Here is a 57,671-nt window from a genome sequence, read left to right on the forward strand (position 1 = left end):
TGGTGTATGTTTGATCGCTGAGCAATCCTGTGAACTGAACTGTTTCCGTATTGGTAGAAAGTGCTTTTGTATCAATCAGTGTATTTGCTTCATCATAAATTGAGACAGAGCGATTACCTGTAATGACACCATCAATATCCGTATATGTTACGGTCACATCAAGTGTATCGTGAGACGTCTCAATATTTGATAAGCTAGCTATTGGTAATGCATTTGTTTCTGTAGTGATATCAATCGCTTCAAGCAATTGATCAGTCTGTTCACCGTCATCATCATTTAAGTTGTAATCTGTTTCAACCATAATGACATAATCAGAGGATGAGGTAAGTCCTGTAAATGTCACATCTTCATTCAATCCTACGGTAATCGTTTTTGAATCAACGAGTGTATTGTCTTGATAAATCATTGCTTCTAAGTTTGATGTGATGACTTCTTCTGAATCAGTAATTGTCACATCAAAGGTAACTGAATTGTTACTCACAACGATATTATCAATAACGGCATCTGGTGCATCTAATGCTGATGTAATAAAGGTGTCTCTAGTAATCACGTCAGCAGTTTTAATTGTCGCTTCATCATTCAAGTCATAATTTGACACAATTTGAATGAAATAGCGTTGGTTTGTTAATAAATTAATATCGCCAAAAGTTAAATTAGAGTTGTTTCCAATACTCAATGGTTCTGTTGCTTGTACCACATCATTTAAAATCAATTGTGCTTCTAAGCCACCAGTAATCACATTGTCTGGATCTGATACTTTTGTTCCTAATTCAACATTAAAGACATTATTTGTCTCATCAAAGGTCACATCTAAATATTCGATGGTCGCTGTTGGTGCACTTTTGGCGTTTGTCTTAGGGCTAACTTCTGCAATAAGAACCTTGCTTATAACACCATTTCCATCATTTAAATCATAATCGACATACAGTTTAATGGTATATTGCGTATTAGACAGTAACCCTGTAAACGTTAAGTCGTATTCTTCTAATGTGGATGGCGTAAGGGTTTGTTTTACTTCTCCATCTAAGATTAATTCAACTAAGATGCTATCTGTTACAATCACATTGTTTGGATCATCAATTAAATAATCAAATGTGAATGATGTCGTATCACGGTCTATTGTTTCACTAATAGCACCAGTAGGCAATGTTTTAGCTTTTGTATTGAATGTTGTTGTATTTAATATTTGATCCACCATAACGCCACTTGAATCAGCTAAATCATAATTGGTTCTGACGTTAAACTCATATTGGTTGTTTGATAATAATGAGCCAATTGATAGTGTGTTCTCACCAACAACCAAAGGTTCACTACTTTGTAAACTTCCATCTACATAAATATCTAAGAATAAGGTATTGGCTTCTATTGTACTATCTGCATCGATAACAGTAACCGTCATATCAATCGATGACGTATCACTTGAAATATTACTAAATTCAGCAACAGGTGCTTTTTTCTCACCAGTGACAATAATACCTCGGTATAGCTTTTGATTTGTTTTAAGCCCTGTATTATCACTTAAATTATAATCAGCTAAGATTTCAACATAATATTGTTCTGTATAAACAGTCGCATAATCAAAAATGATTTGTGTTGCATTTGGATTAAACTGAATGGTTTTAACTAAGGTATCATCTTCGTACAAATTAGCTACCATAGCATTATTCGTAATTGTGTCATTTGGATCATCAACTTCAAAGTTTAACGTGACATACCCTTGTGTCACAAGTGTATTATTCACTGTGATTGTAGGGGCTGATTTTTCTAATGTTGAGAAGGTTTCAGTATAAATAATTTCATTTGTTTGAATACCATTGCCATCATTTAAGTCATAATTACCGACAATTTCAATCGTAAACTCCGTATTGGCAAAGACATTCACAACATCAAACCCGACACGATAATCAATCACATCAACTGTGCCTGCAGGTGTCTCTCCAAAATAAAGATTTGCTGTTAAGGATTCTTCGAATACTAAATTGTTGGGATCATCTAGTACTATATCAAAATCTATCGTATTTTCTGCGACAATTAAATTGCTTAAGTTCGGTTGCGGAACGGCCTGTGGTGCGGTCACAAATGATGTTTTCGCTAAAACTTTATTAGTTAATACACCTTGTCCATCACGTAAGTCATAATCAGCCATAATGCGGACTTCATAGTCTGTATCATTCAGTAAACCATCAATCGTAACACCTGTTGTAGATCCGGTTAATCCAACCGTATCAAACAGCGTATCTTCGTCATCATAAACAGCAACGACTAACCCACCATCGACAATGACATTGTCATCATCTTGAATCGCTACATCAAACGTGATGGTTGTATCTTCAACGTCAAGGTTCGCGATACTCGCGCTTGGTAACCCTGTCGCAACTGTTTCAAAGGTTCCTGTATACATCACGACATTGCTTTGAGTTCCTTGATTATTGTCAAGGTTATATGATGATTGTACTTTTAGTTCATATTGGCTGTTGGCCTTTAAATCTTCAAAGAGAACTGTGACCAGTCCTTTGGTTAATGTTTTTTCTTCAATTAATGTATCCCCTGAGAATAATTTCGCTTTTAGGGAATCTTCTAAGATTACATCGTCTATATCAGTAATATCAAAATCAATACTGATACTGTTTTGTGAAACCGAATAATTTTCACGCGTAATCGTTGGTTCATCTTTATACACATAAAGTTTAAACGCATTATTGTCAAATCCACGTACAGATTTTACGGTTTCTCCATCCATATATGTAATTTCATCAATAGTATATTCGCTTGCACCAAGGGTTGTCCCAGCACTCATTGGAAAAACTTTTAAGGTCGATGTAGAGGCATCTGTAAACCGTGTTGAATGATAATTATATCCATTAATAACAATCGATTTAATCAATACATTATCTGGATTGGTTAACTCGACTTTAATTAAAGTTTCTGCTTGTTTCTCTTTAAAAAACGTGACTAACTCCCCATCTTCTACTGGTACTTGATTGTCGACAGTAAAACTGACAAATGATGGTGGTGTTACCGTTTCACCATCCTCTTGACAACCATATAGGCCAAGTGATAACACAAACATCCCAATTATAATAAATATTTTTCGCATATCTATTCCTCCATCTTTACAACCCAAAGTTTGTTAGTATAATATCCTTATCATTATATAATTTTACCATATTATAATGACTATATCAATTATTTTTCATCCTCTCGAGAAGTGTTTTTCCTTATAGCACCTTTATGAATGAGCTCTTGACCATATGAATCATTTATGCTATTTATGATTTTCAAAACTTGTTCATCTTTCGTTAAATCATCATTCAAATCATAGATACTAAGTTGTTCAATATGATCTTTCGCATCAATGAGGTTTGATACACTGACACCTAACAACCTTACAGGTTTCTCAGATTGATTTTCATCATACAGTCTTTCTACGACCGCATAAATATCATAAAAGTTGTCGGTATGCCGCTCAATAGTATAACTTCTAGTAATTTGTGTAAAATCAAAATATCTCACTTGAATCATAACCGTCTTAGCTACACTCATATCATTTTGTAAGCGATTGACAACTTTACGCGTCAATTGTTGGAGTTTATCAATAATATCTTGATACGCTTGTAGATTCTTCATATAGGTTTGTGAATTGCCGATACTTTTCATCTCGACATGTCGGTTAGGATCTATCTCACGATGATCTATCCCTTTTGCTCGGTTAATAAAGTGTTCCATTTGATTGCCCAGTACAATACTAAGTTTCCGTTTATCCTTATAAGCCACTAAATCCCCAATTGTTTCAATACCGAGTTTCATTAAATCTGGATATGTTTTTTTACCAATACCATACATATCTTTAATCGGAAGCGGCCATAATTTCTCTTTAACATCTCGTTTTCTTAATATCGTGATACCAAGAGGCTTTTTCATATCAGATGCCATCTTCGCCAAAAACAAATTAGGCGCAATCCCAATTGAAACAGGTAAATGATGTTCATCTAACAATCTTTTTTGAATTTGTTTAGCTAGTGTCAAAGGATGAATCTCTTCACTTAAGGCTGTCACATCAATATACCCTTCATCAATTGATCCTTTTTCGACATCATCAACATACTCATACAGCAAATCAAAGAATTTGTCACTGTATTTATGATACAAATCAAAGTTTCCCGGTAACACCACTAAATTAGGACAACGTTTCTTCGCTTCTGAGACTGGCATAGCACTGGTTACACCATATTCACGGGCGACATAATTCGCTGTTGTTAACACCCCACGCTCATGGTTTCCGCCAATACCTAAGGGCACATCACGTAAACTTGGATCCTCTGCCATCTCACAACTTGCGAAAAACGCATTTAAATCTATATGAAATATAATTTTATAGGTTTTTTTCATAAAATATCTTCCCTTTTTGAATAATTTATACTATAATGATACACAGTAATCTTTGAGAATAAGAGGTGACAGTATGCCGAAAAGTAAAAAACGGAAAAAGAAAGAACAAGAAGAACCAAAAAGAGCCACACGTAATATTGTGAAGACTCGTTGGGGGCGCATAATCATCGTTATTTTAGCGCTTGGGTTTGTCTTATCTGGAGTTATTGGATTAGTGTATACATTAATCCGCGCAATGCAGGTATAGTCTATTTTAAAAGCCTAATGAATTAGGCTTTTTTTATTGTAATAATTGGCGCGCTGTCTCAAGTGCAGCCTCAGTCACATTGTCGCCACTAATCATCTGAGCGATTTCAGTCACGCGGTCTTCTCCATTTAATGTCTTGATATGAGCTTTTGTCCGACTCTGTTCAACTGATTTTGATATATGAACATGGTGTTTACTAATAGCAGCAACTTGAGGAATATGGGTAATACATATAACTTGCGTCTCTTTTGCGATTTGTTTCATTTTTTTCGCTACTTGATTCGCAACATACCCACTAACACCCGTATCTATCTCATCAAAAATCATTAAACTTAAGCCTAAACTTGTTGCTAAAACATTTTTAAATCCAAGCATAATTCGACTCATTTCACCACCACTCGCACTTCTGCTGAGTGGTTTTTTGGGCTCTCCAACGTTTGTTGACAGCATAAATTCAACCGTATCAATACCATTATCAAAAAAGATATGACTATCCATTGGATCATCATGTGATTCATGAGTGAAATCAATTTTAAATTCTGTTTTAGGTAATTCTAAATCGGCAAGAATATCTAATAGTTTTTGCTCGATGTATTTAGCAATCTTTTGCCGCTCATTTGATAACGACAAACCGGCATCATAAGCACTGATAAACGCTTTTTTAACGTTTTGTTGATGTTCTTTAATGACATCATCATAATGGTCTATATTCTCAATGTCATACGAGATTTCGTCTAAATACGCCATCAATTCAGGAATACTTTTCCGATACTTTTGTTCTAGGGTCTCTAGTTGATGAAGTCTCGTTTGCATAGTGTCGAGTTCTTTAGGATCAAAATCAAGTTCTTCAACGATGCGTTGTAAAGTTTCTTGTGCATCCTGTAACTCATAGTAACTTGATTGAACGCGAGATGCCAATTCTTGATAAGTCTCATTATATGCTCCTACCTGTTCAATTTGCTTACTCGCATCAAAGATATGATCTAGTGCACCAGACTGAGTTAACCTATCGTTCGCTTCATTTAAGTGGGTAAATATATCATCAAAATTTTCTAACTCTTGAATCGATTCTTCTAAAGTTTCTTTTTCATTTTCTTTAAGATTTGCCTGTGTCAACTCTTTTTGTTGAAAGCGTAATAAATCAAGTCGTTCTAACAAATCATCATTAGAATTTTCAAGACGTTTTAACGCTTTAATTTCTTGCTTGTATACGCTTAATTTCGATTGATAATCAGCTAATTTCGTTTCAATGTTATCGCGATTGAACCCATCAATTATATCGAGATATGTCATTGGATTGATTAACCTTAAGGTATCTTCTTGGGTATGAATATCAGCTAATTTTGTTGTAATCAAGCGTAAATCTTTTAACGTAATCGTCGTATGATTAACTTTAATAATGTTATTATTCGTTATCGTAATTTGACGTCTGATTAATAATTCATTATTGTCAGTATCAATATCTAACTGATCAAGAATCGGATTTAAGAGTGTATTATCATAAGTAAAAATGCCTTCTACAACAGCTTTTTCTTCACCAGTCCGCACAACATCTGTCGAAGCACGATCACCTAGTAAAAGACCAATGGCATCAATTAACAAACTCTTACCCGCTCCTGTTTCTCCGGTTAAGGCTGTCATACCATCATTAAAATGTACTTCAATATTCTCAATAATTGCAAAATTTTTAACCGATAAATACGTCAGCATAGATTCACCTTCTTAATCAAGCATTTTCTCCTTAACAACTGATACTACTGAATCAATATCAAGATTAAGTTCTTGTAATATATTGTCATGATCGCCATGTTGGACAAATGTATCAGGTATTGCCATAATCGTAATTTGACTTGTATTTTTCCCAGTTTGATTATAATATTCTAAAATACTACTGCCAAACCCACCAAGTCGAGCAGATTCTTCGTAGATAATCATCGGTAAACGACGATCAATTAACGCATCTAATTGCTTTTTATCGAGTGGTTTAATAACGCGCGCATTGACAATCTCAATATCTAAATGGGTTTCTTTGGCATAGTCAGTTAACTCAGTCACCATATCACCAAACGTCAACACAATGGCTTTGTTCCCATTGTGTTCAACCGTCCAACTTAAATCAGCTTCTTTCGCTGATATGGGTTGCGTAAAGTCCATGACTGCTTTTCCTCTTGGATACCGTATAGCGATTGGTCCTTTGTGGGTATTAAATGCATAATTTAATTGTTCATACGCTTCTTCTGGATTCTTAGGATGCATAATTGTCATGTTCGGGATATGTCTTAATAATGGAATATCGAACACCCCTTGATGAGTTTCCCCATCTGCGCCAACAATACCAGCACGATCAATACCAAACACAACATCTAAGTTTTGTCTAGCAACATCATGATTGACCTGATCATATGCTCGTTGCATAAAGGTTGAATAAATTGGAGTAAATACTTTTATCCCACTTAATGCAAATCCAGCACTCATTGTTACAGCCATCTGTTCAGCAATCCCAACATCATATAATTTATCCGGAAACTTTTCTTTAAAGTTTAATAAGCCGCTACCGGCAATCATGGCCGGTACAACAACCGCAAACTGTGGTTCTTTACTTGCGTAATCTTCCATATAATGACCTATGATATCACTCCATTTATGATAGTTAGGAGTGTGTACACTTTTATGGTTACCACTTTCAATTTCAAACGGACCTACCCCATGCCATAAGCCAATCTGATCTTTTTCAGAATATTTGTAGCCTTTCCCTTTTTCGGTTAAGACATGGATTACACAGGGACGTGTCTCTTTTTTGGCGATTTCAAAATACTTGATCAATTCTTTCATATTATGCCCATCAATAGGTCCATAATATGAAAACCCAAAATCATCAAAAATGTTATTGTTTGTGATAAATCCCTTAACGCCTCGTTCAACCTTTCCGGTTAATCGGCGTAAAAATTTTGGTAAAACACGCGCTGTCTTGCTTTTGACCTTACGGTAAACCGTTTTACTACGGATTTGATTGAATAAACGTGCCATATAACCAATATTTTGACTGATACTCATTTCATTATCATTTAATACAATGACAGGATTTTGATTGACCTTTTCACCCAAAAAATTTAAGGATTCAAATGCCATTCCTGCGGTTAATGCTCCATCACCAATAACGGGGATAACTTTGTATGACTGATTTAAATATTGTTTACTCGCTTCAATCCCAGCCGCTGCTGCGATACTAGTAGAACTATGTCCCGCTTCTAATATGTCATGTTCACTCTCATCGCGTTTTAAATACCCACTCAACCCTTTATATTGGCGCAAAGTATTAAACGCTTTGGCTCTCCCAGTCAGGATTTTATGGGTATATGCTTGATGTCCAACATCAAATAAGATTTTATCGTTTGGACTGTCAAACACTTTATGTAATGCAATAGTGAGCTCTACAGCTCCTAAATTTGATGACAAATGGCCACCTGTTTTAGAAACATTCTCAATTAAAAATGTACGAATCTGTTCACTCAGTGCTTCGCATTCTTTAATGGAAGTGGTTTTTAAAAAAGCTGGATTTTTGATGTCTTCTAGTTGCACGTTCATCACCTCAGGTTATTCAAAATCAGTTAATTCATCATCTTTCATCATCTTTACAATTGTCTTTTCAGCATTTTCTAATAATGTATGACAATGTTTTGATAACTGCATTCCTTTGTTATATTTTTCAACAGCTTTATTGAGTTCAATATCACCGTTTTCAAGTTCTTTTACTAACGCTTCTAATTGTTCTAATGCTTCTTCAAAGCTTTGTTCTTTTTGATCTGCCATTATGACTCATTCCTTTCAATCGTTTTAACAACCGATGTCACCGTTCCATCTTGTAACTTTACATCTATCGTGTCACCTGTCTTTAAAGGAGACACAGATTTCACAATGTGTCCATCTTTCATGGTCACACTATACCCTTTTTTCATAATCGATAAAGGGTTAAGTAGTTCTAAGCGGTTCAAAGCCAGTTCGTAGCGACTACCTTTACGGTCTATAATATTGCGCAATCGTTCTTGCAATCGTTCTTTATAATTGGTTAAATCAGTCCGGTATTGCTTCAGGCGCATGGTTGGACTTAATAACGCCAGTTTTTCATCTAAATGTTCTAATTGTCTTGTTTGCGTTTCAATTAAACGCAATGGATCACGAAACAATACACTAGATGTAATACGCTCTAAGCGCGTTTCTTTATCATGGAGCAAGTGGCGAATACTTTGATGACCTTTAGCTCGTAATTGACTTAAATATTGTAATAAGTCTACTTGATTAGGCACAGCTATCTCAGCCGCACCACTTGGTGTTGGTGCCCGCATATCAGCCACAAAATCACTAATTGTAAAATCTGTCTCATGGCCTACACTAGAAATAATAGGGATCTTACTATCATGAATCGCATACGCCACAACTTCTTCATTAAATGGCCATAAGTCTTCAATACTACCGCCACCACGGCCAAGTATCATAACATCAACCAATCCATCTTGATTGGCTTTTTTGATCTGCGTAACAATACTATCTTTTGCGTATTCCCCTTGTACAAGGGTTGGATAAACAATGATATTCGCAAGCGGATAGCGCCTATTCACAATATGAATAATATCTCTTACCGCAGCCCCTGTTGGGCTCGTTAAAACTGCTATGGTTTTAGGAAAACGGGGAATAGGTTGTTTGTGTTTTTGATCAAACAAGCCTTTTTCTTGTAATGCTTTTTTGAGTTTTTCATAGGCAATATATAAATCCCCTTTACCCGCTTCAGTCAATTTATTCACATAAACTTGATATTGTCCACTTGCCTCATACACACTAACATACCCTTCAACTTCAACACTCATACCATCTTCTGGCTTAAATGTTACTTTGCTTGAGTTTGAGGCAAACATAATCGCACTAATCTGTGCCCGATCATCTTTCAATGTAAAATAAAAATGACCTCGTGAATGGTGCTTGAAGTTAGATATTTCCCCTTTTAGGTAAATATGCTTCAAGTGCGAATCATGATCAAATTTATATTTAATATATTTGGTTAGTGCCGTGACCGTTAAATATGTTTGTTCCACAAAATCACCTACTTCACTGCGTGGTGTATGTTATCTAAAACTTTATTGGTAAAACCAACCATTTTATCATTGCCCTCATCCGAGTATTTACGTGTCAAAACCAACGCTTCATTAATGATAATCTCACTTGGTAACTGACTGTAAATCAATTCATATGTCCCAAAGCGAATAATCGCTCTATCAATATAAGTTAGCCGGGATAAATTCCAGTTGGTTAAATTATCTTGGATTTTACGATCAATAAAATCACGGTGTTCAAGGACACCCTCAACCGATGTTTTCACGTAAGGATCTTGAATTTCTGTGTCATTGACACCATCATTGATATCAATTTCATACAATTTTTGTATGACTTCTTCGCGTTGTTTCCGACGAATTTCTGTATTTGTTTTTACCATATTATCAACCTCATTATATTCATAAATACTATACCATAAACAGCGCGAAATAAAAAGCACTAAGCCACTGATTTATTGATAAAATATCTTTCTATTTTACCCCCAGATAATCTTTATTAGCTAATCAATTCATGACAAACGATTTATTTATATTTTTTTTATTTTAACGTGTAAAATTTAGCGTTTCATATGCGGATTATTATGCCATATATCCCAGATATCTTGCTCAGTTAGTGGCATCACATAATCCGTATCAACACTCATTGCCAACACACTCATTGCCCAAGCAAATGATAAGTGTTTATGAACGGGCATATCAGATAATAAGCCATATAAAATACCCCCTGTAAAAGCATCGCCCCCACCGACTCGATCAACGACAGTGATTGGTAATGGCTCAATATGATACATCTGATTATCTCTCCATGCATAGGCACCAAACGCATGATGATTGGCATCTTCAATGATACGCTCTTTCGTAATAATATATGATAGATTGGGACACGCTTTCATTAATGATTTAAATAATGCCTTAAAATAGGTCTGATCTGAACGAGCATCTTTGTGTATACGTTGATCTAAAATGGTCTCACAGTCAAAAACACTCGCAAATAAAATGTCACTGTATCCTACCATCTCTTGAAAAATAGGTTGTAACTGTTTCTTGCGATCAAGCCAAAATGATGGTCGGTAATTGATATCAAAAGATATTTTTGTCCCAGATGCTTTCGCTTGTTTAACAAGCGATAGTGTTACCTTGGCCGTCTGTTCTGATAAGGCGAGAAAAAGCCCTGATATATGCAAGATTTTAACGCCTTTATGATTAAATAAATCCGCCATATCAATATCATCTATCCGCAGTGTTTTCGCAACTTCATTCGCCCGGTCATTAAACACCACTGGTGGCTTTCGACCAACTCCTGGTTCTACAAAATTGATTTGATGACGTAATCCCCACGGACTGTCTTGTACAATGTCATTATCATCATACAATATACCACGTTGTCTTAAAGCCTGTTTAATCCGATGACTCATTGGATTATCTTTGATGAATTTTGTCAAGACTTTTACCATTAATCCTAAACTCGCTAACGGTGTTAAAACATTACTTTCTGCGCTTGTGACTTGGATACTAAAACTATTTGCCATATGCAAAAGTTTACCATCATTAGGACTCATTCTTAAACCCATACTTGTAAGACTTACCACATCATAATATGCATCTTGTTTCATTTTCATATGATCACACCTTCTATCATCTTATTTTAACATATTCCCACGTCTTTCAAAACAAAAGAAAAACCTATTTTGTTAGGCAAAATAGGTTATTGGTTCGCTTTAACTTCATTCAAAATGGCATTTAGTAACTCAAAACGTTCTTGTGAAATATATTGATATATTACCCGTTCACTACCATCTGGATATGGATGATAGTTATCATAATCATAGCCATACTCGTCCGACACCATAGTGTTATAAACCTCTTCTAAAACTGGCGCGTATCCAACCCAATCTGCATTTCTTACTGAACGATCATGATGTAAGAAAAAGTTAATAAATTCATGGGCTAATGATAGGTTTTGACTTGATTTTGGAATCACAAATCCATCAATCCATACATTTGTTTTCTCAGGTACATAGAAGGCGAAATTAATGGTTTCTCCATCTGCTTCTGCGGTATACATTTCATCAAAATAGTCACCACTATAAACCAACGCTAAATCTAAGTTGCCACTATGGACATACCCTTTTAAATTATCTTCACCAAAGACATCATAAGCGGTATTATTTAACGCTTGTTTGGCATTATTTAAAACGGTCTCATCAGCAGTATTAACGTCTTCATCTAAGTATAATAACGCACTTGCGATTGCATCACGTGCTGAGTCATACATTCCCATTTTGTATCCGTGCTCATTCGTAAATAACACGTCCCAACCTGTTAAATCTGCTTCATCGACAGTGTCTGTGTTATACATGATGCCAATAGTTCCCCAAAAATATGGAACTAAGTAAGGTGCGTATGCTTCATCTTCATATAAAGCTTTTACTTCTGGTAATAAACTGACATCATCAAAACCATTTAATAAATCATAATCAATTTCATTTAATAATCCTTGTTGGCGCAATTTATCAATCATATAGTCACTTGGAAAAGCGATATCATAGTTAGTGACACCTGATTTAATTTTAACTTCCATTTCCTCGTTACTACCGACTTCTTCATAAATCACAGTGACATCATGTAATGCTTCAAACTCAGCCACAAGATCTTGATCTATATATTCGCCCCAGTTTAATACATATAGTTTATTATCAGTTTGTTGGCATCCTGATAATAGTAAAATAGTTACAAAACTCATTAATACAATTCCTAATTTTTTCATTGGTTTTGTCTCCTTTTCTTTTTAATAGAATAATAATTTATACTTAGAAGCATTAGAATTGTCACACTCGTTACAATGGTATTATAGGCGTACACGGCTGGGGAGAAGTTTCTACGACCCAGTCTGGCATATATCCATAAACTCACGTTCTGTACGCCACTACCTGTGGTAAAGTAACTAATGACAAAGTCGTCAATGCTCATCGTAAATGCGATCAAGGCTCCGGTAATGATACCTGTTTTGATTGCCGGAATAATGACTTTTATGACAGCTTGAAAAGGGGTACACCCTAAATCAATCGCCGCATCAAATAAGTTATTATCAAGTTCTTTCAATTTCGGTAACACACTCAACACAACAAACGGTATTGAGAAAAAAACATGTGCCAGTAACATGGTATGAAATCCAAATGAGATAGGTAACAAGCCAAAGACAACCATAAGACTGATTCCTGTGACAATATCCGGATTAACAACAGGTACATTATTTACCATCATCAATGTTAAACGGTATTGTCTGTGTAAACTATGTATCCCAATCGCCACAAATGTACCGACAACTGTGGCAACAAGTGTACTCACTACCGCAACACTCAAAGTGGTCTTAATCGCTTCTAATAATAAGGCATTCGTAAGAATCTCGCGATACCATTGAAGTGATATTTTAGTAAAGGTTTGTCCAGAAGATGAATGGTTAATGCTGAGTAATGCAATGACAAAAATAGGAAAATAGATGATCAAATAAACAAGCCCTGTAGAAATCGGCAACAGCTGTTTTCTAAGCCAACTCATACAAGTGTCTCCCCTTCTTTATCAACACGCATGACGCCAATAAACAACAGCACAATTACAAGCATTAATACAATACTAATCATACTTCCAACATTTAAATTTCCTGTTTTCATAAAAGCATCTTCAATCACATTGCCGATTAAGATGACTTTTCCACCACCGAGTCGTTCTGGTAAAGCAAACGTTGTCATTGCTGGTAAGAGCGTCATAATAATCCCACTTACAACGCCGGGCAAACTTAATGGTAACACTACCCGAATAAAGGTTTGAAACGCAGATGCTCCTAAGTCTTTAGCAGCTTCAATTAAATGTTTATCTAATTTTACTAAGACACTATATATCGGTAAAATCATAAACGGTAAATACATTGATAACATCCCAATAATAATTGCTTTATCTGATCCGATCCAATCGAGTGACAACCCAAACATATTCAAGAGTGAAATGGGAAAAAACAGTTTCTCCCATGCAATAATCCTAAGTAACATGTTACTCCACACAGGAATAATGATTAAGGCCACTAAAAATGTCTTATAGTCGGTCTTTAAATGGGCAAGATAGTACGCTGTTGGATACCCAATAATTAAGGCAATCATTGTTGTTATAAAACTAAACTTAATACTATTGGTTAAAGCGATTTGTACAGTACTTTGTCTAAAGACTTTAAAAGCCTCTAAGGTAAACTCAAATGGTCCTTTTAAATATAAATCAAAATTCGTAATTGCTAAAAACAATATCAACAGTGATGGTAATATAATGAAGAAACTCATCCAAACCATATATGGAATGACATACCACCTAACCCGACGCATGAGATTTCCTCATAATATGAATATCATTGGGTCCAAAAGATAGCGATACTTTATCTTCTTTAGATTGTGCTTTAGTCGAATGAATCACATATTCTTTCTCATTCACCATGACACATATCTCGTAATGTACACCCTTAAAGGTTACATCCGTCACAACCCCACATATCGTGTCTTCTTTAGGCGGGTTTAATGTAATATCTTCAGGTCTGATAACCACATCAACAGGTTCATTTGGATTAAAACCACGATCCACACAGTGATGTGTTAACCCTTCAAAAGTCACTTCGTAATCTTTTACCATCACACCACTTATGATGTTACTTTCCCCAATAAAAGATGCGCTAAATTGATTAACTGGTTCATTATAGATATCTTCAGGTGTACCGATTTGTTGGATTACTCCATCATTCATAACAACCACACGATCACTCATGGTCAACGCTTCTTCCTGGTCATGTGTAACAAAGATAAACGTGATACCAAGTTGACGCTGCATCTCTTTTAACTCATACTGCATGTCTTGTCGTAATTTTAAATCAAGGGCACCGAGTGGTTCATCAAGTAACAATAACTTAGGACGATTAACCAACGCTCTCGCAATCGCAACACGCTGTTTTTGCCCCCCACTCAATGTGTCAATCCGTCTTCTTTCATACCCTGTTAGTTTTACCAACTTCAACATGTCTTTTACAGTCTCATCAATCTCTTCTTTTGAACATTTTTTCATTTTAAGTCCAAACGCAATATTGTCATAGACATTCAAATGCGGGAACAACGCATAATGTTGAAAGACAGTATTAATTTTACGTTGGTTGGGGGGGATATTTAAAATGTCATCTCCCATAAAATCAATCGTGCCTTCTTCAAATGTTTCGAAGCCACCAATCAATCGTAACAAAGTTGTTTTACCACACCCAGAAGGACCGAGCAACGTCACAAATTCATTGTATTTAATGGTTAATGATATGTCATTTAAAACGACTTTCTCACCAAACGATTTTGTTAAATGGTCAATGGATAATATATGGCTCATAAGTTTTCCTCCTTAGGGTATTATAATGCAAAGATAATTTTACTTAAAAAAAATAACTTTGGCAAGTTATTTTTTCACTTTTTTTGTCATCGTGCTTTCGATTAGTCATCACTTGCTTTTGTATAGCTTATCATAATCCGTTCTCGTCATTTCATAATAATAGGTTAATCGATTGAGACGTTTGTGCATTCGCTTATCGACTAAGCGAAACCCACACTTTTCGATAACACGTCGGCTACCAATATTATCTTCCGCATGACCGATTTCTATCGTATCGAGTTTTAAATAGTTAAACCCAAAATCAATCAGAGCTTTTGTGGCTTGGGTCATATACCCTTTACCCCAAAAATCTTTATGGAGTACATACCCTATTTCACCAACACCTTGATCCCAATCAACACGGAAAAAATCACATGTTCCAATCATTTTATCTGTCTTTAGATCGACAATGGCATAAGCACTTGGCACATCATTATCGGGTCGGGTTAAAAAGACATGCGTAATGGCCATTTTGGCTTCATCTACTGAATCAAAACTATCCCATGTTAACAGGCGCGTCACTTCATCATCTTTACCATAATCATATACATCTTCAAAATCCTCATACTGAATTGGTCGCAAATAGATATCTTCAAGCTGAATGATAGGAATGTCTGTGAGTTGTTCTTTACTGAGTGGTTTCATATGCTTTCCCCTTTGTTTCTATTAGATACTATTATATCCTAATTTTTACCAAAAGAAAAGACGATATTTTTATATCGTCTTAAAGATATTTTAGCGTTTTCCTTTATCGTATGGTTCTCCTGCGGCTTTTGGACCGACAGCTTTTGAACTAAACAAGACTAAAGCTAACACTGTTAAAACATAAGGTAATGCATTAAAGAATTCTAGTGGTAATCCTGAAATCAATGGAATATCGACTGAATATAAACTCAATATTTGACTGAATCCAAAGAAGAGTCCGGCAAATAATAATCCAAAAGGTTTCCAACGACCAAAGATTAATGCGGCTAAGGCAATAAACCCAGTTCCATGAATACTAGCTACTGTATACTGAGTATCTTGAGTTAATACCATAATCGCTCCACCAAGACCAGCGAATGCGCCCGATAAAATAACCCCGATATACCGCATTTTAGCGACACTAATTCCCATACTATCAGATGCATGTGGGTTTTCACCTGTCGATCGTAGTCGTAGTCCAAACGCTGTCTTATAGATGACAAACCAAGCGACAACAACTAATATAAGAGCGACAAATACACTCGAATAAATATTGGTGAAGAAGATATCACCGATGATAGGAATTTTACTCAGTCCGGGATAGGTTGATTTAACAAATCCCCGTTGGAAAGTATCTGTCCGTTGTTGACCAAAAATGATTTGTGCTAAATAGACTGTGACTCCAGCAGCAAGTAAGTTAATTCCTGTACCAGAGATGACCTGATCAGCATTCAAGTTAACACTCAAGTAGGCATGAATGATTGAGACAAGCGCACCAGTTAAAGACCCCACAAGCAATCCAATCCAAGGTGCCCAGTTAAAGCCACCACTGAAGGTGGGTTCTAACATAACTGTCACTGTTGCACCCGCAAACGCTCCAAACATCATTAAGCCTTCTAAGGCAATATTAACAACACCACTTCGTTCTGAGAAAAGGCCACCAATACTAGTTATAATGATCGGTGTCGAATAAATAAAGGCTAATGTTAGCATTGAAAATAAAGTTTCCATTATTATTCTTCCTCCTTCACTTTAAAACGATTTAAAAACTGTTTAATACCTGCTTGCATCGCTACGAACAATACAATAGATGCGATAATAATGCTTGCAATATCACGTGGTATTCCACGAGCTTGCATAAGTGGTTGCGCAGCTTTCAGTCCACCGAATAATAATCCAGCAAAAACAGAACCAATAGCCGTTGTACCACCAACTAAAGCAACAGCAATACCATCAAATCCGATGCCTTCTGCACCAGGTAATACCCGTCCATAGTTAAAGGTCCCGACAGCAAGTAAAACTCCAGCAAGACCAGCAAATGCGCCTGATATCACCATTGATAAGATGATGTTTCGTTCAACTTTCATACCAGCGTATTTTGAGGCATGTTTGTTGAATCCAGCACTTTTTAATTCGAATCCAAAAATTGTCTTATCGATAATTAACCAAAAGGCAATAACCGCTAATATAACAACAATGATTCCCCAATGAAATCGTGAATTATTGGTTAAGTCAGATAGAAATTCACTCGCAAATGAAGCGGTTGGTGCAACATCAACTGTGCGGATGTTGTCACTACCAGGTAATTGCTTATATAAGTAATTCGTTGTAAACAAGGCTGCATAGTTCATCATAATCGTAACAACCACTTCATGGACATTAAACTTGGCTTTTAGAAATCCGGGAATAAATCCCCAAAGTCCGCCAAATAACGCGCCTGTAAATACAACAAGTGGTAGGTGAATAATCAGTGGTAATTCTAACAAAACACCAATCATAACAGCACCGAATGACCCCATCATAAGTTGTCCTTCGGCACCAATATTAAAGAGTCCTGTTCTAAAAGCAAACGCAACCGAAAGACCCGTTAATATAACTGGCATACTGAAAACAAAAAACTCACCAACGTATCGCGCATTAAAGATATCTTTACCTGTTCCAATAAAGCTAACATCTATCCCGGCTGTAGCGCGGAGTAGAGCTCTAAAGATATCAAGCGGATCACGTCCTGTAACTAACATGATGAAGACTCCTAGTAAGAATCCCATTAAAACAGCAATAATTGGTACAACCCATGTTGAGTTATTGTCATCAGAAATAAACTTCTTGAAAGCTTTCCATTGTTTACTGAACCAAGTTTTTATGTTATCCAGCATCTTTATCACCTCGTTTAGATCCACTCATCATAAGACCCAATTCATTGGCGTTAGTTTCCTTCGCATCAACGATACCAACAACTTCTCCTTCGTAAATAACAGCGATACGATCCGAGACATTTAATACTTCTTCAAGTTCAAGTGAGATTAACAAGACAGCTCGTCCATTATCACGTTCTTGAACCAAACGTTTATGGATATACTCAATCGCACCAACATCTAATCCACGTGTTGGTTGTGCCGCGATTAAAACATCTGGTGATCGATCAATTTCACGGGCAATAATGGCCTTTTGTTGATTACCACCAGACATACTTCTCGCCATGGTTTTTCCACCTTCACCACTACGTACGTCAAATTCTTTAATCAACCGATCCGCATTGTCACTGATTGCTTCTGGTTTAATAAATCCTTTTTGTTGGTACTTATCCTTATAATAATCAAGTAAAACAAAATTATTTTCGAGTGTAAAATCTAATACAAGTCCATATTTATGTCGATCTTCAGGGATAAGTCCCATTCCATCTTCTACCCGCGCACGAATAGACTCATGTCCAACTTCTTTACCGTTAAGAGAAATGCTACCACTTTGAATATCACGAAGACCATACAATGCTTCAATCAACTCGGTTTGACCATTGCCATCAATCCCGGCGATACACATAATCTCACCAGCTTTACATTCAAGCGAAAAATCTTTGACGGCTGGTAAATCACGATTGTCTAAGACATTTAACTTATTAATGCTTAACACAACATCACCAGGTTCAGCTGGATCTTTTTGAACTTCAAAACTAACCGGTCTTCCAACCATCATTTCAGCTAATTCACTTTCTGATGTATCTTGAACCTCTACAGTCCCAATATATTTACCGCGTCTTAAAACCGTACAACGGTCCGCGACTTCTTTGATTTCTTTTAACTTATGTGTAATTAATACAATCGTTTTACCTTCTTTAATTAATTCTCGCATAATACTCATTAACTCTTTAATTTCTTGAGGTGTTAATACCGCTGTTGGTTCATCAAATATCAATATATCTGCATGCCGATACAACATTTTCAAGATTTCAACACGTTGTTGCATACCAACTGTAATATCTTGTATCTTCGCATAAGGGTCTACTTTCAACCCATATTGTTTTGATAGTTCTTCAACTGATTTTGCTGCCTCTTCAATATCTACACGTCGAAACGATTTTTTTGGCTCAGCGCCTAAAATAATATTTTCTGTGACAGTAAAATCGTCAACCAATTTAAAATGCTGGTGAACCATCCCAATACCTAAGTCATTAGCAATATTAGGGTTATCTATTTTGACTGTTTCACCACGTACTTTAATATGGCCTTCCTCAGGTTGATAAAGCCCAAAAAGAACACTCATAAGTGTACTTTTACCGGCCCCATTTTCTCCGAGAAGGGCATGAATTTCACCATCTTTAACTTTTAAATCGACGGCATCATTCGCTTTGATTCCTGGGAACTCTTTAGTAATTCCGTTCATTTCAAAAGCATAACTCATTAGTCGTCTCCTTTACTCCATTTTTTATAGTATATCATAATTTATCTATCTGTAATATAGTAACTTTTTTTCGTTGTGTTGTCAAATACTTTGATAACGCTTGTATTTGTGATTCTGTAGGTACTTTAAACAGTGATTTATAATCATCTCTAACGCCATAGCTGTGATAGGGAATAACTTTATATTGAATATCTTTTGGTACAATTGCTTCAATTTTTTTAATATCTTCAAAACTTTCTTGACTGCCATAAAATACCGTTCTTACTTCATAAAGTTTCCCTAGTTTATATAATCGCTTTATATTTTGTAATATGATTTTGTTAGAGGCACCTGTATAAAATTGATGCATCGCATCGTCATAAAATTTTACATCAACCATAAAATAATCAACTAAGTCGATCAATTCTTTTATCTTTTCACTGTCACCAAAGACACCATTCGTGTCAATAAACACCGTAAGACCCATCTGTTTAATACGTTTAATTAATGGTATTAAGGTTTTGTAGTGCAAGGTTGCTTCCCCACCTGAAAAGGTTACCCCTCGAATCAGTAATTGATATTTCTTAATATCGGCAATAATCTCATCTTCTGTTAGATTCATGAGCCGTGGTGAGGCGAGATGGTCGCATGTTTGTATACAGCGATCACATAAAGTACAGTTCGTAAGGTTGTAAGCTACTTTTCCATCTGTTATCGATAAGGCATCAAAATCACATGCGGTTACACATGCACCGCAATCATTACAGCGATTAATTGATTCTGGATTATGACAGCTTTTACAGTTTAAGTTACACCCTGCTAAATAAATCGCATAGCGATTACCAGGGCCATCAGTGGATGATGAACGATATAGTTTTAATATCGGTAAATTATTTTCTGACCATACGTTCAAAGACATGTGTCCCTTCATTCGCTCCTTTACCTAGGGCTGTAGTATCCCGTAATACAGACTCACCTTTAGACAGTTTTTCAACTTCACTTTTCTTCACTAAATATCCTGTGACTTTAATTAAGTCTGAGTCTGATGTATGGAACGTAAGGTATCGCATACCATGTTCAAATGCACCTTTTAATAAATCCACTAATGCAGGTATATTATTTTTATATGTTTTTTCAAAGACAAATATATCACCAATACCGGTTGGAAAATATGGATGATACTGACTTGCTTGCAATAAGTGATCATGAATTTCAATTTCATCACCTATTGGAATCCGGCACCCTGCGGTACAGTCATAATCTGTATCAATACCCACTTGGGCATGAAGTAAATATTTATTATTGAAGAAACCACAATAATACCCCTTGTGTTGATTGAGTTTCTTTTGCATAAATTCTAAAATATCTATTCCTAATTGATCCGCTTTGTCTGATTGTCCAAAGCGCTCAATACTTAATGTATTAACACATTCAGCTAAACCAACCAATCCAAACATACCGGTAAATTTATCACGTTCTATTAAGCCTTCTTTTGCTAGGAAGTTTGTCTCAAAAAACTTCACTTCTTCAACAATATAACGAATGCGTTTATCCATTTGGATTAGATTTTCTTGCATGACATCATCTAGCATTTCATAAAAGGCTTCTATGCTATCGACTTTATCAGCAATACGGTTTAAGCGTAAACGGGATAATGTATACCCCCCACCACCAATTTTTAGACCATTATAGCAGCTGGCGATCGCGTAGTCACCATCAAAGTCTTTCCGAAACATCTCATCATTAGCAAGTGCTGGTTTCACCACTTCTAAAGAACACGCAATCGCTTTTTCTAAGAAATCGTTATCCGTATCATCACTAACTTTAAGCGTAAAGTTCGGTGTCGGGTTATCAAGTTCCTTAATTACATCTAATAAAATATTACCTGCTTTAGTAGCTTTAGGACCTAGATTTGCATGACAAAACGAATCAGTAATTGTGCGATCAATAAAGACCAAGAAATGTTTAATTAATTCTTTAGCGAGGGCTTCATCTTCTATGAATGGATCAAGCAACGTATCTAAGTTCCCTAGATACACAGGGAAATTTGTAATCGATGGTACATGATGATACAAAATTTGTAAGTGATTGATGGCTTCAAATAAATTTGTTGGTGGTTTTAAACCAAGAAATTCTGATCCCTGAGCCATAAATTTCTCATAGTCTGGTGTAATATAGCGTGGTTTAAATGGTGCATTCCCTTCAAACAACTCACAATAAATGCCTTCATCAAAATACGCTTGTAACGCATCACTTTTGGGTAATGGTTCAATCGTATTTTCACCTAATTTTGCGAGTGTATTTACCTTTTGTTCAATGGTTAAGTTGTCTGCTTTTATAATATTATTTGCACTCAAAAAAATCACCTCATTATCATTATATCATTTCTAACCTATTTTTTAGACTAAATTACAAAAAAATCAAGGGTTCTTTGAGAACCCCTGATTAATTGGTATTTTCCCGTTAATTATAATGTTAGTCTTGCAGACGTGTTGGTACTTCAGGTACCGTAATATCACCATCTAAGATTTGTTGACGGTAATCCGCAATTGTATCTAACATGTCTTGCGTTAAGTTTGGATTTTCTTCAGGTAACCCAACACCATTATTTTCTAAGTTGAATACTAAGGTTTCTCCACCTGGGAAATTACCTTCATAAGTAGCTTCAGCAACATCGTAAGCCGCAACATCTACACGTTTCACCATTGATGTTAATACAGCTGAATCTCCAGCATCGTTGTAAACACCTTCGTCATATTGGTCTTTATCAACACCGATTACCCATACATCTTCACCATTGGTACGGCGATCTTTTGCTTCTTTAATGACACCATTACCAGCACCACCAGCAGCATGATAAATAACATAAGCACCATCATCATATTGTTTTGCAGCTAATGTTTGACCTGTTTGTGAATCTACAAAGTCACCAACGTAATCACTTAATACAGTCATTGTATCATCTACTGCCATTACCCCAGCTTCGTATCCAGCTTCGAACTTGTGAATTAATGGGAAGTCTCCTCCACCAATAAATCCAACTGTATCTTTACCAGCAGCTTGTGCTTTTAATGCTGCAGCTACACCGACTAAGAACGAACCTTCATGTTCTGCGAATACTGCAGAAGCAACATTTTCAGCATCTACAACACTGTCAATTAATAAGAAATTTTGTTCTGGGTAATTTGCAGAAACTTCTACTAATGCATCATAGAATAAGAAACCTGGCATAATGATTAAGTCTAATTGCTCATCAGCAAACGCACTAATATTTGGAATATAATCAGCATCAGAATCAGATTGTAAATAACGATATTCATCTTCAGCTAAATTATAGTCTTCAGCAAAACGCTGAATACCTTCCCAAGTACCTTGGTTGAATGATTTATCATCAATTCCACCAGTATCAGTAACGAGACCTACTTCAAAGTCTGCACCTTCTTCAGTTTCTCCACCACATGCAGCTAAAGTAAATGTTAGCGCAAATGCAGCAACAACTAATAATAATTTTTTCATTGAATATTAACCTCCTATAGTTTTGTTATCTATTCACATTATAGTTGTAATGAATGATTTTGTAAAGGAAAACCGATTAATTTCTGTAAATGTTTACATTCAATATGATTTATTTAAACTTTTTTCAAAAAAAAACAGATTATGGCCTTGATAGGCGTAATCTATTTTTATATAGTTTGAATTTCCAATTAACATATCTGTTATTACTCACTTTTTTTAACCGGATTGAATTGTTCGATAACCCGTTTTACAACATAGGGAAAAGATAACAATCTAGGAACAGTATCTATCACATTCTGATATCCTGGCTTTTTAGCTAATGTTCGTGATTCCATCTTAGGAATGCTATAAAACTCAAACAGTAGTGTCATCGGTATAATCCCAACGATTGCGTAAGCTACCCCGATAGGTGCGCTCATTAAGGCAATCCCATACCAAAAACAGAGTTCACCTAAATAATTAGGATGCCGTGAGAACAACCATAATCCACTCTTTATAGGCTTATATGGATGTGTTTCTCGGTGTAGTCTTAATTGTCGATCTGCCACAAAACTCACGATGACCCCAATAACAATAATGATAGAACCTAGGGTGACAAAAGCAATTTGTGGTGTTCCATAAAGGATTAAAATCATCAATGGTAAAAGTCCAAGAAATACTAACACTGTTGGAAACAAATGGATTGCTAAAAGACTAATTAACCAATAGAATTTATTAAATTTTTCGCGGAATTCAACATAACGAAAATCTTCTTCATTAAAGCCGTTAAAACGCACAGCCCAGTTCGTGGTTAAGCGAAGACTCCATAGTAATACAGAAAAAGCAATCAGTGTCTGTAATACCGTCTCAAAATACCAAAATGGTTCTATTAAAACCAGTAAAAAAACAGGCATAACACTCCAGTAAGGGTCGTATACACTTGAGTTATTATGACCTAAACTAAACATAAAGATTAAGGCTGTCATTAAAACATCAATCACAAATACCTCTAAAATAATGGGTAAAAGACTATCCCATAAATAGAAAACTAATGCACCAATTGTCATTGTTAATCCGTATTCAAAAAATACCAATAGTGTCGCTTGTGTTTTTCCCATCCACATCACCTTTACATCAATGTAATTATAGTTTATCACATTCCTAATGAAAACACACGCCTAATTTAGGCGTGTGTAGATAATGGTTTTATTTGATTGATTTAAAGGCTGTTCCCCATTTTAATAACTGCATTAATTGTGCTTTAATATTGTCATCATGTAAATCTCGCGGGGTTAAATCACTAAAGTTTTCAAAGTCATCAAATAATGATAATAAGACATGACTTCTTACTGTAGCAACTTGTAATTCTGCTAAAATATTTCTCAAGTGTTCAGCCGCTCTTGCGCCCCCTGCGCTTCCATAGCTTACAATACCAGCAACTTTATCTTGCCATTCATCTTTAACTAAATCAATCGCATTTTTTAACGCACCTGAAATACTGTGATTATATTCTGAGGTAATAAAGATAAACCCATCAAACTCAGCTAATTTCGCTTGCCATTTATCGATATTCGATGACTCACTAACCGTTCCTAAAAACGGTAAATTGAATGCTTTAATATCGACTATTTCAAAAGTTAACCCTTCGGTATCTTTTACCTTATCATAGACCCAGTTGCCAATATGAGGACTAACCCGACCTTCTCTCATACTGCCTAAAATGATTCCTATCTTAAGTGGTAACATGTGTTTCCTCCTTTATTTTTTATTACTTACTTTTCGTAACCTATTATATATTTGTTATTAGAATTTGTAAAGTAATTTACTTTTCATTTAAAATATAGTATACTATTCTTAGAGGTGATACGATGACAGCTATATGTCATAAATTTGAAACCGCCATGTCGTTACTTTCAAAGCGCTGGGTAGGATTAATTATTCATCAATTACTGGATGGACCAAAACGCTTCAGCGAGTTAGAAAGCGACATACAAATAAGTGGTAAAGTATTATCAGATCGGTTAAAAGCTTTAGAAAAAGCAGATATCGTTATTAGAGATGTCTTCCCAGAAACACCCGTTCGGATTGAATATCGACTTACAAAGCAAGGTAAAGACTTAAAACCTGTCTTAGATGCGTTACAACATTGGGCAGATACTTGGGTTAATAAAACATAAAAGTCAATCAAACTTTAGCGTTTGATTGACTTTTTTATTGGCTTATATCTGTCTTTATACCGTTTTCTCGCTGCCTCAGTATGACGGTTAATAAAGTCAGTTTTTCCATCAGTATAGTGTTCACGATGATGCTCAAAGGATTTAAACAACCTTTTTTTCAGTTCCGCATACGCTTCTTTTACCGCATTAAATTCAATTAAATAGTCCCGGAAATAGAGTTCATTGTGATCACTAAGTGGTCGGATATGTAAATGAAATACACGGTCATTAAATCCTTCTTCAGTATACCCTTTGATGATTAACTTAGGTAATACTGTCTGTTCTGGATTCATATTGATGTAGTCATGGTTAAAGAGTTTGGGCAGTAAGGCGTTTAAGTCTGTCTCTTCCTCGACTTCTAATAAAATATCGATGATTGGTTTCGCAAGAAGATTATCGACTGCTGTGCTACCAATATGATTCATGCGTTTGATATCTTCCCCTAATACCGATTCAAGTAATGTCTTTTCGTCGTTATACCATTGTGTATAATTCGGATTGTGCAGTCTTAATTGAATTGGAAAAAGTTGCCACAGTTCATCTTTAGAGCGCTTATGTAAAGGAGTAGCCATATCTATTATACCTCTTGGAACAAAACACGAATGATATCTGCAAACCGCTTTTCCCAATCACTTTCATGATGCTTACCATCTTCTATGATTTTAAATGTGAAAGCATCTTTAGTGAGTTTCGCTTGTAATGTATCTCTCAATGCTTTATTGTTTGATAAATAGGTTTTCTGAATGTCAATGTTCTTATGTTCGTTTGTTCCCACATCTATATACAGTTTTTTTAATATTGTAAATACTTTTCCTTTAAGGCGTTGGTCCATTGGATTTTTAAACCCTTCGAATAAGTAGGCGTTACTTAAACAGGCATAGCGGCTAAAAAAGTGTTCATATTCTAACGCCGCATACAGTGTATTCACCGCTCCAAAACTTGAGCCCATCAATGCGGTATGTTTTGGGCTTTTTAATGTGCGGAACCGCTTGTCAATATAGGGTTTCACTTGTCTAGTAATAAAATCTAAATACGCATCTGCTTTTCCGCCAGCTTTTTCGTGATCAAAATATTCAAAGCGATACGGGATTAACTCATCACTCCGGTCATCTTTATCGGATTCAATCCCCACGACGATCATTTTGGGTAAGTCATCATGTATTTGAAACTGTTCAATAATACGCCATGATTGTCCATAAGGGGCAACTGCATCATCGAATAGATTTTGGCCGTCATGCATATAAAGAACGGGATAAAATGTTTCTGTTTGTGTGTAATCTTCTGGCAAATAAATAAACAACCGTTTGTCTTTATCTAAATTCTCAGAATGCATTGTTACAACACGGTATTCTTTCATAGTTCGCTCCTATCGTTGTTTGATATATACATATGATGCGTAAGGTGCTAAACGCATCTCATGTGCTAATGGTACGATATCATAATTGGCTAATAATAAGGTATATCCCTCTAACTCAATATCTAAATGAACTGTGGTTGCTTGTTCTTTAAAATTAGCAACCACAAGTACGTCATGCGTCTTTGTTACAGTATGGTACATATACGCGTCTTCATGATCGATGTCAAGAAACGTGATTGTACCATGGGCAATATCGAAGGTTTTACGATAACTAAAGACCTCTTTATAAGTATGCCAAATCGAGTCTTCTGTTTCTTGTTCTCGCTGTAAATTAATGACTGGATAGTTCTTGACTATAGGCATCCACGGTGTCGTTTGGCTAAAGCCTGCGTTCACTGAATCATCCCAATGGAATGGGGAACGCGCATTATCTCTCGCTCTCTCTCTTAATGCCTGCATCGCTTCTTCATGACTTGCGCCAAAATCCATAAAGTTCTCATATTCTGTATAGACTTCGACATCTCTAAACATTTCAAGCGCATCATAATCAACATTTGTCATACCAATTTCTTCCCCTTGATAGACAATCGCTGTCCCTGGCATAAAGTACAACGTATGACATAACATTTTTGCACTTCTTTCACGATAGACAGTATCATTGCCATAATGCGAGACAATCCGGGGCTGGTCATGATTGTGCCAATAGATGACATTATGGCCTTTATCGTTAAGCATGTCATACCAGTGATTAAAACTATGTTTAATCGATGGCACATCAAGGGTGCCTTTGGCCCATTTCCCTGGCGTTTTTTGATTGTCCCAATCAACATCTGCCCACGTATGTCCAAACTGAATTAATACATTAAACTCATGACTGTCATAGCCACAATATTGTAAGGCTTCTTCTTTGGTTGCGCCACCCGCTTCCCCCATGGTAAAGATGTTATTAGGTTCAAATAACTCAATACCTAGTTCTTCTAAATACGCATGGTGTTTGGGTAAACTCGAAAAGTGTTCATATCCCGGATGTCCATCTGGAAAATCCCAATTCTTTTCTAAATGGTTTGATGCGTCTACACGGAACCCATCAACCCCTAAATCAATTAACCATTGGATGATGTTTTTAAGATCATTTTTCATGTCCTCATTACGCCAATTTAAATCAGGCATCTTCTTAGAAAAAATATGTAAATAATATTCATTCGTTGCTTCATTATATTCCCATACTGGTCCGCCAAACCAGCTACGCCAGTTGGTTGGCATCGTTCTTGTTCCTTCATCGGTATATTTGGGTGGTTGCCAAATATAGTAATCATGATATTTTTCATGGTCAGGATGCTTGGGATCTTTTGCGGCTTGAAACCATGGATGTTCATCAGATGTATGGTTTAAGACTAAGTCAAAGATGACCTTGATATCACGGGCGTGTGCTTTTTCAATGAATGTTTTTACATCATCTAATGTGCCGTAATCTTCACTGACCCTATAATAATCACTGACATCATACCCATTATCATCCATAGGTGATTGATAATGAGGACTCACCCACACCGCATCAACCCCTAAACGGTCTAAATAATCTAACTTATCTATCAGCCCTTTAAAATCACCAATGCCATCGTTATTGGCATCGTAAAAGCTGCGTATATATAATTGATATATTATGGCATCTTGCCACCATTTTTTTGTCATTGTAAAAACCCCTTTCAATCAATCATATATATTGTATCAAAAAAGCGGCTACAATTCACTCAAAAGTGTAAAACTGTAACCGCTAACACCTACTTTTTACCGACTGTAAAAGCGTATGTAGCGAACTCTTCTTCACCATCTAAGTTAAGTAATTGATCGACTAAATCTTGCCGGTATGCCGCAATAGCACAGGCGCCTGCGTCAATTACCTCAGCAGCTAAGCTTAGGTTTTGTCCTGCATGACCTGCTTCAATCGCAATCATTTTATGCGCACAAAAAGCATATTTGTATTCACTACGATAAGGGACTGCGCTGAAGAAAAAGACAACACTCGCACCGCGTAGTTGTTGATACAGCGCTTCGTTTACGTCATCTTCTAAGTTCTCACCTTTTTTAAGTAACGCTAGTTCATGACTGTCTTGAACATAGTGATAAAGCCCTTTGTCATAACCATCGACATTGTTAAAATACACATATGTTTCCATCGCATTCGTTGCGCCACCTGTTGGGATCGTACGGAACACTGCACGCTCTTTAAAGGAGACAACGCGACTTGTTTCATACAGTAAATAAGACACTTCTTCAAACGTCAGTGGTATGGTTGAATATTGCCGTGTGGAACGTCTATTTTTGATCACTTCTGTCAATGTTTTTTGTTCAATTGACGGAAACAAACGTAACACTTCAATTAACGTCGCCTCTGGATCTGGTTCTTTAAATTGGGGTGGTCGTTCTTTACCGGCATGTCTGTCACTTTCAATCTCTCTTAAATCTTTCCAATTTTCTTTAATTGCTTTTCGGTTTCGTTCTATACGTTCTTTAGTTGTCATAATTACCTCCTAAAAAAGTTATAATTTCATTTATAATCAAATCTTGTTGTTGTTTGGGTGTTAAGGTTGCTTCTCCGTCGCCTTTTTGATGGCCATACCAGCCAAACTGACTATGATTTCCACCATCCAAAACCACTTCTTTAGCAGTACTAAACTGTTCAAAATTATCGTTATAGGCTTTGCTATCAAGAATCAAGTCATTACTCCCTCGAATCGATAACACAGGCATGTCTGTGACATCATTTGTCGCATAACTCGCGAGTAAAACCAGTGACTCTACATCTTCACTTGAAGCGATACTTCCTGCCACAACACCGCCAAGTGAATGTCCAATGAGAATAGTCTCTTTATCAGAGGATATATACTGTTTCGCTTGATTAGGTGAGATGATTGCTAAATAGAATGGTGGTTTAATGATTGTCACATCATATCCATATGTAAACAACTCACTGCCTAAATATAAATACGCTGACGCATCAACTAATCCCCCTGGTATAATGATAATCTCTTGTGTATTTGCTTCGTCACTAAACTGATAAGTTTCGCTTGTCTCAGTATAATCTGTTACAGTTAACGCGTCATACATCGCATCACTAGCGATATATGGATTATGCGTATACGATACAATAACAAGTGATATAATAAGCAAAATGATCGATATACTTAATACAATTTTTGTTGTTAGTTTCATTTTATCGCCTACTTTGAAAAATAACTACCGAGTATTTGAACATGTTTTGCTTTTTGTTTTAACAAGGTTAAAAGTTGAATCATATTATCATGTTCTAATTGTTCATGAAGTGTTAATAATAGGGTTTGGTCTTCCGTGCTTCCTTTATGAATACTCGATATATTCGATACCTTAATATTAGACATCACTGCTTCATGTAGTACATCATATACTTTAAAGCGAGATGTGCTTTCAAAGGTCACTTGTAACATGACCCGATTATGAAATCCTAACGATTTTAAGGTTTGCCCCACCAATAAGAACACATGTTTATTATGGGCGTAGTCTCTTAAATTTGTTTTTAACGTATCTAGGGCATGCGGTTGATAATTAGAGACAATCGCAGCTTGGTTTTCTGTTTTTACGTGTTGTAACGCATCATACCTTGACTCAACAAAGGTTTTCTTTTGTACATGGGATAACTGTTGGATATGTTGGTAACAAGCTTGATAATCGTCATAGGTTACAATCAGTTCTTTAATGTGTTCTATCTTTGGTTGTTTAGCAACTAAAGATAAGGTCACATCTAAGACAATCTCACGTTCAATATGAAAATGATGATGCGCAACACGTGCAATACCATCTTCTAATAACCCATCTTTACCGGTAATATAAGGCATTAAAATACCGACAACTTCACCAGCTTTTAACGCATGAAAAAGGCGCCCAATGGTTTTAAACCCAACGAGTTCATCTTTCACGTAAAAAGTTGCGCCTGCATAAAAATCTAAGCTTTGTTCATGACCGATATATCCAATCATATCATCACCTACTCATTAAACGTTATCGCTTGATTCTGAATCGCATCATAATACTGACACGTCAGGCCGTGTTCATCAATAGTGAGCACACAATAGGTGGGTGGCAAGGTGTTTCGTGGTCTTGAAATGCTCCCAGGATTTATAAAGGTAATGCCTGATATCTCTTGATAACTCGCCATATGAGTATGGCCATATAACGCGATACTATAGTGTTCTGCTTTACATTGGCTCATCAGTCGTTTTAAGTTCTTTTGTACTTTATATTTATGACCATGGGTAATTAAGATTTTATGATTATGAATCGATACACTATTTTCATCGGTAAATCCCGGGTCATGTCGAGAATTACCTGAGACATAAATAACATCGTGTTCGAGTAATAGGTCTTCTTCTATCTCTAAATCACCAAGTGATATTTTATATTCCGCATCTTGTTGCCACTCTAAAACACGTTTAATTGCATCTGAATCACCGTGTGCATCGCTAAATATCAGTATCTTTACCATAAAATCACCTCTTTATACTATTATAGCATACCGCAGATGACACACAAAATATAATTATTGTAAAGTGTTAGCAAAGAAAAAAAGGCACAAAATTATGTGCCTAGTAATTGGTTTTTTTACGCTCATAAAATGCTTTTCTATGTTTACACACAGGGCACATTCCAGGCGCTCTTTTGCCAATGTGGACATGTCCACATTTACGACAATACCAAACTGTTGCTTCTTCAGTTTGGAAAACAATATCCTCTTCAATGTTATTGAAGAGTTTATTAAAGCGTTCTTCATGGTCTTTTTCAATCTTTGCGATCATACGAAATGATGCGGCAATCTTAGGAAATCCTTCTTCATCAGCTACTTTAGCGAATTCTGGATACAATTCTGTCCATTCTTCGTTTTCACCTTCTGCGGCAGCCTTTAAGTTTTCGTCTGTGGTACTTTCTACCCCAGCTGGATAACTCGCGGTAATTTCAACCATACCACCTTCTAAGTGATTAAAGAAGATCCGTGCGTGTTCAAATTCATTTTGAGCGGTTTCTAAAAACATATCTGCGATTTGTTCATACCCCTCTTTTTGCGCTACATCAGCAAACATTGTATAACGATTACGTGCTTGTGATTCTCCCGCAAATGCTTTGAGTAGGTTTTGTTCTGTTTGCGTTTCTTTTAATGATGCCATAATAACCTCCTTTTTTTACTTCTTTTAAATTATAACAAAGTTTAGTCTTCTTTTAAATATGTAATTAATTTTTTCAAGGCTTTTGCCCGGTGGCTAAATGCATTTTTTTCCTGTAAAGAATATTCTGCTAAGTGTTTGTCTGTTCCTTTGACAATAAATAAAGGATCATAGCCAAACCCATTGAGGCCTTTAAATTCTTTAGCTATCTGTCCATTTAGGGTGGATTCAAAGAATAATGGTTCTTTTCCTTCTTCATAAAGACAGATTACTGTGACAAACCGTGCTTTCCGATCGGTTTTCCCTTTCATCTCTTTTAAGAGTTTACGGTTATTATCATCATATGTTGCGTTCTCTTTCGCATACCGTGCACTATAGATTCCGGGAGCTTTATCTAATGCATAGACTTCTAAGCCGCTATCATCTGCCACACACATTGTCTTTGTGTGTTCTGCGAGTGTTTTTGCCTTAATTAATGCATTCTCTTTAAAGGTATCTCCGGTTTCTTCTATGGGCCCAATTTCAGGATAATCATAAAGTGTTTTAACAGCATACCCTAGTGGTTCTAATAAATTGGTCATTTCGGTTACTTTATTAGGATTTTTTGTTGCGATTACTATTTCTTTCATAGGTCACCTCGTTATTTACTGTATCAAAAAAATAAGCAAAATTGCTTATTTTTTTAGCCATGTATTAAATTTATGTAAGTCAGCATTACTACCAATAAGTAGTAATGAGTCACTTTCTTCGATTAATGTATCGGCGTTAGGAATTAAGATATCTCCTTCACGACGAATAGCTACCACATTAATATTGTAACGATTACGTACATCTAAATTCACGATGGTTGAACTGATGATTTTTTCAGTCGCGTTCACAACAATAAAGCTATGACTTTCATTTAAATCAATAAAGTCAAGCACATTGTCAGATACAATACGGCTTGCTAAACGACGGCCAGATTGTTTTTCTGGTTGTACAATCTCATCTGCGCCAAGTTTTGCAACAACTTTCGCATGATCATCATTTAGGACTTTAACCGTAACTTTTTTAACACCCAGTTCTTTTAAGATTAATGTTGCCATGATACTGCTTTGTAAGTCATTCCCAATCGAAACAATAACGTGATCAACACTGTTGATACCAACTTCTTTTAATGCTAGTTCATCAGTAGCATCTAACGTTACTGCGTGGGTTGCAATTTTACTCAGTTTTGCAATCCGTTCTGGATCACGATCAATTACTAATACATCTGCATCTTGCTCAATTAATTCTCTAACAACACTTTCCCCAAAGCGTCCTAATCCAATAACTGCAAATGATTTTTTTGCCATTTTATCACCCTTTATAATTTCACTTTCCTTGACTTTACTAATAATACCAACTTATTTTATTGAAGTCAAATATAATCACGAAAATATGAAACCTTTCCGCTTTGAATCTTGATATTATATGATATAATAGAATAAGAATTTAACAAAAGGAGTCACCTATGTTTAAAATTAATGAATTTAAAATTATCGGAATATATGTCGGCATGTTAATTGTATTACTTGGGTTTCAATTATTACTTATTTATGGATTTAACTTAAATGTTGATATCCAATCTCAGTTTATCCGGGTTAACTCACTCAGTAATATTTTTTATTATGGAATGATGTTACTGTTATATATTGTATTATTCTTTGGATTCTGGAAAACCGAATGGCGCAAGGCGATAAACAATAAAATACAAGTGCTTATGTTCATTGTCATCGGCTTTGGTGCCATGCTTGGCGCATCCACTATTGCTGGTATTATTATGTACATATTAAATGTGACAGATACGTCTGTAAATCAAGCGCAATTAAATTTGTTAATCTCATCAGGAACAACCTTTGACCAGATAGCGCTTTTAATCTTCGCGGTGTTACTCGCACCACCCGTTGAAGAGCTTGTCTTTAGAAAAGCTATCTTCGACCTATTAGAACGGATTAAAATTAAAGAACCCTTTGTTGTTATTCTTTTAAGCGGGATAATCTTTGGGTTTATTCACGTCGCTTCTGACAACTGGATTCAAATCGTTTCCTACGCTTTACTTGGTGTTGTTCTAGCATTATTGTATCACTATTCAAATAAAAAACTATTCATCCCTATTGTCGTTCATATGCTATTTAATCTTATGGTAAGTATCACAATGTTTACCGCATTATAAAAGAGTGATTATGCATCACTCTTTTTTAGTATATCTAATAAATCATAGGCTTTGGTCAAACTCAAGAACTGATTGACTGAATATCCTAAATAGGTTTTATCTAAATTCTTTGTATGACCTAATACTTGTGTGAAAATGTCTTTATCACGAATTAACACTGCATAGTACACGGCATCAAAATGGGCGTGATCAATGTCATCAACACGTGCCCCGTGCTTGATTAACTTCTCAACTAACATCGTTTCTTTATTCATCATCGCATAAAATAATGGGGTATTACCGAATTGATCACGTTGATTGACATCAACACGTTCAGATAAACTAAACGCAAAATCAAACTCATTTTTAATGACTGCCAGGCATAACGGACAGGCTTTTAAATTGTCTTGATAAGTGTGATCATTTTTTAACTGATTAAAGATTTCTATGGCCTCATAGTTTCCTTTTTTCTGTGCAATATCATACGGTGATTCATTAAAGGTCGATTGATCATATGATGTGCATCCACTATTTATAAAGTGATGGACCATATCATAATTTGGGTGTTCAACAGCTAAATGTAATGGGGTTAACGCATATTCTGTTTTAGCATATGGGTTAACACCTAATTCAAGTAGGTATTTCACTATATCGACAGTGCCATACTTTGCGGCGTAATGGAGGGACGTCATCCCTTCACGATCAGTGGTATTAATCAATGCCCCAGCTTTTACAAGTTGTTTTACCAATTTCAAGCTTTTACTTTTAATTGCCTTTTGAATCACACTAACTCTTTGTTCATCAAAGACATGAATATCTGCGCCTTCTTCTAACAATAGCGCAACAATCTCCCTATTCCCTTTTAAACAAGCTTTATGAAGGGGACGTTCTTTTGATTGGTTTTGTACATTTAAGTCAATCTTTTTGTGTAATAAATAGTTAATTATTTGACGACTCCCCATATGCGTCGCTATATGTAAGGCGGTATCACCAAACTTATCTTTGGCATTGACATCAATTTCTAACTCCAGTAATAATTGAATTGCCTCATACGCCTTATTTCTCACTGCTAAATGTAACAAGGTTTGTTGGCGCTGATCTTTAATGTGAATGTCATGGTTATGTTTCACATATTCAATAATATATGCGCAATCATTGTTTAATGCGGCAATATAGATTGATTCACTTGTATTGGTGCCATATTCTTGATATTTTGTAAAATCAACCATTGGTATCCTCCTTACAATGTCTTCACATCAAATCTATCATATATTCAAAAAAAATACCACACCGAATGTGGTATTTTTTAAAATTGTCGTTATCTTACAGCTTCTTTTAAGACCTTACCAGCTTTGAAAGCAGGTGATTTTTGTGCAGGAATTTGAATTTTCTCGTTTGTTCTTGGATTATGTCCTACACGCGCTTTACGGTGTCTTACTTCAAATGTTCCAAATCCTGTTAGCACGACTTTTTCCCCTGAAACTAATGAATCTTTAATAACGTCTAATGTAGTATTCAACGCTAATTCAGAATCTTTCTTTGTTAAACCTGAAACTTCTGCAACTTTTGCAATTAATTCTGTTTTGTTCATTATCTTACCTCCTATTTTTTTTAAACTAAGTTTATTATAGCAGTTTCTCGGCTTTATTGCAAGATAAATATCGCTTTCACATATATTTACATAAATTTCTATAAAGTTTCACTTCTTGGCTTTGCTATTTTGTAAACGCCTGTTTCATAAAAAAAAGAGTTTTTACAACTCTTTTTTACGACTGCGTTCAAACAGGGTTTGGTACGCATTTTCAGGGTCTACTTTATCAAACACGATTGAATAAATGGCGTTGATTATCGGTAAATCTAAATCGTACTTTTTCCCATAGTTATAGGCTGCCTCGCAAGTTCTAACACCTTCGACAACCATGGTCATGTTGTTTAAAGTTTCTTCTAAGTCTTTGCCATGACCAATTTGATATCCAGCTTGAAAGTTACGTGAATGTTGGCTTGTACACGTAACGACTAAATCCCCAATACCGGTAAGTCCTAATAACGATTCTGGGTTAGCTCCGTATGCTTCATAAATTTTTCGCATTTCATAAAGGCCACGGGTAATCAGGGCAGCTTTAGCATTATCGCCTAGTCCTTTACCACTAATTAACCCACTCGCTAAGGCAAAAATATTTTTTAATGCCCCACCAAGTTCAACCCCTTTTAAATCGGTTGATGTATAGACTCTAAAGAAGTTTTGATTGTGAAAAAGATGTTGGACAAATAAGGCATCTTCATCATTATCACTTGCGGCTGTAACGAGGGTGGTCATTTTTTGTATGACTTCTTCAGCATGACTTGGACCACTTAAGGCAACAAATCCATCAATGTATTCATTATCAATTTCATCATAAAATACTTCACTCATACGCATAAAGGTATTAGGTTCAATCCCTTTGGCAGCGTTTATGAATAGTTTTGCTTCCGTTAATTCTTGATTAACTGCTTTAAGTGCTTGCCTGACAACTTTTGTTGGGACAACAAATAATAAAACATTGCTATAATTAACTGCTTCTTTTATATCGTTTGTGGCGTTAATGGCTTTAGGGATATCAGCATTCAGCTGATAACATATATGAAGTCGATTAATCTTATCAATAATTTTTGTGTTGGTATCATACACTAAGACATCGTGTCCGTTCTCATGTAAGACAGTGGATAAGCCTAGTCCCCAAGATCCTCCACCAATGACAGTTATTTTCATCTAATCACGCTTCCTTAATATGATTTTAATCGGTGTCCCGGTAAATTCAAAAGCATCCCGGAGCCGATTGATTAAATAGCGTTTATAACTAAAGTGCATCGCATGTTCATTATTCACAAAGAAGACAAATGTAGGTGGCTTAGTATTCACTTGTGTCGCATAGAAGAGTTTTAGTTTCTCGCCTTTATGTAATTTAGGTGGCGTGACATAAAACGCATCTAATAAGACATCATTTAAGACACTTGTTTGTACGCGACGTGTATAGTTGTGGAAAACAGTATTGATTTCAGGGAATATGGTATGGAGTCGTTGTTTTTTGAGTGCACTGACAAAGACAATTGGTGCGTAGGTAATAAATTGGAAATGCGCTCTAATTTCTTCAATCCAGCGTTGCATGGTTTGGGTATTTTTCTCAACTGCATCCCACTTATTAACAACAATGATAATTCCTTTATTAGCGTCAACCGCGTAACCTGCGATTTTTTTATCTTGTTCTCTGATGCCAGTTTCGGCGTCAATCATGATAAGACAGATATCACTGCGTTCTATTGCGCTCATTGCCCGTAAGACAGAATATTTTTCGGCGTTTTCATAGACTTTACCACGTTTTCGTAATCCCGCTGTATCAATCACAACATAATCTTGTTCATAATAGGTAAATAAGGTATCAACACTATCACGGGTTGTCCCCTTGATTGGAGAGACGATAACGCGGTCTTTTCCAACTAACGCGTTGGTTAATGAGGATTTTCCGACATTTGGTCGTCCGATTAATGCGAGACGGATTCTGTCTTCTGCATAGTCAACTTCTTCTATCTTTGGCATTTTGTCTAAGACCTCATCAAGTAAGTCACCAACACCAATTCCATGTAATGTTGAGACGGGGATTGGATCGCCTAGTCCTAAACTATAAAACTCAAATTGATTAACTGTTAGTTCTTTGTTATCGGCTTTGTTTAATGCGACAACAACAGGTTTATCAGCTTTGTATAACATCTTCGCAATGAACATGTCATCATCAGTAACCCCTGTGCGTACATCGCATAACAAAATAATCACATCTGCTTCATCGATTGCGATTTCAGCTTGTGATTTGATTTCATGGATAAAAGGGGCATCGTTAAAATCGATGCCTCCTGTATCTATAATATGAAATTCTTGTGTTAGCCATTCGGCTTTTGCGTAAATTCTGTCACGGGTTATGCCCGGCATATCATCAGTGATGGATAAACGATCACCAACAATACGGTTAAATAAGGAAGACTTTCCTACGTTCGGACGCCCGACGATTGCGACAGTTGGTAGCATAGTCACCACCACCTATGTATGTGTCTTAGTGTTCGTTATTTTTTAAATCGTCAAATTTTTCTTTGAACATTTCACCAAGTGTTGGCGCGTTCATTGTTTTTTCTTCTTTTTTGTATTGTTTGAACGTTTCACGTTCTTTTTTGTTCTTTAAGGCTTTGATGCTAATTTTCATGTGCCAATTACGTTTGTCAAGTTCAGTTACAAGTGCGTTGATTGCTTCATCAACTTTAATATGATTTGCAATTTCATCAACATGTTCATCGCTTATTTCTCCGATTGGCAAGAATGCGTTAACACCTTGTACTTCGACAATCGCACCGTTTTGTTGAATTTCTTTAACAGTCCCGCTAACTTCTTCGTTAACTTTGACACTAACGTCTTTCCATGGGTTATATTCTAAATGCTTCTTCGATAAACTCATGCGGCGTTTTTTCGTATCAATACTTAAGATTTTAACGTTTAATGTGTCGCCTTCTTCAACCTCACCAGCTAAGTTGTCTTTCGGGTTCCATGAATAATCTTTTTCATTCATGATCCCAACAACTTCTTTCGCAACTTCTAATAACATTGCGTTAGCCATTTTTTTCACAATTGTACCTTCGACTTCATTGCCAACTTTGTGATCTTCAGCAAATTCTTGCCAAGGGGTTGGTTTCAGTTTTTTCGCACTAAGACCAATTTTACCTTTGTCTTTTGAAATAACTTCAACTTTTACTTCGTCGCCAACGTTAATAACTTCTTTCGCATTGTTGACACGATAATGTGAGATTTGACTACGGTGTAATAACCCGTCGTTTTTACCAATTGATATAAACGCACCGAAATCAAGGACATTCACTACTTTACCAGTAAAGACGTCTCCAACTTCAATATTGTCGTATTCTTCTTTTTTCTCTTGTTTTAATTTTTCTCTTAAAACAACTTTACGAGAAACAACACTACGACGATTGTTATGTTCAATCACTTTACACTCAAGTGTTTTACCTTTAAAGTCATCAATTCTAACGCGTTTCACGTCAATATGACTCGCTGGCATAAACAGTTCAACACCTTTATATCTTAAGATAAGTCCATGATTATTTGTTTTCACGACTTTTGCTTCAAAGATTTCATCTTTTTTCGCAAATTCATCAAACTCTTTACGTTTTTCACGACGTAACACAGCGATACGTGATAACAAAATCTGTGAACTTTCATCATCTACATTTGTGATTTTAAACTCCAGTTCATCTCCTTCATTTACGACATCTTTACAAGAATCGATCTCTTCTAATGTGAGATGCTCCTTATAAATAATTCCATCTTTCGGTGCTTTGATGTCTACATAGCACTCTTTGTCTTTCACAAGAAAGACTGTTCCTTTTACGATTTTACCTCTCTTAGGTATCGTCATCTTAAATTCCATGTTCTTCGACCTCTCCAATATTTTCTATAATTAAAGTAATAACTTCATCTAGCGTTAAGTTGGATGTATCAATAATCACTGCGTCTTCCGCAGGCTTTAACGGATTCACTTGCCGGGTGGTATCTAAATAATCACGTCTGGCAATATCCTTTTTAATATCATCTAAGTTGCTTTTAATCCCACGATTCAAGTTATCGTAATAACGTCTTCTTGCCCGCTCATCAATTGTTGCGGTCAAAAAGAATTTGTGGGTTGCGTCAACTAAGACGTTTGTCCCGATATCTCTTCCATCCATTACGACAGACTCTGTTTTTGCTAAGTCGCGTTGTAAGGCGACTAAAGCTTGTCTGACATACGGAACTGATGAGACTTTTGAGACATGAGCAGTCACATTTGTTTCACGGATTTTAGCGGATACATCAACGCCATCCATATAAATGTGATGATCATTAAATTGAAATGCGGTGTCTTTGACGAATATGTAACTTTTTGCATCATCTAAGTCAATATTTAATTGTAGTGCTTTGAGCGTAATTGCTCGATACATTGCACCAGTATCAATATAGGTGATGTTCAAATGTTTTGCAACATGTTTTGCAACAGTACTTTTACCAGCTCCCGCTGGACCATCTATGGCAATTTGAACAGTTGGCATCGTCTCACCTCATTTATGACCAATTTTTATTATAACAAATAATTTAATATTTACACAATGATTTCACTAATGTTTTGCCTGATGTCTTAATTGTTTAATCTCATGAGGCGTGATGCGGCGATATTCGCCGACTCGTAAGTGTTTCAAAGTGACAGGTCCAAACCTGACCCTTTTCAATGATAACACAGGGTGCCCTACACTTTCAAACATTCTTTTCACTTGATGGGTTCTTCCTTCTGTAATAATAATCCGGCAATGTGAAATTTCTTTGTTTGTATTGTAGGATACATCCATTATTTTAGCTTTTTTAGTCATTGTTCCATCTAACTTTATACCACGGCATAAGGTTTTCGATTCCTCTTTACGTAAAAACCCTTTAACCGTTACTTCGTATTCTTTTTCTAAGTTATGACTTGGATGAATCAGTAAATTGGTTAGCTCCCCATCGTTGGTTAAGAGTAAAACACCCGAGGTGTCAAAATCCAAACGCCCAACTGGGTATATGCGTTTTTCTGTTTGTATATAGTTTAATACAGTTTCTCGATCTAATTCATCATCGGTGGTACTGATGACATTGCGTGGTTTATATAAGACATAGTAGACATGTTCTTCTTTTTTGATTGGTTTCCCATCGACCATCACAACATCCTTTGAGGTGACTTTGGTGCCCAGTTCTGTCACGGTATCACCATTGACAGTTACCCGTCCATCAGTAATCATCTCTTCTGCTTTTCTACGTGATGTTAGGCCACTGTGGGCAATCACTTTTTGTAATCTTTCCATTGTTTCACCTCCATACATTAAGAAAAAGAGGAAACCCTCTTTTCTATTCTAAGGCCTCGTTAATCGTTAGAATAACGTAACTAATACGACGTTCCTTCATTTCCTTAATGACAAATTTTAAAGTCAAGTAAGTCGGTTCGTCATCATCATGATCGAAATTTGGTATTTCTTGAATTAAAGTATACGTCTCATCGACCTCTGGAATCTCTTCCATAACATCGTAGAGCCATCCACCAAGTGAAGCATAATGGGTTTCAGGTGGATTTCCTATATCTAAATCTTCAAATAAATCTTCTATATCAATATCGGCATTAATGCCATAGGTGTTTTCATCGATTGGACTGATGAATACTTCTTCAATTTCATCATGTTCATCATATATTTCACCAACAAGTTCTTCAAGGGCATCTTCCATTGTGACAATACCACTGGTTCCCCCATATTCACCACTCACAACAGCCAAGTGTAAACTTTCACGTTGTAAGAGTTCAATTAAGGTATCTACACGCATACTTTTTGAAACATACATAGGTCTTTGCATCATTTTACGAATGTCAAGTGGTTTATCTTGAATGATACTGGCAAAGAAATCCCGTTCATGCAAGATTCCAATAATATTGTCTCGACTTTCTTTAAAAACAGGTAACCGCGAGAACTGATGTTCAAAGAAGAGTGCTTTCACATCATCAATCGTATCATCTTCGATATCAATCGCGACCATATCCACACGTGGGGTCATAATATCTCCAACCCGTTTTTCGCCAAGATCGAGTACACTTTGTAACATTTGTGCTTCTTCTTGATCGATTGCTCCTTCTTCTTCCATTGTATCAATAATGGTGACTAACTCATTTCCCGTGACACTGACTAAAAATTCTCGATTATCATTTAAGATACTATTCTTTATTTTAATAAAAATCCATGTGATAGGTTTTAAAACCACTATCACGACATACAAAATCTGACTTGTTAACAAGGCGAGTTTATCAGCATTAATTTTCGCAAAACTTTTTGGGATGATTTCCCCAAAAATTAAGATGATAATGGTCATCACTACGGTGTTCATCACATTAACGATTGTTTCATTTCCATTAAATATAACAGAAAAGACACTAACACTCAATGTTGCAAGTGCGATATTAGCTAAGTTGTTTCCAACTAAGATTGTAGTGATTGTTCTATCAAAGTTTTCGGTAATCCATAATGCTTTCTTACTGCCTTTACGCCCATCCTCAATATACGTTCTTAAACGGATTGGACTGACACTTGAAAAGATGGTTTCACTCATGCTGAAAAACGCACTCACCATCAAAAAGATCACCATGAATACTAACATGGTTGGCTGTACGTCTTTAAAATTAAGTAAAAACCTGGCGGAATAATCCAATTGCGTTCACTCCTTTATGCGCGGGTATCATACTTTCCTGTGCTTGTATTGATAACAATTTTGTCACCCTTTTCAACAAACAATGGAACTTGTAATTCAAAGCCCGTTTCAACAACACAATCTTTCGTAGCACTTTGTGCTGTATTCCCCTTCACTGCAGGGTCTGCTTGTGTTACTTCTAAAGTTACTTTTTCTGGAATATCAACACCTAAGATTTCTTTTTCAAAAGAAATGACGTTAACTTCCATATTCTCAACGATAAAGTTAAGCTGATATTCAATTTGTTTCTCAGAAATTTCAATTTGTTCGTACGTTTCATTATTCATAAACACATGTCGATCACCATCAGCATATAAATATACCATTGCATTTTTATCAATATGTGCTGTTTCTACTTTTTCTCCAGCACGCCATGTTTTATCAATAATAGCCCCAGTACGTAAGTTTTTAAGTTTAGACCGCACGAATGCCGGTCCTTTTCCTGGTTTCACATGTTGAAACTCTAAAATTGTATATAAATTACCCTCTGACTGGATTGTCATTCCAGTTTTAAAGCTATTTGAATTTGTCATATTTTTTCACGCTCCTAGCCATAGATAATATTATATAGGAAAAGACACTATTTGTAAATAGTTACGACGGACTCTTTTAGGATTTCATAAATCTTTCTGTGTTTCATCCTTTTAAAAAGATTGACAAGGCCGTAGAACAGTCTTATAATGCATTATAGGAGCGTGATATCATGGATTGGATAGATATTGTTTTAGCGATTGCATTAGGACTTGGATTTGGATGGCTTTTGATGCGTTATCAAAATCTTGATCGCAGTAAACTGCATATTATCGATCAAGAAACTTTTGAAAACAACATGCGTAAGGGGCAACTTATTGATGTCCGTAAGAAAGATGCCTATGACAAGGATAAAATCAAAGGGGCACGCAACTTTAAAAAAAGCCAAATTGTAGGAAAATATTCCCGCTTACGCAAAGACCAGTCGGTTTATATTTATTGCCAAAATGGTCGTAAAAGTAAACGATTAGCAAAGAAAATGATTCGTGATGGATTTTCTGATATTTATATATTAGAAGGTGGCTTTAATAACTACACGCATCAATAATGAGGTGTTTTAATGATTATTATTGATATTATTTTAGCAATATTGTATGTTCTACTCGCCATACTTATTGTAGTATTAGCCATCATAGTTGCAATACCTACGGGTATTCTATATGGAATATACCGCTTAGTCAAACAAATTCTACCAAAAAAACGGTAAATTACCGTTTTTTTTTATTGGTTATGATATTTTTGTCTTTCGTTTTCCCAATACATCTGGTCCTCTTTGGTAATCTGACGAATCAGTTTCGCCGGGTTGCCACCAACAATTGTATTGGCGGGAACATTTTTTGTAACCACAGCGCCAGAAGCAATAATCGCATCTTGTCCAACCGTTACACCAGGGTTAATTATTGCCCCACCACCAATCCATACACCATCTTCAATGGTTACAGGTAAAGCATATTCATACCCTTCATTTCTAACACGACTATCTATCGGGTGAGTCGCGGTATAAATCTGAACATTCGGTCCACACATAACATTATCTCCAATCGTAATTTTACCCACATCCAAAAAGACACAGTTAAAATTACAATAAAAGTGTTCTCCGACTTCAATATTAAACCCATAATCACAATAAAACGGCTTATGTACATAAAAATCATTAGGGGTCTTACCAAACAATGATTTGATGATACCTTTCCGTTTTTCATAGTTTCGATAGGGCGTTTTATTAAACTCATCAAGTAAGTCTCTTGCCTTATTGGCGAGTTTTTTTAACTCATCATCACCAACATATAAGTGTTTACTCAACATTCTTTCTTTGTTTGTCATCTCAAGTTCCACCTAATAGTAGGCAATGGTCCCATCACATCTTGTTTCTGTGCCTACTTCGTAGCCATCATCAATCTGTCTAATGATTTGGCCACGACCAAATCCACCCGAATATACATCATACGTAATCTGATGTCCTTTGACTGTTAATTGTTGGGCAATGTATTGGTCAAATTGATGTTCTAAGGCGACTTTCAAGTCTTTATCCCAACGAAATCGGGGGGCATCCAAGGCTTCTTGAGCATTCATTTTAAAATCAACTAAATTCATAACTACTTGTAAGTGTCCTTGTGGCTGCATAAACCCACCCATGACACCAAAAGGGCCAATTGGGGTTTTGCCATTCATTAAAAATCCTGGAATAATCGTATGATAGGTGCGTTTTCTTGGCGCGAGTTTATTGTCATGTTCAGGATCTAATTTAAATGTATGTCCTCTATTTTGCATCGCAATTCCAGTATCATCAATCACAATACCACTACCAAATCCCATATAATTACTTTGAATAAATGAGACCATATTGCCATCTTTATCCGCCGTCGCTAAATAAACAGTCCCACTAGATTCATAGGTTATCGGGTCTGGCTTATGCGCTGTTTTTTTAATGTCTTTTTTACGTAAATTAACATAGTCATCACTCAGTAAAAAAGTCATATCCATTGACATAAAGTTAGGATCCGTTACATATTTTAAGGTATCGCTAAAGGCAATTTTCAAGGCTTCTATTTGTTTGTGAAGCGTGATTACATCCCGCTTGATAAACCTATCCTCTTTTAATAAATTGAGCGCCATAAGCGCTGTGATGCCTTGCCCGTTAGGCGGGATTTCGTAGACATCAATCCCTTTATAGTTGACTGAAATAGGCTCGACAAATTCAACATCAAAGTTTTTTAAATCATCATGATCAATAAAGCCATGATGTTTTTCCATAAAAGCCACAATTTTATCAGCTAAGTCACCTTCATAAAAACTCTTAGCCCCGGTCTTTGCGATTGCTTCTAAGGTTTTTGCGTGCGCTTCACTTTTAAAGAATTCACCGGCCTTATAAGGAGCTTGATCTTTTGTGAAGACATCATAAAAGGTTTGATACATTTCTGATGTATTCTGTTTTGTATACGCTTTTATGGCACGTTCATAATAATAGCCAACTGTCTCTGAAATTAAAAAGCCATGACGGGCTAAATCAACCGCTGGTTGCATAACCTCTTCTAAAGACAGGTTCCCCCATTTTTCAATGAGTCTTGCCCAGCCTCTTGGCGTTCCTGGGACAGTGATTGATTCTATCCCTGTCGCAGGCATTGATTTATAGCCACGCTCTTTTACTTTATCTATCGTAATATTGCGTGAGGAATACCCACTTGCGTTCATCCCATGAAGTTTACCATTCGTATAGACTAACGCAAAACAGTCACTGCCAATACCATTCGATGTTGGTTCGACAACGGTTAACGCTGCCGCAGTGGCAACAGCCGCATCAATAGCATTTCCGCCGCGTTCTAAAATTGATTTTCCTGCTTGTGCCGCTAACCCTTCACTTGTTGCGACAACACCGTTTCTAGCGTAAACGGGATTGCGTTTCGATTGAAATTGATTGTTCATTTTAATCACCTGATATTATTGTATCATATTATTGTTTCCTAAACAGCCCATTTTTGTATTTTGAGCATAATTAATGACAAAGTCACCATTCTTATTTATAATGATTATAAAGGATAGTGGTGTAGTATGAAAAAAGTCTTTTGCTTAATGGGACAAGTCTATAATGGTAAATATGAGTTGTTTGAATACTTGGTTAATGCATATTATTTTAACCCGTATAAGACATTGACAACACGACAAAAACCAAACGAATATGTTAACCACGTTTTTAAGCATGTCGATTTAAAGGTGTTCACTCAAGCCGAATTAGCCAATGATTTAGTCACCATCAGATCCTTCAATGGCGACCAATATGGAAAACGTTTCTCCGATATTCCAAGTGAATTATCCGTTTGTATTTGTAATTATGAAGAATATAAAATACTTAGTAAAGAGGTTGCCACGGTCGGCTTTGTGATTAATCAAAACCTAACCAGTCGTTACCAACTTAACTTACAATGTGACAGGTATTCACCTACGACTTTCTTAAAGTATAACGAAGATAATGAAAGTACATCACAAGCAATGAAAGACGACCCTCACTTAATTCATTTTGATGGCGAAACGCTTACGCAGTTAAAGCTTCAATTTGATGACTATATGAAGCCCTACTTAAAGTATTTACCAAGAGATATTAAACACACAAAAAGATAATCATATTAAAGTGATTATCTTTTTTTATTGCCAAACCTCTTGGTGGCGTTCAATAAATGCTTTCATCGTTTCAGGGTCTTTTTTAAGCAAACTGTTTACCGTATTTGTGACATCACTTGCAGTATTGAGCCGGGTCATAATGTATAAAAATATCGTTACTATAATGTATTTACGGTCGAAATGACGCGTTCGCATATGCCGATAATAACGCAAAAAATTTGGGCTTGTGTATCTAATCTGGCGTCCTAAACCATCCGTAAAAAGGTCCGCTACTTGATGGTAGGTTAAGGCTTCTTTACCTGTAAGTGTATATGCTTTATTGGCATGTTTCTGAGGCTCTAAAAAAATCGTTCCAATAACCTCTCCGATATCTTTACCTGAGATAAAACTGGTTTTCGCATTTTTTGCTGGAATAACAATGCAGTCTGTTTCTTTAATATCTTTTCCATGTGGTGTGATGAGATTTTCCATAAAGAAACTCGGTCGTATAAAGGTATATGGAATCAATTGTTTCTTAATATATTTTTCGATTTTACCGTGGGGTGGAATCGGATTTTTTTCAACACCCATTAGCGATAAGAACACCACATGTTTTATCTCACGTTGTTTCATCGCATCTATAAAAGGATAAAAGGCTTTAGGATCACCGATCTGTGGTGGTCTGATAAAAAAGACATCGTCAACCTCTTTTAAAGCATCATCGTAGGTTGACTGATCATCAAAGTCAAAGGGCACGATTGGTACCTGTTTATCATCATTTTTATGCGAATGATACAGTCCTAACTTATATGCTAGATTCTTACTCTTTAAAAAAGCAACAACATGTTTCCCAACTGTCCCAGTGCCACCAATAATTAAAATCATAATGTCTCCCAATAATCGTTTGTTAAACTCTTAGCTTTGTTTAACTCATTTAAAAACATTGATACATCTTCCTTCTTCTGCCAATTCGTGTTTGGCACAAGCGCCGCTATTGCTCGCATTTGTGTTTCAATATCTTTAGGTACGGTTTTTATATGTTGAAATAACATCTCTTTTCCTAATAATGTCAGATGATACTCAACGGTTTTTCCTGCTTTTTTCTTGGTTACGTACCCCGCATCAAACCAGTTCCCCAAATGCAAGTAAATCGAACCATTAGAAACAGTAATCCCTTGTTGGTTTAGTTTCTTTTTAAAACGGTAGCCAATAATCATCTCTTCAGTCATCAATTCTTTTAACATCATTGCTTTAATAAAATCATTCATTTTTATCACCATAATTAGTGTACGCAATAATGCACAATATGTCAAGTTTGACATATAAATAAGTCAAAAAAATAACGACAGTGTCGTTATTTTATTTTGTATCCGCGTTTTTCTAAGCCGTCGCCCCAATGTTTTAAGCGCTCTTTTAATGGCTTCGGTAAGACTGACGCTTCATCAATAGTATTTTTTAATGGCGCTTCATTAATCAGTTTGTTAGGAATATCAGGATCTGCGAGCGCGCCCATACCTAAGGCATATAAGTCATATCCTAAACGGTTCGCAAGCTCGACATCTTTTAAACTATGGATCCCGCCAACCCCGATTAATGGGATCTTATTTTGTAAGACGCTTTGTATTTTGGTGACAACAGGGGTACTGTCTGTTTTATCACGTAAACTTGCTTTATCATAGTGTCCAATTGATATATGTAAATAATCTAAGTGTGTCTCACTTAAATAATCAACTAACTGTAAAGTATCGTTTAATGTAATTCCTGGTTCTTCAATTTCCTCAGGACTAAAGCGATAGCCAACGATAAATGGACGGTCCGCTTCTTCTTTGACTTCTAACACCGCATCAACAAGCAAACGAATAAAACGCATCCGTTTTTCAACACTTCCGCCAAACTCATCTATTCGTCTGTTCGAATGCGGACTAAAGAATTGTTGGATTAAGTACGTATTTGCCCCATGTAACTCAACCCCATCAAAACCAGCCTGTAACGCCCGCTTTGTCGCATCTTTAAAGTCATCAATGATATCATAGATTTCACTGATTTTAAGTTTTTCAGGGGTCACCGCAAACTCACGTTCTGCCTTTACAGCACTTGGCGCAACAATCCGTTGGTTCTTAAAGAGATTTGGTTGACACATGCGGCCACCATGATGAAGTTGTAATACCCCAACAGACCCTTCTTCTTTAATCGCATTAGCGAGTCGTGTCATCGATTCTATATACCGGTCATCACGGATTGTGATTTGATGTTCGAACGCTTGTGCATTTTTATTCACAGCCGTTGCGGCAGTAATAATCATGCCAAAGGATTTAGCGCGTGCACGATAATACGCCTCTTCTTCTTGTGATAACGTTAAATCGGCATTGGAAGAGTACGTAGTCATTGGTGCTAAGACGAATGGATTACGTAAGGTAATCCCGTTTTGAAATTGGTATGTTTTTAAGTTTCTAGCCATAATTTCACCTCGTAGTTGAATCGTTTATAGCGTTTATTCATAGTATTAAATGTTCTTTTGAAACATGTACAATTTTTAAGTAACCGATGAATTATTTATCATCATAAATCATTAAGGAGTTGTCCTTAAACACCCTCTTTAGAGTGACATAAGAGATGTTAAGGTCATCACTTTCCATCCCACTTAATCATAACATTTACAAACTAAATTTTACATTAAAACGATTATTTTTTATCGATGAGATCAATCACGTGCTGTAATAATGATTGTTCATCATCAAAGTTATCTTTATTGACCCACGTGACGTCAAGTTGATTTCTGAAAAACGTATACTGTTTTTTTGCTAATTGTCGTGTGTGAATAATGATACGCTCTTTCGCTTCTTCACATGTCATCTCTCCATCTAGATAGGCAATTATTTCTTTATAGCCAATCGCATCAAGGGCATAACTTTCATCCTTATAAGGATAAAGTTGTTTCACTTCTTCAACTAACCCTTCTTCAAACATCTGTTCAACGCGTTTTTCAATACGTTGATGAAGTTTTTGACGGTCCATTGTTAAACCAATCATAAGATAGTCATAGACTTTAGTATCTTTATTGGTGTTCTGTGACATTTTATTTGATCCTGCCCTTGAGATGGCTTGTAACACACGCTTACGATTATTCGGATGATATTTCTTGGCTTGTTTTGGATCTTTTTCCTTAAGTACATCATGTAAGGCTTCATTTGAATAGTCATTGTATTGTTTTAACATGTCTTCATTACGTCTTGCGTCTGTAAAGTCATAATCATATAACACACTTTTAATATATAAGCCTGTTCCGCCAACGATTAAAGGCATTAATCCTTTATCCTGAAACTCGCTGATCTTTTTTCTCACCATCGATTGAAATAACGCGACACTATATTGTTTATCCGGTGAAAAGATATCAATCAAGTGATGTTTTACCTCAGCTTGTTCTTCTTCACTTACTTTTGCACTACCAATGTCTAAGCCCTTATAGACTTGAACACTATCGCCACTAATGATTTCTGTGTCATAGTGTTTCGCAAGTTGTAAGGAAAGCTCAGTTTTTCCAATACCTGTTGGTCCGACAATACAGACGATCATGATTGTATCCTTTTAAAGAGTTTTTCAATCTCTTGTTGGGTAAACCGGATGGTAACAGGCCGTCCATGCGGACAGGTATAAGGATTGTTACAGTGTTCTAAATCACGTAGGAGTTGTTCAATTTCACCTTCATTAATATAGTGATTGGCTTTAATCGAATGTTTACATGACAACTCTTTTGCGAGAGGATCGCGTATCATCGCGATACTCACGTCTTCTTCATTTAAAATCTGTTTAATAATCTCTTCTGCGTACGTTTCTTCAAACCCTTCTAAAAACCATGTCGGGACATGGGTCATGAACAGTTTGTTATCTTTAATATCTAAGGTTAATCCCAGTTTGTGAATAATGGGTAATGATTCTTCAAGGGCAATAATCTCATCATTCGATACTTCAAGTTCAATTGGGAGTAATAACGGTTTTTGTTCAATTTTAGCACTTCCCATATTAGCATAGTATCGTTCGTACCGAATCCGTTCTGCGGCGGCATGTTGATCGATTAAATAGAGTCCCGTTTCATTTTGGCAGACTAAATATGTCCCTAAATATTGTCCAATATACTCAAGTCGACTTAATGGGGTTTTGATTTCTAAGCTGTCAGGTACCTTTGATGAATCAAGGTGTTCTAATGCGTCTTGTGTTTTAGCATACTCCGTCTGAGGCGTTTCTTCAATGTGTGTAACAGGTGCCTTATCTTGTTTAAAGTCTTTATATGACGTGACTGTTTTTGGTCCTTCTTGGACTGGCTTTGTTTCTCTTAAGTCGAGCGTTTCTTGGGCACTGTCATCTTTGCGTGCTTTCTTCTTAACATCCGGAATCAAGTCTAAGGAACGTAGTTTACTTTGTAGAGTTTGGATAATTAACTGTCTTAACGTGCGTTCTTCTGTTAGTTTAACTTCAAGTTTTTGAGGATGAACATTAACATCAATTAATAACGGATCCATCTCAATAAATAATGCGACAATCGGGTATTTACCGATTGGTAAATATGTATTATATCCTTGTGTGATTGCTTTTAATAAACTATTATTTTTTATCATGCGATCGTTCGCAATCACACTCATATGTTTACGCGTTGAACGGTGGATAAACGGTTTAGTTAAATATCCCGATATCTTAAAATAGCTATTTTCATTTTCAAAATAGCGCATATTTTTAATCACTTCTAAGGGATAGATTTCACTTAAGACTTTTAAGATATCCCCATCACCGGTCGATTGAAACAGTGCCTTATGATTATTCGTTAATACAAAGCGAATCTCAGGATGGCTTAATGCCATTTTATTTATGTAGTCAACAATATAACTGAGTTCGGTTAACGTCGCTTTTAAGTGTTTGAGCCGAGCAGGCGTATTATAAAATAAGTTCTTGACTGTAATCCGTGTCCCTTGGATTGGGGCATGGGTTTCTAAGTTAATGACTTGCCCATTTTTGACCTGCATTTTATGGGCTGTTTCACCATTCCCACTAATCATCTCAAGTTCACTTACGCTCGCAATCGATGGTAAAGCTTCTCCTCTAAACCCGAGTGACTGAATATGAAATAAATCATGTTGGGTCTTTATTTTACTCGTCGCATGGCGTTTAATCGATAAGAACAAATCATCTTTACGCATTCCTTCGCCATTGTCAGTAACTTCAATGCTTTTTAATCCTTCTTCTAATAAATCAACTTGAACACTTGTACTGTTCGCATCAATCGCATTTTCAACAAGTTCTTTCACGACACTTGCCATATTTTCAACGACTTCACCTGCGGCAATTAAGTTACTAATTTCTTCATTTAATAAGACTATTTTTGACATATTATCACGCCCTTATGTCCATTATAAAAGATATTGTCTAAAAGCACAAAATTATTATTGAAAAAATAGCCACAAACTGTGACTATTCTTCAAAAAGTTTTAAGTACTCTTCGTATCCTTTTTCTTTCATCTTATCTTTTGGGATAAATTCTAAGGCCGCAGAGTTGATACAATACCGTAAATGACCATTTGGTCCGTCATCAAAAACATGTCCTAAATGAGAATTAGCAGCTTGACTTCTGACTTCCGTTCTTACCATCCCATGAGACATATCAGCCGTTTCTTTAACCTTTGAAGCTTCCACAGGTTTGGTAAAACTTGGCCACCCACAGTGGGCATCAAACTTATCTTTTGAAGAGAACAACACCTCTTTTGATACAATATCAACATAGATTCCCTCTTCAAAGTGTTGATCATATTTGTTTTCAAATGGGCGTTCAGTCCCATTTTCTTGTGTGACATAATATGATTCTTTACTAAGCTTTTTAATGTCATCTGAATAATCTTTCAATGTGATCACCTCATCTTAATTATAACAAATATAAACAGGTTAAGAGAGTCATGTGCTTATGAATCCATAATCTATAGATAGTTCGTATTATTAATATTTCAATATTTTTTTCAATGGACCATAACTAATTGTCTATTAATCCTTGATAGACAAAGGTTTTGTGTTCTTGAATTTCACTTGATAATTGTTCAAAATCTTGTTGGTCGCCTTGATATTTATCTTCAACATAGAGTTTTGCGCTTTCAAAAGCAATTAACTCATATAAATAATTAAGTTGTCTACCATCAAAATCAGGTGTTTTTTGATCCTTTTTCTTTAAGTTTCCCATAATCGTCTTATTAATGACATGACTTCCGTTAATCTGGAGAATTCCGCGATCTTCAATGACGTTGGCTTGCCAATGTCCGGGGTCAAACACCAACTCTAGCTTACTTAATAGACCATCCGCACCATCATCTTTATCCTTGGGTTCTTTGACATATATTACTGATTCGGTGATAATGTCTTTGACCGTGGCTTTCACAACAATTTTTTCCATATAATCATGTGATGTTACAGACACTTTTATATTGCCAATAGTTTCTGTCACTAGATGCTCTTTGTCTAGCGTAAATGACTCATTGTCATTGAACAATTGACTTTCATATTCCCTTTTGATAATAACACGTGATTTTAATGGAATAAACGCTGTATCAAACCATAAGTTAAGATTTGTCGTTTTACTTGGGTTTATATATTTTCTTTTTGGAATAAACTCCAAGCCATTTTCAGGATAGATTATCTTTTCGTTTACGACATTAATTAATACTGTTGCTGAAAGGTTTTTGTAGACAGCTTCTAAGGTAATGGGCTTTTTGGTAATCCGTTTCCCTTTGATAATAACATATTTGATAACCAAATTATCATATTTAATATCATCTTCTTGATAGGTTATCTCACTTGTTTCAATATCAATATCATTATTGGATCTAGCCGATAAAAGAATGGTCTCTTTGGGTTCAATATCATCAGTGTTTATGAACAATTGTAAAGCATATGTTTTACGGCGTGTTATATTGATTTCTGGTCGCGCAAATCTTAATCCTTCTGATGGGGCACTTAGGCCTTTATCTAATCCACCGATTCGGGAAAGTTTTAACTCGTTAAAATAGCTATTAATTTTTTTTAAGGCATCTAATAACTTTTTATTGGTATTCAAAGAATAAGATATACTCTCCCGCTCAATATTAAACTTTTCTATAACATCTCTTAAGACATTGATAACCCGATGGTACATATGATTTGTAAATCGATGTCTTCGATCAAACCCATCACGGGAATCTCTTAAAATTTCTTCAGGTTCCTTGGCATTTAACTTCTCTCTTAAAACATCACTAATACCATGAATTACATATTCTCCCGCGATATAACTAGCCCCATGCGTATGTTCTAAACCAAATAAAGTCTCATCAAAGACCACGTTATTTTCATCTTTAATTATGATTTTTGGGGATGCACTTGGTTTCTTCTCATAAAGTGTTAAAACAGATTGTAATTTATAGTCATCAAAAGTTAACTGCATACGCTTATTTTTTAAAAGGATCTTCTCGTCATTAATTAAATACTCCCTAGAATCTAAACGATGCTTAATTTCATCATCATATAATATGACTTGACGATACGGATTACTAAGGATATACCGTAACATGTAGAATGATTCAATCGCTTCTTTAATTTTCTTTTGCTTTGGTATCTTAACATGTTTCGGTATACCAAAAAATGCATACGTGCCGCTGTCAATAATACTATATTTTTGTCTTAAATAGTCAATATCGTCTTCTAAAACGTTAACTTGAATTTCCTTTTGGTGATCAAAATAAAAATCAATTCTACTAGCTGTATTATCTTTTATGCTTACCATATATGCGGGAAAGTTATGAAAGGCACTGAGAAACATAACATCACTAGCACCTTGACCAAATAAACCCCGGACTGCTTTATTTGACTCACTTCCACTATAGTCTCCCCCGTACCGACTGAATATCTTTTGCATGGTGTCACTGGTCATGCCTTCTGCTTGATCAATTACTTCATATACCCGTCTTTTCCGATGAAGTCTCATCAAAATTCGATGAGATTTTCCCCTACGATGTGATTCTTCAAGACGATTATAACTATCATCTGCATTAAGAATTATTTCGGTAATTATTTTTAAAAAATTATCACCGAAAACTTTTCCAATATCACGCTTTACTTTTCTAGTGGCATCCATTACCGGGGTTCTGTTCATAATATCCTCCAGATACACATTAATCGATTATTTACGTGGATTTTTAACTTGTTTACGGTCTTGCATGAGTTTAATCATCATCGGATAAAGCCCAAAGCCAATAAAGACTAAAAAGACATTAAATAACGCTTCAACATAAACATTATCCGTAATCGCACTAAAGAGTGCTTGCGTTGCACCTAACACAATAAGACCCACAACAACGCGGGTAATACGGTGACTTAGTTTGGGATCAAACCGAACATTAACGAGTTTATGTTCAAAAATCATTGCGAGTGTAAAGCCAATAAACAAACTAATCCCACTAACATAATAATGTGAGTCAATCACAAACAGTACTAACAACGCAATGATTGATCCCGCGAGATACATATGTAGTCTGTATCTATAAAAGGTAAAAAAGATATAGAACCCAATATAAGCAGTAATGACTCCAAGAACAACAGACGTTAAGACATCTTCTAAGAAATGGACACCTAAATAAAGTCGACTCAATCCCATTAAAAGACCCATACCAATCGCAATAGCGATATATTTTTTTTGTTTTAATAGTAAAGCTCCACCCATTAAAAAGGTCGTAAAATGTTGTGTATGTCCACTAGGGAAACTACTCCCACCAGTGGTTTGGGGGCGCAAGTTGGTCACGCGATCAGGATACTTTTCAAATGGGCGCTGTGCGCCGATTGATCCTTTGAGTAATCCATTTAAAAACCCCGCAGTAAATAACATAAAGGCTAAAAACTCTCCTTTTGTCTTATCAATACCAAAATAGACAATGGCTAAGACAAGCATATACATCGTTTCTTCACCGAGAAACGATATAAAATTGAAGAAGAGATCAAAAAATGGCGTTCTAAACTGTTGTATAAATTCAACAGCTTCTATTGTCATCGATATCACCTTTCATCAGTTAATTATGTTTGATTTAGTAACTTATGGTATCTGTCTGAGAATACATCCCAAAAAGACTGGTTTTGAACACCCATTGGAAAAATAACTTGTCCATCCTGAGTATAGTTACCTTGTACCATATCATCTTGTGTTATCACAGGTGGGTAAGACTGTTTATTCAATGTACTCAATTCTAAATCATACTCCATGACTGTGTCATCAAAGTTATCCGTCTCATCAAGGTCGGTTAAACTGTATGTAACTGCATTTGTGTCATAGTTTACGTTTAAGTAATAATTCGTTATCTCTTCCAATGAATAAAGTCTCAATGAAGTCACGTCTTTATCTAAGTAATCAACTTTAACACTATAGTTATTAAATTTAAGATTCTCTTCATTTTTATTAAACGTATACTCAGCGATATCTGATGTAAACTGAGTATTAGATTTATATAAGGCTATAAACTCATCAAAGTTTTGATGATACATTTCATCAATGATGTAGCTACTAAAGCGTAAGGTCTTTTCTAAGGTATTAACATCCGCATCAAAAATGAGTTCTATATCGGTGTCATCATAAATATTCTTATAAATCATAACGCGAAAAATATTCTCACTTCTACGGTAGACAATATAATTATTATTGAACTCAAAAGAGTGTTGGTAATTATTGTTAATCTCTGTTAGTTCTGGCAAATCATACAAGACCTTAGCATCTCTTAACGGTGCAGCAAGATCCCATAGTGAGTTTTCATCAAATCCATCAATAACTAATGACGAATCATCTTTTAACAATTCAATCACATCAAAAATGTGTCTCTCAAATCCAAACGGTAACTCACTAAAGTCTTTAAGAATGTCACTGACCTGATCAAACTCTTGTGACGTCATTTGCCAGTCAGTAATCGATTCTTCCTCAAAGAAGTTAGACACAGATAAATAGGTCCCTTTTATCATGACCTCACAATCACTTTGCACCTCACAGTGTTCTAAATCTGTCATTGGTTCATTATCTTGACACCCTACTAATGTTAATAAAAATGTGCTCAGTACAACAATTATAACTGTTCTCATAATATCCCCTTTCACTAATTTTATGATGTTATCGTGCGTTTAACCAACGCCACGATAAAAGATTATGTAAAAATACTGCCTGTAATATACGCCATTAAAATGATTAATCCTGGCGCATCTTCGCCGTCTGCGACCATAAACCAAAACGGCATTTGAACGAAAAATAAAACGTCGATAAGGAATAACCGTGTCATCAATTGATGACATCCTGTATAGCCTTGGTCACTCTTAAAATTATTTTTTCCAACAAGTAATACAATCTGATAACTTGTCCATAAAGCAAAGATAAATACAATAGCCGCCATACTAACAAATCCATAAATAGGGTATAGATACCACATAGATATAGTCGTAAGTACTCCAGTAATTATATTATAGACTAAGAAACCAATAATAAATAATGCTGGTAACGCTAAAAAGAATATCGCAATTTTTAATAACACCGGGCTATATTTTCCTAATAGGTTAAACATGTTGTCACTTCTTTCTGTTTTATTGATCACGAATGGCTTGTAATAACTCAATGATGCTTTTTAATCCTAATAAAATCATTCCAAAAAAGCCTAAGCTTAGAAATGTGAGTAAAGCGGTTTCCATATCATACTCAGCGATGTACATAAAGCCAAAAACACCAAAAACGAAGAAAGCTATCGAAAATAATAATAATGATTTCTTAGTTCCCTCATATGATTTCTTTTCTGGTGAATAAACAACATTATGATATTTTTCAACTCATCAAAGTGTTCATTAATATCAGGTGGTAATTGTAACGTAACAAATTTCTTATTAACGGTTTCCGTTGAATAATCTCTCGAAACAATGATGCGGCCAAAAACAAACTCACCGGTTGTGTCATCTTGATACAGTTTATAGGTATAGTTTTGTTCTGCGTTACGTGGTTGGTAAATCACAGTATTAATCACATCGGTAAACGATGTAGACGATAACTTTTCAGTTTCTACTTGTTCTACTAAGTTTGCCTCACATGCGACAATCACCTTATACCGAAATTGATTTAACTCTGAGACTTTCTCTAAATACTTTACTTTTTCTTCTGCCGTTTGTATCTTTTCATCCCTTCCTTACTTTTATTCTATATGATTATTTATGTAACTAATTAATGCGTCTCCTTCTTTTATCC

At 35.8% G+C, this 57,671-nt stretch carries 60 protein-coding genes (1 of these 60 running past the window's edge); 5 read left to right on the forward strand and 55 right to left on the reverse strand.

What is annotated here, in order from left to right:
- On the reverse strand, positions 1-3,097 hold a 3,097-nt coding region (locus UMR38_02630), incomplete at its 3' end, for a hypothetical protein (protein ID MEC9484755.1).
- Between the two features lie 89 nt (positions 3,098-3,186).
- Positions 3,187-4,389: a DNA polymerase IV gene (locus tag UMR38_02635; GenBank protein MEC9484756.1), complete on the reverse strand. Its 1,203-nt coding sequence runs from the start codon at positions 4,387-4,389 to the stop codon at positions 3,187-3,189.
- 73 nt (positions 4,390-4,462) lie between these two features.
- Between UMR38_02635 and UMR38_02640 the strand changes: the two genes are divergently transcribed.
- A complete protein-coding gene (locus UMR38_02640) occupies positions 4,463-4,636 on the forward strand; it encodes a hypothetical protein (GenBank protein MEC9484757.1) in 174 nt (57 codons plus the stop codon).
- A 33-nt stretch (positions 4,637-4,669) separates the two neighbouring features.
- Here UMR38_02640 and recN read toward each other — a convergent pair whose 3' ends face one another.
- From recN to UMR38_02735, 19 genes are all read right to left on the reverse strand, one after another.
- Positions 4,670-6,346: a DNA repair protein RecN gene (gene recN, locus UMR38_02645; GenBank protein ID MEC9484758.1), complete on the reverse strand. Its 1,677-nt coding sequence runs from the start codon at positions 6,344-6,346 to the stop codon at positions 4,670-4,672.
- Positions 6,347-6,358: 12 nt separating this feature from the next.
- Positions 6,359-8,215 (reverse strand): 1-deoxy-D-xylulose-5-phosphate synthase, encoded by a 1,857-nt coding sequence (gene dxs, locus UMR38_02650; GenBank protein ID MEC9484759.1) that lies wholly within the window; start codon positions 8,213-8,215, stop codon positions 6,359-6,361.
- A 15-nt stretch (positions 8,216-8,230) separates the two neighbouring features.
- On the reverse strand, positions 8,231-8,446 hold the full coding sequence (gene xseB / locus UMR38_02655; GenBank protein MEC9484760.1) for an exodeoxyribonuclease VII small subunit: 216 nt from the start codon (positions 8,444-8,446) through the stop codon (positions 8,231-8,233).
- Positions 8,446-9,723 carry an exodeoxyribonuclease VII large subunit gene (xseA, locus tag UMR38_02660; GenBank protein MEC9484761.1) on the reverse strand — a complete coding sequence of 426 codons (1,278 nt, stop codon included), beginning with the start codon at positions 9,721-9,723 and terminating at the stop codon, positions 8,446-8,448. Before xseA ends, xseB begins: the two co-directional genes overlap by 1 nt.
- A gap of 8 nt (positions 9,724-9,731) precedes the next feature.
- Positions 9,732-10,121: a transcription antitermination factor NusB gene (nusB, locus tag UMR38_02665; protein ID MEC9484762.1), complete on the reverse strand. Its 390-nt coding sequence runs from the start codon at positions 10,119-10,121 to the stop codon at positions 9,732-9,734.
- 177 nt (positions 10,122-10,298) lie between these two features.
- Positions 10,299-11,360, reverse strand: coding sequence for a sugar kinase (locus tag UMR38_02670; GenBank protein MEC9484763.1), 1,062 nt, complete (start codon positions 11,358-11,360; stop codon positions 10,299-10,301).
- Between the two features lie 86 nt (positions 11,361-11,446).
- Entirely contained in the window at positions 11,447-12,508 is a 1,062-nt protein-coding gene (locus UMR38_02675) for an extracellular solute-binding protein (protein MEC9484764.1), read from the reverse strand.
- Positions 12,505-13,299: an ABC transporter permease gene (locus UMR38_02680; GenBank protein MEC9484765.1), complete on the reverse strand. Its 795-nt coding sequence runs from the start codon at positions 13,297-13,299 to the stop codon at positions 12,505-12,507. The genes UMR38_02675 and UMR38_02680 overlap by 4 nt, the downstream gene beginning before the upstream one ends.
- Positions 13,296-14,078 (reverse strand): ABC transporter permease, encoded by a 783-nt coding sequence (locus UMR38_02685; protein ID MEC9484766.1) that lies wholly within the window; start codon positions 14,076-14,078, stop codon positions 13,296-13,298. The genes UMR38_02680 and UMR38_02685 overlap by 4 nt, the downstream gene beginning before the upstream one ends.
- A gap of 19 nt (positions 14,079-14,097) precedes the next feature.
- The gene (gene potA / locus UMR38_02690; protein ID MEC9484767.1) at positions 14,098-15,144 is read right to left on the reverse strand and encodes a spermidine/putrescine ABC transporter ATP-binding protein; all 1,047 of its coding nucleotides are present in this window, start codon (positions 15,142-15,144) and stop codon (positions 14,098-14,100) included.
- Between the two features lie 108 nt (positions 15,145-15,252).
- On the reverse strand, positions 15,253-15,828 hold the full coding sequence (locus UMR38_02695) for a GNAT family N-acetyltransferase (protein MEC9484768.1): 576 nt from the start codon (positions 15,826-15,828) through the stop codon (positions 15,253-15,255).
- A gap of 90 nt (positions 15,829-15,918) precedes the next feature.
- A complete protein-coding gene (locus UMR38_02700; protein ID MEC9484769.1) occupies positions 15,919-16,878 on the reverse strand; it encodes an ABC transporter permease in 960 nt (319 codons plus the stop codon).
- Positions 16,879-16,880: 2 nt separating this feature from the next.
- On the reverse strand, positions 16,881-18,023 hold the full coding sequence (locus tag UMR38_02705) for an ABC transporter permease (protein MEC9484770.1): 1,143 nt from the start codon (positions 18,021-18,023) through the stop codon (positions 16,881-16,883).
- A complete protein-coding gene (locus tag UMR38_02710) occupies positions 18,013-19,545 on the reverse strand; it encodes an ABC transporter ATP-binding protein (protein ID MEC9484771.1) in 1,533 nt (510 codons plus the stop codon). The genes UMR38_02705 and UMR38_02710 overlap by 11 nt, the downstream gene beginning before the upstream one ends.
- 34 nt (positions 19,546-19,579) lie before the next feature.
- Positions 19,580-20,443 carry a YjjW family glycine radical enzyme activase gene (locus UMR38_02715; GenBank protein ID MEC9484772.1) on the reverse strand — a complete coding sequence of 288 codons (864 nt, stop codon included), beginning with the start codon at positions 20,441-20,443 and terminating at the stop codon, positions 19,580-19,582.
- Complete coding sequence (locus UMR38_02720; protein ID MEC9484773.1) at positions 20,415-21,881, reverse strand: YjjI family glycine radical enzyme; 1,467 nt, start codon at positions 21,879-21,881, stop codon at positions 20,415-20,417. Before UMR38_02720 ends, UMR38_02715 begins: the two co-directional genes overlap by 29 nt.
- 118 nt (positions 21,882-21,999) lie before the next feature.
- Entirely contained in the window at positions 22,000-23,040 is a 1,041-nt protein-coding gene (locus tag UMR38_02725; protein MEC9484774.1) for a BMP family protein, read from the reverse strand.
- Between the two features lie 203 nt (positions 23,041-23,243).
- Positions 23,244-24,137: a DUF1295 domain-containing protein gene (locus UMR38_02730; GenBank protein MEC9484775.1), complete on the reverse strand. Its 894-nt coding sequence runs from the start codon at positions 24,135-24,137 to the stop codon at positions 23,244-23,246.
- Between the two features lie 88 nt (positions 24,138-24,225).
- On the reverse strand, positions 24,226-24,765 hold the full coding sequence (locus UMR38_02735) for an NAD(P)H-dependent oxidoreductase (protein ID MEC9484776.1): 540 nt from the start codon (positions 24,763-24,765) through the stop codon (positions 24,226-24,228).
- 122 nt (positions 24,766-24,887) lie between these two features.
- Between UMR38_02735 and UMR38_02740 the strand changes: the two genes are divergently transcribed.
- Positions 24,888-25,196 (forward strand): helix-turn-helix domain-containing protein, encoded by a 309-nt coding sequence (locus UMR38_02740; GenBank protein ID MEC9484777.1) that lies wholly within the window; start codon positions 24,888-24,890, stop codon positions 25,194-25,196.
- Between the two features lie 14 nt (positions 25,197-25,210).
- Here the strand turns inward: UMR38_02740 and UMR38_02745 are convergent, their stop codons facing one another.
- The 10 genes from UMR38_02745 to UMR38_02790 all read right to left on the reverse strand — a co-directional run bounded on the left by UMR38_02745 (position 25,211) and on the right by UMR38_02790 (position 33,118).
- On the reverse strand, positions 25,211-25,807 hold the full coding sequence (locus UMR38_02745) for a GrpB family protein (protein ID MEC9484778.1): 597 nt from the start codon (positions 25,805-25,807) through the stop codon (positions 25,211-25,213).
- A gap of 5 nt (positions 25,808-25,812) precedes the next feature.
- Entirely contained in the window at positions 25,813-26,592 is a 780-nt protein-coding gene (locus UMR38_02750; protein MEC9484779.1) for an alpha/beta hydrolase-fold protein, read from the reverse strand.
- Between the two features lie 9 nt (positions 26,593-26,601).
- The gene (locus UMR38_02755) at positions 26,602-28,284 is read right to left on the reverse strand and encodes an alpha-glucosidase (GenBank protein ID MEC9484780.1); all 1,683 of its coding nucleotides are present in this window, start codon (positions 28,282-28,284) and stop codon (positions 26,602-26,604) included.
- 89 nt (positions 28,285-28,373) lie between these two features.
- Entirely contained in the window at positions 28,374-29,114 is a 741-nt protein-coding gene (locus UMR38_02760) for a SagB/ThcOx family dehydrogenase (GenBank protein ID MEC9484781.1), read from the reverse strand.
- On the reverse strand, positions 29,104-29,805 hold the full coding sequence (locus UMR38_02765) for an alpha/beta hydrolase (protein MEC9484782.1): 702 nt from the start codon (positions 29,803-29,805) through the stop codon (positions 29,104-29,106). The genes UMR38_02760 and UMR38_02765 overlap by 11 nt, the downstream gene beginning before the upstream one ends.
- Before the next feature lie 8 nt (positions 29,806-29,813).
- Complete coding sequence (locus UMR38_02770) at positions 29,814-30,605, reverse strand: prephenate dehydratase domain-containing protein (protein MEC9484783.1); 792 nt, start codon at positions 30,603-30,605, stop codon at positions 29,814-29,816.
- 8 nt (positions 30,606-30,613) lie between these two features.
- Positions 30,614-31,111 carry a YfcE family phosphodiesterase gene (locus UMR38_02775; GenBank protein ID MEC9484784.1) on the reverse strand — a complete coding sequence of 166 codons (498 nt, stop codon included), beginning with the start codon at positions 31,109-31,111 and terminating at the stop codon, positions 30,614-30,616.
- 100 nt (positions 31,112-31,211) lie between these two features.
- Positions 31,212-31,787, reverse strand: coding sequence for a rubrerythrin family protein (locus tag UMR38_02780; GenBank protein ID MEC9484785.1), 576 nt, complete (start codon positions 31,785-31,787; stop codon positions 31,212-31,214).
- A 41-nt stretch (positions 31,788-31,828) separates the two neighbouring features.
- Positions 31,829-32,413 carry an RdgB/HAM1 family non-canonical purine NTP pyrophosphatase gene (gene rdgB / locus UMR38_02785; GenBank protein MEC9484786.1) on the reverse strand — a complete coding sequence of 195 codons (585 nt, stop codon included), beginning with the start codon at positions 32,411-32,413 and terminating at the stop codon, positions 31,829-31,831.
- Between the two features lie 45 nt (positions 32,414-32,458).
- The gene (locus tag UMR38_02790; GenBank protein MEC9484787.1) at positions 32,459-33,118 is read right to left on the reverse strand and encodes a TrkA family potassium uptake protein; all 660 of its coding nucleotides are present in this window, start codon (positions 33,116-33,118) and stop codon (positions 32,459-32,461) included.
- 158 nt (positions 33,119-33,276) lie between these two features.
- Between UMR38_02790 and UMR38_02795 the strand changes: the two genes are divergently transcribed.
- Positions 33,277-33,978, forward strand: coding sequence for a CPBP family intramembrane glutamic endopeptidase (locus UMR38_02795; protein ID MEC9484788.1), 702 nt, complete (start codon positions 33,277-33,279; stop codon positions 33,976-33,978).
- 8 nt (positions 33,979-33,986) lie between these two features.
- On the opposite strand, the gene UMR38_02800 is transcribed toward UMR38_02795, so the two are convergent.
- The 9 genes from UMR38_02800 to efp form a co-directional block, all read right to left on the reverse strand.
- Positions 33,987-35,186 carry an ankyrin repeat domain-containing protein gene (locus tag UMR38_02800; protein MEC9484789.1) on the reverse strand — a complete coding sequence of 400 codons (1,200 nt, stop codon included), beginning with the start codon at positions 35,184-35,186 and terminating at the stop codon, positions 33,987-33,989.
- Between the two features lie 89 nt (positions 35,187-35,275).
- Positions 35,276-35,548, reverse strand: a complete 273-nt coding sequence (locus UMR38_02805) for an HU family DNA-binding protein (protein ID MEC9484790.1) — start codon at positions 35,546-35,548, stop codon at positions 35,276-35,278.
- Between the two features lie 162 nt (positions 35,549-35,710).
- On the reverse strand, positions 35,711-36,706 hold the full coding sequence (locus UMR38_02810) for an NAD(P)H-dependent glycerol-3-phosphate dehydrogenase (GenBank protein ID MEC9484791.1): 996 nt from the start codon (positions 36,704-36,706) through the stop codon (positions 35,711-35,713).
- Positions 36,707-38,014, reverse strand: coding sequence for a ribosome biogenesis GTPase Der (der, locus tag UMR38_02815; protein ID MEC9484792.1), 1,308 nt, complete (start codon positions 38,012-38,014; stop codon positions 36,707-36,709).
- A 25-nt stretch (positions 38,015-38,039) separates the two neighbouring features.
- Complete coding sequence (locus UMR38_02820) at positions 38,040-39,419, reverse strand: S1 RNA-binding domain-containing protein (GenBank protein MEC9484793.1); 1,380 nt, start codon at positions 39,417-39,419, stop codon at positions 38,040-38,042.
- Positions 39,409-40,074: a (d)CMP kinase gene (gene cmk, locus UMR38_02825; GenBank protein MEC9484794.1), complete on the reverse strand. Its 666-nt coding sequence runs from the start codon at positions 40,072-40,074 to the stop codon at positions 39,409-39,411. Before cmk ends, UMR38_02820 begins: the two co-directional genes overlap by 11 nt.
- 66 nt (positions 40,075-40,140) lie before the next feature.
- Positions 40,141-40,857: a pseudouridine synthase gene (locus UMR38_02830; protein ID MEC9484795.1), complete on the reverse strand. Its 717-nt coding sequence runs from the start codon at positions 40,855-40,857 to the stop codon at positions 40,141-40,143.
- A 43-nt stretch (positions 40,858-40,900) separates the two neighbouring features.
- Entirely contained in the window at positions 40,901-42,193 is a 1,293-nt protein-coding gene (locus UMR38_02835; GenBank protein MEC9484796.1) for a hemolysin family protein, read from the reverse strand.
- A gap of 65 nt (positions 42,194-42,258) precedes the next feature.
- The gene (gene efp, locus UMR38_02840) at positions 42,259-42,816 is read right to left on the reverse strand and encodes an elongation factor P (protein ID MEC9484797.1); all 558 of its coding nucleotides are present in this window, start codon (positions 42,814-42,816) and stop codon (positions 42,259-42,261) included.
- Between the two features lie 170 nt (positions 42,817-42,986).
- On the opposite strand from efp, the gene UMR38_02845 reads away from it, so the two are divergent.
- Positions 42,987-43,361 carry a rhodanese-like domain-containing protein gene (locus tag UMR38_02845; protein MEC9484798.1) on the forward strand — a complete coding sequence of 125 codons (375 nt, stop codon included), beginning with the start codon at positions 42,987-42,989 and terminating at the stop codon, positions 43,359-43,361.
- Between the two features lie 173 nt (positions 43,362-43,534).
- Here UMR38_02845 and UMR38_02850 read toward each other — a convergent pair whose 3' ends face one another.
- Both UMR38_02850 and ggt read right to left on the reverse strand, forming a co-directional pair.
- Positions 43,535-44,137 carry a sugar O-acetyltransferase gene (locus UMR38_02850; GenBank protein MEC9484799.1) on the reverse strand — a complete coding sequence of 201 codons (603 nt, stop codon included), beginning with the start codon at positions 44,135-44,137 and terminating at the stop codon, positions 43,535-43,537.
- 12 nt (positions 44,138-44,149) lie between these two features.
- A complete protein-coding gene (gene ggt, locus UMR38_02855; protein MEC9484800.1) occupies positions 44,150-45,736 on the reverse strand; it encodes a gamma-glutamyltransferase in 1,587 nt (528 codons plus the stop codon).
- A 126-nt stretch (positions 45,737-45,862) separates the two neighbouring features.
- On the opposite strand from ggt, the gene UMR38_02860 reads away from it, so the two are divergent.
- Positions 45,863-46,429 carry a hypothetical protein gene (locus tag UMR38_02860; GenBank protein MEC9484801.1) on the forward strand — a complete coding sequence of 189 codons (567 nt, stop codon included), beginning with the start codon at positions 45,863-45,865 and terminating at the stop codon, positions 46,427-46,429.
- Positions 46,430-46,453: 24 nt separating this feature from the next.
- Here the strand turns inward: UMR38_02860 and UMR38_02865 are convergent, their stop codons facing one another.
- The 13 genes from UMR38_02865 to UMR38_02925 form a co-directional block, all read right to left on the reverse strand.
- Positions 46,454-47,293: an NmrA family NAD(P)-binding protein gene (locus UMR38_02865; GenBank protein ID MEC9484802.1), complete on the reverse strand. Its 840-nt coding sequence runs from the start codon at positions 47,291-47,293 to the stop codon at positions 46,454-46,456.
- Entirely contained in the window at positions 47,290-47,676 is a 387-nt protein-coding gene (locus UMR38_02870; protein ID MEC9484803.1) for a hypothetical protein, read from the reverse strand. The genes UMR38_02865 and UMR38_02870 overlap by 4 nt, the downstream gene beginning before the upstream one ends.
- 86 nt (positions 47,677-47,762) lie before the next feature.
- Positions 47,763-48,866 carry an NADH-dependent flavin oxidoreductase gene (locus tag UMR38_02875; protein ID MEC9484804.1) on the reverse strand — a complete coding sequence of 368 codons (1,104 nt, stop codon included), beginning with the start codon at positions 48,864-48,866 and terminating at the stop codon, positions 47,763-47,765.
- Between the two features lie 224 nt (positions 48,867-49,090).
- Positions 49,091-49,981, reverse strand: a complete 891-nt coding sequence (miaA, locus tag UMR38_02880) for a tRNA (adenosine(37)-N6)-dimethylallyltransferase MiaA (protein ID MEC9484805.1) — start codon at positions 49,979-49,981, stop codon at positions 49,091-49,093.
- Positions 49,978-51,786, reverse strand: a complete 1,809-nt coding sequence (gene mutL / locus UMR38_02885; GenBank protein MEC9484806.1) for a DNA mismatch repair endonuclease MutL — start codon at positions 51,784-51,786, stop codon at positions 49,978-49,980. Before mutL ends, miaA begins: the two co-directional genes overlap by 4 nt.
- Positions 51,787-51,868: 82 nt before the next feature.
- Complete coding sequence (gene msrB, locus UMR38_02890; GenBank protein MEC9484807.1) at positions 51,869-52,297, reverse strand: peptide-methionine (R)-S-oxide reductase MsrB; 429 nt, start codon at positions 52,295-52,297, stop codon at positions 51,869-51,871.
- 124 nt (positions 52,298-52,421) lie between these two features.
- Complete coding sequence (locus UMR38_02895; protein MEC9484808.1) at positions 52,422-54,566, reverse strand: hypothetical protein; 2,145 nt, start codon at positions 54,564-54,566, stop codon at positions 52,422-52,424.
- Between the two features lie 27 nt (positions 54,567-54,593).
- Positions 54,594-55,457: a phosphatase PAP2 family protein gene (locus UMR38_02900; protein ID MEC9484809.1), complete on the reverse strand. Its 864-nt coding sequence runs from the start codon at positions 55,455-55,457 to the stop codon at positions 54,594-54,596.
- A gap of 23 nt (positions 55,458-55,480) precedes the next feature.
- Positions 55,481-56,530 (reverse strand): hypothetical protein, encoded by a 1,050-nt coding sequence (locus tag UMR38_02905; protein ID MEC9484810.1) that lies wholly within the window; start codon positions 56,528-56,530, stop codon positions 55,481-55,483.
- A gap of 62 nt (positions 56,531-56,592) precedes the next feature.
- Positions 56,593-57,003 (reverse strand): hypothetical protein, encoded by a 411-nt coding sequence (locus UMR38_02910; protein MEC9484811.1) that lies wholly within the window; start codon positions 57,001-57,003, stop codon positions 56,593-56,595.
- 19 nt (positions 57,004-57,022) lie between these two features.
- Positions 57,023-57,148: a hypothetical protein gene (locus UMR38_02915; GenBank protein ID MEC9484812.1), complete on the reverse strand. Its 126-nt coding sequence runs from the start codon at positions 57,146-57,148 to the stop codon at positions 57,023-57,025.
- Positions 57,149-57,177: 29 nt separating this feature from the next.
- A complete protein-coding gene (locus UMR38_02920; protein ID MEC9484813.1) occupies positions 57,178-57,528 on the reverse strand; it encodes a hypothetical protein in 351 nt (116 codons plus the stop codon).
- Positions 57,529-57,618: 90 nt separating this feature from the next.
- Positions 57,619-57,671, reverse strand: the 3' portion of a protein-coding gene (locus UMR38_02925; protein MEC9484814.1) for a hypothetical protein. The gene runs 640 nt beyond the window's last position; the window shows 53 of its 693 coding nt (coding positions 641-693); its start codon lies off the right edge, out of view; it ends in the stop codon at positions 57,619-57,621.

Origin of the sequence: Candidatus Izemoplasma sp., assembly GCA_036172455.1 — a bacterium.
In the GTDB taxonomy this organism is placed as follows: Bacteria; Bacillota_I; Bacilli_A; order Izemoplasmatales; family Izemoplasmataceae; genus JAIPGF01.

What these genes read in the sequence shown, in the direction of transcription:
- UMR38_02635 (MEC9484756.1), bottom strand. Translation starts at nt 4,389, where the DNA reads ATGAAAAAAACCTATAAAATTATATTTCATATAGATTTAAATGCGTTT.
- UMR38_02640 (MEC9484757.1), top strand. Translation starts at nt 4,463, where the DNA reads ATGCCGAAAAGTAAAAAACGGAAAAAGAAAGAACAAGAAGAACCAAAA.
- recN (MEC9484758.1), bottom strand. Translation starts at nt 6,346, where the DNA reads ATGCTGACGTATTTATCGGTTAAAAATTTTGCAATTATTGAGAATATT.
- xseB (MEC9484760.1), bottom strand. Translation starts at nt 8,446, where the DNA reads ATGGCAGATCAAAAAGAACAAAGCTTTGAAGAAGCATTAGAACAATTA.
- nusB (MEC9484762.1), bottom strand. Translation starts at nt 10,121, where the DNA reads ATGGTAAAAACAAATACAGAAATTCGTCGGAAACAACGCGAAGAAGTC.
- UMR38_02670 (MEC9484763.1), bottom strand. Translation starts at nt 11,360, where the DNA reads ATGAAAATGAAACAAGATGCATATTATGATGTGGTAAGTCTTACAAGT.
- UMR38_02675 (MEC9484764.1), bottom strand. Translation starts at nt 12,508, where the DNA reads ATGAAAAAATTAGGAATTGTATTAATGAGTTTTGTAACTATTTTACTA.
- UMR38_02680 (MEC9484765.1), bottom strand. Translation starts at nt 13,299, where the DNA reads ATGAGTTGGCTTAGAAAACAGCTGTTGCCGATTTCTACAGGGCTTGTT.
- UMR38_02685 (MEC9484766.1), bottom strand. Translation starts at nt 14,078, where the DNA reads ATGGTTTGGATGAGTTTCTTCATTATATTACCATCACTGTTGATATTG.
- potA (MEC9484767.1), bottom strand. Translation starts at nt 15,144, where the DNA reads ATGAGCCATATATTATCCATTGACCATTTAACAAAATCGTTTGGTGAG.
- UMR38_02695 (MEC9484768.1), bottom strand. Translation starts at nt 15,828, where the DNA reads ATGAAACCACTCAGTAAAGAACAACTCACAGACATTCCTATCATTCAG.
- UMR38_02700 (MEC9484769.1), bottom strand. Translation starts at nt 16,878, where the DNA reads ATGGAAACTTTATTTTCAATGCTAACATTAGCCTTTATTTATTCGACA.
- UMR38_02705 (MEC9484770.1), bottom strand. Translation starts at nt 18,023, where the DNA reads ATGCTGGATAACATAAAAACTTGGTTCAGTAAACAATGGAAAGCTTTC.
- UMR38_02710 (MEC9484771.1), bottom strand. Translation starts at nt 19,545, where the DNA reads ATGAGTTATGCTTTTGAAATGAACGGAATTACTAAAGAGTTCCCAGGA.
- UMR38_02715 (MEC9484772.1), bottom strand. Translation starts at nt 20,443, where the DNA reads ATGTCTTTGAACGTATGGTCAGAAAATAATTTACCGATATTAAAACTA.
- UMR38_02725 (MEC9484774.1), bottom strand. Translation starts at nt 23,040, where the DNA reads ATGAAAAAATTATTATTAGTTGTTGCTGCATTTGCGCTAACATTTACT.
- UMR38_02730 (MEC9484775.1), bottom strand. Translation starts at nt 24,137, where the DNA reads ATGGGAAAAACACAAGCGACACTATTGGTATTTTTTGAATACGGATTA.
- UMR38_02735 (MEC9484776.1), bottom strand. Translation starts at nt 24,765, where the DNA reads ATGTTACCACTTAAGATAGGAATCATTTTAGGCAGTATGAGAGAAGGT.
- UMR38_02740 (MEC9484777.1), top strand. Translation starts at nt 24,888, where the DNA reads ATGACAGCTATATGTCATAAATTTGAAACCGCCATGTCGTTACTTTCA.
- UMR38_02745 (MEC9484778.1), bottom strand. Translation starts at nt 25,807, where the DNA reads ATGGCTACTCCTTTACATAAGCGCTCTAAAGATGAACTGTGGCAACTT.
- UMR38_02750 (MEC9484779.1), bottom strand. Translation starts at nt 26,592, where the DNA reads ATGAAAGAATACCGTGTTGTAACAATGCATTCTGAGAATTTAGATAAA.
- UMR38_02755 (MEC9484780.1), bottom strand. Translation starts at nt 28,284, where the DNA reads ATGACAAAAAAATGGTGGCAAGATGCCATAATATATCAATTATATATA.
- UMR38_02760 (MEC9484781.1), bottom strand. Translation starts at nt 29,114, where the DNA reads ATGACAACTAAAGAACGTATAGAACGAAACCGAAAAGCAATTAAAGAA.
- UMR38_02765 (MEC9484782.1), bottom strand. Translation starts at nt 29,805, where the DNA reads ATGAAACTAACAACAAAAATTGTATTAAGTATATCGATCATTTTGCTT.
- UMR38_02770 (MEC9484783.1), bottom strand. Translation starts at nt 30,605, where the DNA reads ATGATTGGATATATCGGTCATGAACAAAGCTTAGATTTTTATGCAGGC.
- UMR38_02775 (MEC9484784.1), bottom strand. Translation starts at nt 31,111, where the DNA reads ATGGTAAAGATACTGATATTTAGCGATGCACACGGTGATTCAGATGCA.
- UMR38_02780 (MEC9484785.1), bottom strand. Translation starts at nt 31,787, where the DNA reads ATGGCATCATTAAAAGAAACGCAAACAGAACAAAACCTACTCAAAGCA.
- rdgB (MEC9484786.1), bottom strand. Translation starts at nt 32,413, where the DNA reads ATGAAAGAAATAGTAATCGCAACAAAAAATCCTAATAAAGTAACCGAA.
- UMR38_02790 (MEC9484787.1), bottom strand. Translation starts at nt 33,118, where the DNA reads ATGGCAAAAAAATCATTTGCAGTTATTGGATTAGGACGCTTTGGGGAA.
- UMR38_02795 (MEC9484788.1), top strand. Translation starts at nt 33,277, where the DNA reads ATGTTTAAAATTAATGAATTTAAAATTATCGGAATATATGTCGGCATG.
- UMR38_02800 (MEC9484789.1), bottom strand. Translation starts at nt 35,186, where the DNA reads ATGGTTGATTTTACAAAATATCAAGAATATGGCACCAATACAAGTGAA.
- UMR38_02805 (MEC9484790.1), bottom strand. Translation starts at nt 35,548, where the DNA reads ATGAACAAAACAGAATTAATTGCAAAAGTTGCAGAAGTTTCAGGTTTA.
- UMR38_02810 (MEC9484791.1), bottom strand. Translation starts at nt 36,706, where the DNA reads ATGAAAATAACTGTCATTGGTGGAGGATCTTGGGGACTAGGCTTATCC.
- der (MEC9484792.1), bottom strand. Translation starts at nt 38,014, where the DNA reads ATGCTACCAACTGTCGCAATCGTCGGGCGTCCGAACGTAGGAAAGTCT.
- UMR38_02820 (MEC9484793.1), bottom strand. Translation starts at nt 39,419, where the DNA reads ATGGAATTTAAGATGACGATACCTAAGAGAGGTAAAATCGTAAAAGGA.
- cmk (MEC9484794.1), bottom strand. Translation starts at nt 40,074, where the DNA reads ATGCCAACTGTTCAAATTGCCATAGATGGTCCAGCGGGAGCTGGTAAA.
- UMR38_02830 (MEC9484795.1), bottom strand. Translation starts at nt 40,857, where the DNA reads ATGGAAAGATTACAAAAAGTGATTGCCCACAGTGGCCTAACATCACGT.
- UMR38_02835 (MEC9484796.1), bottom strand. Translation starts at nt 42,193, where the DNA reads ATGTTAGTATTCATGGTGATCTTTTTGATGGTGAGTGCGTTTTTCAGC.
- efp (MEC9484797.1), bottom strand. Translation starts at nt 42,816, where the DNA reads ATGACAAATTCAAATAGCTTTAAAACTGGAATGACAATCCAGTCAGAG.
- UMR38_02845 (MEC9484798.1), top strand. Translation starts at nt 42,987, where the DNA reads ATGGATTGGATAGATATTGTTTTAGCGATTGCATTAGGACTTGGATTT.
- UMR38_02850 (MEC9484799.1), bottom strand. Translation starts at nt 44,137, where the DNA reads ATGACAAACAAAGAAAGAATGTTGAGTAAACACTTATATGTTGGTGAT.
- ggt (MEC9484800.1), bottom strand. Translation starts at nt 45,736, where the DNA reads ATGAACAATCAATTTCAATCGAAACGCAATCCCGTTTACGCTAGAAAC.
- UMR38_02860 (MEC9484801.1), top strand. Translation starts at nt 45,863, where the DNA reads ATGAAAAAAGTCTTTTGCTTAATGGGACAAGTCTATAATGGTAAATAT.
- UMR38_02865 (MEC9484802.1), bottom strand. Translation starts at nt 47,293, where the DNA reads ATGATTTTAATTATTGGTGGCACTGGGACAGTTGGGAAACATGTTGTT.
- UMR38_02870 (MEC9484803.1), bottom strand. Translation starts at nt 47,676, where the DNA reads ATGAATGATTTTATTAAAGCAATGATGTTAAAAGAATTGATGACTGAA.
- UMR38_02875 (MEC9484804.1), bottom strand. Translation starts at nt 48,866, where the DNA reads ATGGCTAGAAACTTAAAAACATACCAATTTCAAAACGGGATTACCTTA.
- miaA (MEC9484805.1), bottom strand. Translation starts at nt 49,981, where the DNA reads ATGATCGTCTGTATTGTCGGACCAACAGGTATTGGAAAAACTGAGCTT.
- mutL (MEC9484806.1), bottom strand. Translation starts at nt 51,786, where the DNA reads ATGTCAAAAATAGTCTTATTAAATGAAGAAATTAGTAACTTAATTGCC.
- UMR38_02895 (MEC9484808.1), bottom strand. Translation starts at nt 54,566, where the DNA reads ATGAACAGAACCCCGGTAATGGATGCCACTAGAAAAGTAAAGCGTGAT.
- UMR38_02900 (MEC9484809.1), bottom strand. Translation starts at nt 55,457, where the DNA reads ATGACAATAGAAGCTGTTGAATTTATACAACAGTTTAGAACGCCATTT.
- UMR38_02905 (MEC9484810.1), bottom strand. Translation starts at nt 56,530, where the DNA reads ATGAGAACAGTTATAATTGTTGTACTGAGCACATTTTTATTAACATTA.
- UMR38_02910 (MEC9484811.1), bottom strand. Translation starts at nt 57,003, where the DNA reads ATGTTTAACCTATTAGGAAAATATAGCCCGGTGTTATTAAAAATTGCG.
- UMR38_02915 (MEC9484812.1), bottom strand. Translation starts at nt 57,148, where the DNA reads ATGTACATCGCTGAGTATGATATGGAAACCGCTTTACTCACATTTCTA.